54 protein-coding genes, 2 pseudogenes and 1 riboswitch (2 of these 57 cut by a window edge) are annotated in these 57,015 nt (G+C 63.9%); of the genes and pseudogenes, 32 read left to right on the forward strand and 24 right to left on the reverse strand.

All coding sequences use genetic code 11. The features are described from left to right. Window positions 1-244 carry the 3' portion of an MFS transporter gene (locus B0G83_RS19675; RefSeq protein ID WP_219849033.1) on the forward strand. The gene continues 1,244 nt to the left of window position 1, outside the view, so 244 of the gene's 1,488 nt are visible here — the last part of the coding sequence; its start codon lies off the left edge, out of view; the stop codon is at window positions 242-244. Window positions 245-311: 67 nt separating this feature from the next. Next, window positions 312-1,403 (forward strand): phosphate ABC transporter substrate-binding protein PstS, encoded by a 1,092-nt coding sequence (pstS, locus tag B0G83_RS19680; RefSeq protein ID WP_105509069.1) that lies wholly within the window; start codon window positions 312-314, stop codon window positions 1,401-1,403. Window positions 1,404-1,478: 75 nt separating this feature from the next. Here pstS and B0G83_RS19685 read toward each other — a convergent pair. The 6 genes and pseudogenes from B0G83_RS19685 to praA form a co-directional block, all read right to left on the reverse strand. Further along, a pseudogene (locus tag B0G83_RS19685) lies at window positions 1,479-2,178 on the reverse strand (AIM24 family protein). A 10-nt stretch (window positions 2,179-2,188) separates the two neighbouring features. After that, entirely contained in the window at window positions 2,189-2,422 is a 234-nt protein-coding gene (locus B0G83_RS19690; protein ID WP_105509070.1) for a DUF2964 family protein, read from the reverse strand. 64 nt (window positions 2,423-2,486) lie between these two features. Continuing rightward, window positions 2,487-3,887 (reverse strand): efflux transporter outer membrane subunit, encoded by a 1,401-nt coding sequence (locus tag B0G83_RS19695; protein WP_105509071.1) that lies wholly within the window; start codon window positions 3,885-3,887, stop codon window positions 2,487-2,489. 2 nt (window positions 3,888-3,889) lie between these two features. Beyond that, entirely contained in the window at window positions 3,890-7,051 is a 3,162-nt protein-coding gene (locus B0G83_RS19700) for an efflux RND transporter permease subunit (RefSeq protein ID WP_105509072.1), read from the reverse strand. 3 nt (window positions 7,052-7,054) lie between these two features. Beyond that, window positions 7,055-8,659 (reverse strand): efflux RND transporter periplasmic adaptor subunit, encoded by a 1,605-nt coding sequence (locus tag B0G83_RS39460; protein WP_105509249.1) that lies wholly within the window; start codon window positions 8,657-8,659, stop codon window positions 7,055-7,057. A gap of 680 nt (window positions 8,660-9,339) precedes the next feature. After that, entirely contained in the window at window positions 9,340-9,822 is a 483-nt protein-coding gene (praA, locus tag B0G83_RS39465; RefSeq protein ID WP_105509073.1) for an alkane oxidation protein activator PraA, read from the reverse strand. An 893-nt stretch (window positions 9,823-10,715) separates the two neighbouring features. On the opposite strand from praA, the gene B0G83_RS19715 reads away from it, so the two are divergent. Beyond that, window positions 10,716-11,591, forward strand: a complete 876-nt coding sequence (locus B0G83_RS19715; protein ID WP_146120263.1) for a hypothetical protein — start codon at window positions 10,716-10,718, stop codon at window positions 11,589-11,591. An 83-nt stretch (window positions 11,592-11,674) separates the two neighbouring features. Here B0G83_RS19715 and B0G83_RS19720 read toward each other — a convergent pair whose 3' ends face one another. After that, the gene (locus B0G83_RS19720; RefSeq protein WP_105509075.1) at window positions 11,675-12,220 is read right to left on the reverse strand and encodes a glutathione peroxidase; all 546 of its coding nucleotides are present in this window, start codon (window positions 12,218-12,220) and stop codon (window positions 11,675-11,677) included. 193 nt (window positions 12,221-12,413) lie between these two features. Here B0G83_RS19720 and B0G83_RS19725 point away from each other — a divergent pair, with 193 nt between their 5' ends. After that, window positions 12,414-13,364, forward strand: a complete 951-nt coding sequence (locus tag B0G83_RS19725; protein ID WP_105509076.1) for an ABC transporter substrate-binding protein — start codon at window positions 12,414-12,416, stop codon at window positions 13,362-13,364. Here B0G83_RS19725 and B0G83_RS19730 read toward each other — a convergent pair. The 7 genes from B0G83_RS19730 to B0G83_RS19760 all read right to left on the reverse strand — a co-directional run bounded on the left by B0G83_RS19730 (window position 13,361) and on the right by B0G83_RS19760 (window position 19,067). After that, the gene (locus tag B0G83_RS19730; RefSeq protein WP_105509077.1) at window positions 13,361-14,386 is read right to left on the reverse strand and encodes a DMT family transporter; all 1,026 of its coding nucleotides are present in this window, start codon (window positions 14,384-14,386) and stop codon (window positions 13,361-13,363) included. The genes B0G83_RS19725 and B0G83_RS19730 overlap by 4 nt on opposite strands. Before the next feature lie 30 nt (window positions 14,387-14,416). Next, window positions 14,417-15,046, reverse strand: coding sequence for a TetR/AcrR family transcriptional regulator (locus tag B0G83_RS19735; RefSeq protein ID WP_105509078.1), 630 nt, complete (start codon window positions 15,044-15,046; stop codon window positions 14,417-14,419). A gap of 230 nt (window positions 15,047-15,276) precedes the next feature. Beyond that, on the reverse strand, window positions 15,277-15,591 hold the full coding sequence (locus B0G83_RS19740) for a hypothetical protein (protein ID WP_105509079.1): 315 nt from the start codon (window positions 15,589-15,591) through the stop codon (window positions 15,277-15,279). 193 nt (window positions 15,592-15,784) lie between these two features. Next, window positions 15,785-16,114 carry a chaperone modulator CbpM gene (locus tag B0G83_RS19745; protein ID WP_105509080.1) on the reverse strand — a complete coding sequence of 110 codons (330 nt, stop codon included), beginning with the start codon at window positions 16,112-16,114 and terminating at the stop codon, window positions 15,785-15,787. Further along, window positions 16,102-17,094: a DnaJ C-terminal domain-containing protein gene (locus B0G83_RS19750; RefSeq protein ID WP_105509081.1), complete on the reverse strand. Its 993-nt coding sequence runs from the start codon at window positions 17,092-17,094 to the stop codon at window positions 16,102-16,104. Before B0G83_RS19750 ends, B0G83_RS19745 begins: the two co-directional genes overlap by 13 nt. 142 nt (window positions 17,095-17,236) lie before the next feature. Next, window positions 17,237-17,926, reverse strand: coding sequence for a CBS domain-containing protein (locus tag B0G83_RS19755; RefSeq protein WP_105509082.1), 690 nt, complete (start codon window positions 17,924-17,926; stop codon window positions 17,237-17,239). 91 nt (window positions 17,927-18,017) lie between these two features. Beyond that, the gene (locus B0G83_RS19760; protein ID WP_105509083.1) at window positions 18,018-19,067 is read right to left on the reverse strand and encodes a zinc-dependent alcohol dehydrogenase family protein; all 1,050 of its coding nucleotides are present in this window, start codon (window positions 19,065-19,067) and stop codon (window positions 18,018-18,020) included. A 312-nt stretch (window positions 19,068-19,379) separates the two neighbouring features. Here B0G83_RS19760 and B0G83_RS19770 point away from each other — a divergent pair, with 312 nt between their 5' ends. The 6 genes from B0G83_RS19770 to fnr all read left to right on the forward strand — a co-directional run bounded on the left by B0G83_RS19770 (window position 19,380) and on the right by fnr (window position 25,642). Continuing rightward, window positions 19,380-21,032 (forward strand): oleate hydratase, encoded by a 1,653-nt coding sequence (locus tag B0G83_RS19770; RefSeq protein ID WP_374954928.1) that lies wholly within the window; start codon window positions 19,380-19,382, stop codon window positions 21,030-21,032. Window positions 21,033-21,124: 92 nt separating this feature from the next. Continuing rightward, complete coding sequence (locus tag B0G83_RS19775; protein WP_105509085.1) at window positions 21,125-21,961, forward strand: universal stress protein; 837 nt, start codon at window positions 21,125-21,127, stop codon at window positions 21,959-21,961. Window positions 21,962-22,315: 354 nt separating this feature from the next. Beyond that, window positions 22,316-23,590, forward strand: coding sequence for a PAS domain-containing sensor histidine kinase (locus B0G83_RS19780; protein WP_258167992.1), 1,275 nt, complete (start codon window positions 22,316-22,318; stop codon window positions 23,588-23,590). Next, a complete protein-coding gene (locus tag B0G83_RS19785) occupies window positions 23,587-24,234 on the forward strand; it encodes a response regulator transcription factor (RefSeq protein WP_105509087.1) in 648 nt (215 codons plus the stop codon). The genes B0G83_RS19780 and B0G83_RS19785 overlap by 4 nt, the downstream gene beginning before the upstream one ends. 153 nt (window positions 24,235-24,387) lie before the next feature. Then, a complete protein-coding gene (locus B0G83_RS19790; protein ID WP_105509088.1) occupies window positions 24,388-24,819 on the forward strand; it encodes a response regulator in 432 nt (143 codons plus the stop codon). After that, complete coding sequence (gene fnr / locus B0G83_RS19795) at window positions 24,812-25,642, forward strand: fumarate/nitrate reduction transcriptional regulator Fnr (RefSeq protein ID WP_105509089.1); 831 nt, start codon at window positions 24,812-24,814, stop codon at window positions 25,640-25,642. The genes B0G83_RS19790 and fnr overlap by 8 nt, the downstream gene beginning before the upstream one ends. 34 nt (window positions 25,643-25,676) lie before the next feature. Here fnr and B0G83_RS19800 read toward each other — a convergent pair whose 3' ends face one another. Continuing rightward, the gene (locus tag B0G83_RS19800) at window positions 25,677-25,868 is read right to left on the reverse strand and encodes a DUF2964 family protein (protein WP_105509090.1); all 192 of its coding nucleotides are present in this window, start codon (window positions 25,866-25,868) and stop codon (window positions 25,677-25,679) included. A gap of 255 nt (window positions 25,869-26,123) precedes the next feature. Between B0G83_RS19800 and B0G83_RS19805 the strand changes: the two genes are divergently transcribed. From B0G83_RS19805 to B0G83_RS19820, 4 genes are all read left to right on the forward strand, one after another. Then, a complete protein-coding gene (locus tag B0G83_RS19805; RefSeq protein WP_105509091.1) occupies window positions 26,124-26,636 on the forward strand; it encodes a sigma-70 family RNA polymerase sigma factor in 513 nt (170 codons plus the stop codon). A gap of 12 nt (window positions 26,637-26,648) precedes the next feature. Then, complete coding sequence (locus B0G83_RS19810; protein WP_105509251.1) at window positions 26,649-27,644, forward strand: FecR family protein; 996 nt, start codon at window positions 26,649-26,651, stop codon at window positions 27,642-27,644. 76 nt (window positions 27,645-27,720) lie between these two features. Further along, a complete protein-coding gene (locus B0G83_RS19815) occupies window positions 27,721-30,255 on the forward strand; it encodes a TonB-dependent siderophore receptor (RefSeq protein ID WP_374954929.1) in 2,535 nt (844 codons plus the stop codon). Between the two features lie 24 nt (window positions 30,256-30,279). After that, window positions 30,280-31,041, forward strand: coding sequence for a hypothetical protein (locus B0G83_RS19820; RefSeq protein WP_105509093.1), 762 nt, complete (start codon window positions 30,280-30,282; stop codon window positions 31,039-31,041). A gap of 121 nt (window positions 31,042-31,162) precedes the next feature. Here the strand turns inward: B0G83_RS19820 and B0G83_RS19825 are convergent, their stop codons facing one another. After that, entirely contained in the window at window positions 31,163-32,395 is a 1,233-nt protein-coding gene (locus B0G83_RS19825) for a GNAT family N-acetyltransferase (protein ID WP_258167993.1), read from the reverse strand. An 83-nt stretch (window positions 32,396-32,478) separates the two neighbouring features. On the opposite strand from B0G83_RS19825, the gene B0G83_RS19830 reads away from it, so the two are divergent. From B0G83_RS19830 to B0G83_RS19870, 9 genes are all read left to right on the forward strand, one after another. Continuing rightward, window positions 32,479-33,045 carry a hypothetical protein gene (locus B0G83_RS19830; protein ID WP_146120264.1) on the forward strand — a complete coding sequence of 189 codons (567 nt, stop codon included), beginning with the start codon at window positions 32,479-32,481 and terminating at the stop codon, window positions 33,043-33,045. A gap of 120 nt (window positions 33,046-33,165) precedes the next feature. Further along, on the forward strand, window positions 33,166-34,209 hold the full coding sequence (locus B0G83_RS19835) for a rod shape-determining protein (RefSeq protein WP_105509095.1): 1,044 nt from the start codon (window positions 33,166-33,168) through the stop codon (window positions 34,207-34,209). Window positions 34,210-34,899: 690 nt separating this feature from the next. Beyond that, on the forward strand, window positions 34,900-36,546 hold the full coding sequence (locus tag B0G83_RS19840) for a reprolysin-like metallopeptidase (RefSeq protein ID WP_181156969.1): 1,647 nt from the start codon (window positions 34,900-34,902) through the stop codon (window positions 36,544-36,546). A gap of 146 nt (window positions 36,547-36,692) precedes the next feature. Beyond that, window positions 36,693-37,124, forward strand: a complete 432-nt coding sequence (locus tag B0G83_RS19845) for a DUF1801 domain-containing protein (RefSeq protein WP_105509097.1) — start codon at window positions 36,693-36,695, stop codon at window positions 37,122-37,124. A gap of 204 nt (window positions 37,125-37,328) precedes the next feature. Further along, window positions 37,329-38,624 (forward strand): acyl-CoA dehydrogenase family protein, encoded by a 1,296-nt coding sequence (locus B0G83_RS19850; protein ID WP_105509098.1) that lies wholly within the window; start codon window positions 37,329-37,331, stop codon window positions 38,622-38,624. Between the two features lie 99 nt (window positions 38,625-38,723). Next, the gene (locus B0G83_RS19855; RefSeq protein WP_105509099.1) at window positions 38,724-39,242 is read left to right on the forward strand and encodes an SLATT domain-containing protein; all 519 of its coding nucleotides are present in this window, start codon (window positions 38,724-38,726) and stop codon (window positions 39,240-39,242) included. A gap of 309 nt (window positions 39,243-39,551) precedes the next feature. Further along, entirely contained in the window at window positions 39,552-40,322 is a 771-nt protein-coding gene (locus B0G83_RS19860) for a DUF4118 domain-containing protein (RefSeq protein WP_105509100.1), read from the forward strand. A 3-nt stretch (window positions 40,323-40,325) separates the two neighbouring features. Next, window positions 40,326-41,219 carry a carboxylesterase gene (locus tag B0G83_RS19865; RefSeq protein WP_105509101.1) on the forward strand — a complete coding sequence of 298 codons (894 nt, stop codon included), beginning with the start codon at window positions 40,326-40,328 and terminating at the stop codon, window positions 41,217-41,219. Beyond that, window positions 41,216-42,109, forward strand: a complete 894-nt coding sequence (locus B0G83_RS19870) for a MipA/OmpV family protein (RefSeq protein ID WP_105509102.1) — start codon at window positions 41,216-41,218, stop codon at window positions 42,107-42,109. The genes B0G83_RS19865 and B0G83_RS19870 overlap by 4 nt, the downstream gene beginning before the upstream one ends. 78 nt (window positions 42,110-42,187) lie before the next feature. Here B0G83_RS19870 and B0G83_RS19875 read toward each other — a convergent pair whose 3' ends face one another. Further along, a complete protein-coding gene (locus tag B0G83_RS19875) occupies window positions 42,188-42,892 on the reverse strand; it encodes a YceH family protein (RefSeq protein WP_105509103.1) in 705 nt (234 codons plus the stop codon). 232 nt (window positions 42,893-43,124) lie between these two features. Between B0G83_RS19875 and B0G83_RS19880 the strand changes: the two genes are divergently transcribed. Both B0G83_RS19880 and B0G83_RS19885 read left to right on the forward strand, forming a co-directional pair. Continuing rightward, entirely contained in the window at window positions 43,125-43,697 is a 573-nt protein-coding gene (locus tag B0G83_RS19880) for a helix-turn-helix domain-containing protein (protein ID WP_105509104.1), read from the forward strand. A gap of 6 nt (window positions 43,698-43,703) precedes the next feature. Then, window positions 43,704-44,258, forward strand: coding sequence for a GNAT family N-acetyltransferase (locus B0G83_RS19885; protein ID WP_105509105.1), 555 nt, complete (start codon window positions 43,704-43,706; stop codon window positions 44,256-44,258). 99 nt (window positions 44,259-44,357) lie between these two features. Here B0G83_RS19885 and B0G83_RS19890 read toward each other — a convergent pair whose 3' ends face one another. Further along, window positions 44,358-44,990, reverse strand: coding sequence for a LysE family translocator (locus B0G83_RS19890; protein ID WP_105509253.1), 633 nt, complete (start codon window positions 44,988-44,990; stop codon window positions 44,358-44,360). Between the two features lie 176 nt (window positions 44,991-45,166). After that, window positions 45,167-45,261: riboswitch (glycine riboswitch) on the forward strand. A gap of 181 nt (window positions 45,262-45,442) precedes the next feature. Here B0G83_RS19890 and B0G83_RS19895 point away from each other — a divergent pair. Both B0G83_RS19895 and B0G83_RS19900 read left to right on the forward strand, forming a co-directional pair. Next, window positions 45,443-46,654, forward strand: a complete 1,212-nt coding sequence (locus B0G83_RS19895) for a D-amino acid dehydrogenase (protein WP_105509106.1) — start codon at window positions 45,443-45,445, stop codon at window positions 46,652-46,654. A gap of 148 nt (window positions 46,655-46,802) precedes the next feature. Continuing rightward, the gene (locus B0G83_RS19900; RefSeq protein WP_105509107.1) at window positions 46,803-47,063 is read left to right on the forward strand and encodes a BON domain-containing protein; all 261 of its coding nucleotides are present in this window, start codon (window positions 46,803-46,805) and stop codon (window positions 47,061-47,063) included. Between the two features lie 14 nt (window positions 47,064-47,077). On the opposite strand, the gene B0G83_RS19905 is transcribed toward B0G83_RS19900, so the two are convergent. Both B0G83_RS19905 and B0G83_RS19910 read right to left on the reverse strand, forming a co-directional pair. After that, a complete protein-coding gene (locus B0G83_RS19905) occupies window positions 47,078-48,235 on the reverse strand; it encodes an acetate/propionate family kinase (RefSeq protein ID WP_105509108.1) in 1,158 nt (385 codons plus the stop codon). A gap of 12 nt (window positions 48,236-48,247) precedes the next feature. Further along, window positions 48,248-50,641, reverse strand: coding sequence for a phosphoketolase (locus tag B0G83_RS19910; protein ID WP_105509109.1), 2,394 nt, complete (start codon window positions 50,639-50,641; stop codon window positions 48,248-48,250). A gap of 432 nt (window positions 50,642-51,073) precedes the next feature. Here B0G83_RS19910 and B0G83_RS39205 point away from each other — a divergent pair, with 432 nt between their 5' ends. Then, entirely contained in the window at window positions 51,074-51,199 is a 126-nt protein-coding gene (locus B0G83_RS39205; RefSeq protein WP_258167994.1) for a hypothetical protein, read from the forward strand. A 96-nt stretch (window positions 51,200-51,295) separates the two neighbouring features. Continuing rightward, the gene (locus B0G83_RS19915; RefSeq protein WP_105509110.1) at window positions 51,296-51,835 is read left to right on the forward strand and encodes an ankyrin repeat domain-containing protein; all 540 of its coding nucleotides are present in this window, start codon (window positions 51,296-51,298) and stop codon (window positions 51,833-51,835) included. Window positions 51,836-51,838: 3 nt separating this feature from the next. Here B0G83_RS19915 and B0G83_RS19920 read toward each other — a convergent pair whose 3' ends face one another. The 4 genes from B0G83_RS19920 to B0G83_RS19935 all read right to left on the reverse strand — a co-directional run bounded on the left by B0G83_RS19920 (window position 51,839) and on the right by B0G83_RS19935 (window position 55,593). Next, complete coding sequence (locus tag B0G83_RS19920; RefSeq protein WP_105509111.1) at window positions 51,839-52,531, reverse strand: HAD family hydrolase; 693 nt, start codon at window positions 52,529-52,531, stop codon at window positions 51,839-51,841. Between the two features lie 16 nt (window positions 52,532-52,547). After that, window positions 52,548-53,585: a phosphogluconate dehydrogenase (NAD(+)-dependent, decarboxylating) gene (gene gnd / locus B0G83_RS19925; protein ID WP_105509112.1), complete on the reverse strand. Its 1,038-nt coding sequence runs from the start codon at window positions 53,583-53,585 to the stop codon at window positions 52,548-52,550. Window positions 53,586-53,803: 218 nt separating this feature from the next. Continuing rightward, on the reverse strand, window positions 53,804-55,144 hold the full coding sequence (locus B0G83_RS19930) for a sugar efflux transporter (protein WP_105509113.1): 1,341 nt from the start codon (window positions 55,142-55,144) through the stop codon (window positions 53,804-53,806). Window positions 55,145-55,296: 152 nt separating this feature from the next. Beyond that, complete coding sequence (locus B0G83_RS19935) at window positions 55,297-55,593, reverse strand: DUF2628 domain-containing protein (RefSeq protein ID WP_105509114.1); 297 nt, start codon at window positions 55,591-55,593, stop codon at window positions 55,297-55,299. A 240-nt stretch (window positions 55,594-55,833) separates the two neighbouring features. Here B0G83_RS19935 and B0G83_RS19940 point away from each other — a divergent pair, with 240 nt between their 5' ends. The 3 genes and pseudogenes from B0G83_RS19940 to B0G83_RS19950 form a co-directional block, all read left to right on the forward strand. Next, window positions 55,834-56,154: a thioredoxin family protein gene (locus tag B0G83_RS19940; RefSeq protein WP_105509115.1), complete on the forward strand. Its 321-nt coding sequence runs from the start codon at window positions 55,834-55,836 to the stop codon at window positions 56,152-56,154. Window positions 56,155-56,160: 6 nt separating this feature from the next. After that, window positions 56,161-56,322, forward strand: a pseudogene (locus B0G83_RS19945) (YjbQ family protein); the annotation flags it as partial. A gap of 77 nt (window positions 56,323-56,399) precedes the next feature. Next, window positions 56,400-57,015, forward strand: the 5' portion of a protein-coding gene (locus tag B0G83_RS19950; protein WP_105509116.1) for a class I fructose-bisphosphate aldolase. It continues 404 nt past the right edge of the window; the window shows 616 of its 1,020 coding nt (coding positions 1-616); it begins with the start codon at window positions 56,400-56,402; its stop codon lies beyond the right edge, outside the window.

Raw genomic sequence — 57,015 nt, forward strand, 5'->3', positions numbered from 1 at the left:
GACCTATCTGCTCGCAGGCGAAGTCTTCCCCACCGCGATTCGCGGAACGGGCGCGGGTTTCGCGGCGGCGGTCGGCAAGATCGGCGCGGTTGCCACGGCCTTTCTGTTCCCGATTCTGCTCAACAGCATCGGCACCGGTCCGCTTCTTTACATCCTGGTCGGCACGTCGCTGCTGGGTGCCGTGGTCACGTGGGTGTTCCGCATCGAAACCAATGGCGTGAACCTCGACCAGATCGGCCGCTAATCGTACGCGGCCGTCTACCGGCACGCGATTGACGCAATGCTTTCGAAACAAGGCGACGGAGATTCGCATGGCTTACCCGCGTAAAAAGCAGGGATTCTGGCTACAGTGCCGCACCTTCGCAAGACGGACGCTCGGTGCGGCGACGCTCGCCGTGCTGACCAGTGCTCCCGTTCTGGCTCAACAGGTCACGCTCAACGAAACAGGCTCGACGTTGCTGTATCCGCTTCTCACCATCTGGGTCGCGCAGTACACCAGGTCGCATCCGGGTGTTCAAGTCAACGTCGGCGCGACGGGTTCCGAGGCGGGTGTCCAGCAAGTGATCGCGGGCAAGGTGAATATCGGCGCCTCGGACGCCTACATGTCGGACGCGGAGATCAGGCAAAATCCGCGCATCATCAATGTGCCGCTAGCGATCGCTGCCCAGTCGATCAACTACAACGTGCCGGGGCTCAACGCGAGTCATCTGAGGCTGGACGGCCCGACGCTTGCCGGGATTTATTCCGGCTCGGTGCGTTCGTGGGACGCGCCGCAAATCGCGGCGCTCAACCCAGGCGTCTCGCTGCCTCATCACGCGATCGTGCCGATCCGTCGCGCGGAAGGTTCGGGCGATACCTTCGTGTTCACGCAATTCCTGACGTTCTCGACGCCTTCGTGGGAGAGCGATCACGGCTACGGCACGACGATCTCGTGGCCGAGCGTGCCGGCCGCCATAACGGCCACCGGCAATGCGGGCATGGTGAAGTCGATCCAGTCGACCGATTTTTCGATTGGCTATGTCGGCGTGAGCTATAGCGACAGCATCGCCCAGGCAAAAATCGGCACGGCGGCGCTGAAGAATGGCGCCGGCGAATTCGTCTTGCCCACCCGGGACACGATCATGGCCGGCGCGGCATCGCTCGGTGCTCGTACGCCGCCCGACGAGCGTCTGACGCTGGTGTTCGCGCCCGCCAGCGGCGCCTATCCGCTCGTGAACTATGAGTACGCTGTGGTCTCCACGCAGCAATCGAACCCGGCAACCGCGGCCGCGATCCGTCGTTTTCTGCTGTGGACCATCGTGCCGTCGGAAGACAACGAGGCGTGGCTGACCGGCGCGCACTTCATTCCGTTGCCGCCGCACACGTGGGAATTGAGTCAGGCGCAGATCCAGTCGATCAAGTGAAAAAAGCCCTGCGCCGGCAACGATTCGACCCATCGAATCGTTGCCGGCGCGAGCCGACGTGCTACTTCGCGTCGTCTAGCGATCCGACGTCGAGTTGTTGAGATACATGGATTGAATCCCCACGCGCCCCGGACCCGTGAACCGGTTCACGATGAAATTGACGCCTGCGCCGAACAGACCGCTGGTCAATCGGTCGACCACCGTATCCATCTTGACTTGCGGATCCTTGTAAAGCCATCCGCCGGGTTCGATGTCGATGGTCTCGCCCGCCGCCAGCACTTTCTCGAACACATTGCCGTAGCCATGGAGCCACAGCACCCCTTCGCCGCCGTGTCCGTGGAACTTGTCGATAAAGGCCGGTTTGCCCGAACAGCATGTTGGTGATACCGCGAATCCGTTCGAACGTGTATTCCACGTTGCCGGTCGCGGCCAGAAACTGATGCTCGCGCACATGCAATTCCTCACCCGCGCGAAGGTGGATCGGCACGATATGCCCGGCGCCGTCGCGGCTGAACGCAATGATGCCGTCACCGCTCGCCTCCGTAATGAACACCTGCATGCCGGCGAGCATGCGTTTCACCGCGCCTTTGACGGGCCGGATGCCAATCCTGACGTTCGAGTTCTTCCACAGCAAAATGTGATGCTCGAAGTAGACAGGCTGCCGGGATACGTCGACCGACAACACCGGCACCAGTTCGCCGCCAATGTGATAGGTGACGCCGCCGAAGGTTTCGTCCGCCGCCGCTGTCGGCAAGAGCCGAGGGAGTTGATTCATGAAGTTCCTTTCATTCGTTCGCCGACACGAATAGCATCGAAATATAAAGAATCGTCGACACCACGATAATCGCCACGCCGACCAGTACTTTCACACGGTTGAATTCCAGCCCGCCGTTGATTGCAACGGCAATCCCCACCACCGCCGACAACGTCCCGATGGCCGCGAGCAGGACATGGACCTTGCTGCGAATAAGTTTTCTGCGTTCGGGCGGAAAGCGGTCTTTCAAAGAGTGATGTTCCATTCAAAGCTCCTTCGTGCGGAATAGTGCGGGACCGTGCGTGATCGCGTCGGAGGCTCACCGCACACTACTGCGTGGTGTTCACCGTCCAGCCGTACCCCAGCGCCTTGTACAACGCGACAATCTGCGCCAGCTGCTGATCCTGCAACTGCGACTGCTGCAATTGCGCCGCGAAAAGATTGCGTTCGGCGTCGAGTACTTCCAGATAGCTGGTGTAGCCGCCCTCGTAAAGATCATGGGCGAGCGACGTGTATTGAACCAGTGCCTCGACCTGCTGATTGGTCGCCTTCAACTGATCGCGCGTACTCGTCACGCCGACGAGCGCGTTCTCCACATCCGCGAACGCCGACTGGATGGTCTGCTGATAGCTGAACAGCGCTTCCTGCTGCTGCGCCTCGGCCGTGCGAACCGAGCCGGCAATCGCACCGCCGGTGAAAATCGGCTGCGAAATCGCGCCCGCGAACGACCAGATACGCGCCGGGCCGGTCCACAGTCCGGACAGTGCGGTGCTCGCCGCGCCGAACAGTCCCGTCAGCGATATCTCCGGAAAGTACTGCGCGCGCGCCGCGCCGATCGACGCGTTGGCGGACACCAATGCCTGTTCGGCCTGCAGCACATCCGGCCGCCGCTCGAGTAACGACGACGGCAAGCCTGCCGGAATCGCCGGCGCGGTCAATTGCGTGAGCGGCTTGCCGCGTGGAATCGGCCCGGGGTTATCGCCGAGTAGCAACGACAACGCGTTTTCCTGCTGCGCGATCTGTTGCTCGAACGCATACACCGAGGTCTGCGCCGATTGAAACTCGGACTTCGCCTGACTCACCTGCAACTGCGAAACAACGCCACCGCCGAAGCGCTCCTGAAACAGCGCGAGCGCGTCCGAGCGGCTCGCCAGCGTCGATTTCGCAATCTCCAGCCGTTGATCGAGATCGCGTAACTGCAGATAGGCGGTCGCCACGCTCGCGATCAGCGCGATACGTGTGGCCTGCTGCGCGGCCTGGGTGCCGAGATAGTCGGCGCGCGCGGCCTCGGTCATGCGCCGCACCCGGCCGAACAGATCGATTTCCCACGACGCCATCACGTCGAGCTGCACCTGATTGCCGACAGCCGGCGGGTAACCCGGCGCGGGTACGCCGCGGCTGCGGCCGCCGGCCAGGTTCGCACCGACTTGCGGGAACAGCCCGGCGCGCGTCGTCATCAGGCGGCCGTAAAACTCATCGACACGCGCGGCCGCAATGGAGAGATCCTTGTTCCGCGCCAGCGCCTGCTCGATTAGCGAATCGAGCACGGGATCGTTGAACTGGCTCCACCATTGCAATGCGGACGGGGCGACCACGTCGGCATCCGGCGCCGCATAACGGAACGACGCCGGCGTGTCCACTTCCGGCCGATGATAGTTCGGCCCAACCGTGCAGCCGGCCAGCCACAACGCGCAGACCACCGGGGCGAGACGATGCAGCGAGGGTTTCATGCTCAACCCTCCTTCGGCCCGGCCGCAACGGGCGGCTCGGCAGCCGGCTCAGATTTGCCCTTGCGTCGCGACGACAGCGTTTCGAAGCCCCAGAAGAACATCGGAATAAAGAACAGGGCGATCACCGTCGCGCCGAGCATGCCGAAGATCACGCCGGTGCCGAGCGACCGGCGGCTCGCCGCCGACGCGCCGCTTGCGATCGCCAGCGGCACGCAGCCGAGAATGAACGCGAGCGACGTCATGATGATGGGCCGCAGACGCAGCTTGGCGGCTTTCAGCGCGGCATCGTAAGGCGACAGGTTTTCTTTCTCGCGCATTTCGACGGCGAACTCGAAGATCAGAATCGCGTTCTTCGCCGCGAGCGCGATCAGCACGGTCAGGCCGATCTGGAAGTACACGTCGTCTTCCATGCCGCGCAGCAAGATGCCGATCAGCGCGCCGAACAGCGCGAACGGCACCGCGAGCAGCACGCCGATGGGCAGCGACCACTTTTCGTATTGCGCGGCGAGAATCAGGAACACCATCAGCAACGCAAACGCGAACACCGCGGCGGCGGTCGAGCCGGCCTGTTTCTCCTCGTAGGCCTGGCCGCTCCACGCATAGCTGTAGCCCTCGCCCAGCACTTCCCGCGCGGTCTGCTCCATCGCGGCGAGCGCGTCGCCCGAACTGTGCCCGGCCGCGGCGTCGCCGGTGATCTTGGCAGCCGGGAAATTGTTGAAGCGCGTCACGATATCCGCGCCCGGCACGAAGCGGAACGTGGTGACGGCCTTGATCGGCACCATGTCGCCGCTGCGGTTGCGCACATAAAGCTGCTGGATGTCGTCGGGCTGCGTGCGGTATTGCGGTTCGGCCTGCACGATCACCTGGAAGAGCCGGCTGCTCTTCGGAAACTGGCTCACGTACGACGAACCGAACATGGTTTGCAACGCCGAGTAAATGTCCTGCACCGGCACGCCGAGCGATTCCGCCCGCTCGCGGTCCACCTCGACCAGCAGTTGCCGCGAGTGGGTATTAATGGTCGAGTTCACGCCGCGTAGCGCCGGGTTCTGGCGCGCCTTCGCAATGAAGGCGCGGACGCGTTCCTCTAGATCCTGGTAACTACCGTCGCCAGTGCTTTGCAACCAGAATTCGAAGCCGCCGGTCGTGCCGAGCCCCGGAATGGAGGGCGGATTCAACGGCACCACCACGCCGTCCGTATAACCGGAGAAAGCTTTGTTCGCGTCGCGGATCAGGTCTTCCGCGGTGCCGTTCTTGCCGCGCTCGCCGAAACCCTTCAGCGTGATGAACAAGGTGCCCGCGTTCGACTTGTACTGCGAGTCCACGAGGCTGTAGCCGATTGGTGCGGCGACCGATTTGACCGCAGGCTGCTTCGCGAACCATTGCTCGGCGCGCTGCGACAGATCGCCGGTGCGGTCGAGGCTGGCGGCGTCGGGCAACACGACCGCGCCGAGCAGATAACCCTGATCTTCAGTCGGCACGAACGACGACGGAATGTGTTTGAAGAGTCCGCCGGTCGCGATAAGCATCACGACGATCAACAGGATCGAGATCACGACGCGGCGGATCGCGAGTTGCACGGCGCGGCCGTAGCCTTCTGTCATGCTCTCGAAACGCTCGTTGAACCAAAGGAAAAATCGGTTCTTCTTTTTCGTTTCGGGTTTGAGCAGGATCGCCGCGAGCGCCGGCGACAAAGTCAACGCCACCACGCCCGACAGCACGACCGACACCGCGATCGTCACCGCGAACTGCTTGTACAACTGCCCGGTAATACCGGATAGAAACGCCACCGGAATAAACACCGCGAGCAGTACCAGCACGATCGCGATCACCGGGCCGGTGACTTCGTCCATGGCGTGTTTGGCGGCTTCTTTCGGCGGTAGACCGAACTCGGTCATATTGCGCTCGACGTTTTCGATCACGACGATTGCATCGTCCACCACGATGCCGATCGCGAGCACCATGCCGAACAAGGTCAGCATGTTGATCGAAAAGCCGAACGCCATCATGCCGATGAACGCACCCAGAATCGACACCGGCACCGCAAGAATCGGCACCAGCGTCGCGCGAAAGCTTTGCAGGAAGATGAACACCACCAGAATCACGAGGATCACCGCGTCGCGCAACGTATGCACGACCTCGCCGATCGACTCCTGCACGAACTCGGTCGTATCCAGCGCGACTTCGTATTTGAGGCCGGGCGGAAAGCCCTTCTGCATCCGTTCGAGGGTCTGTCGCACTTCTTTTGCAACCTGTAGCGCGTTGGCGCCCGGCTGCTGGTAGACGGCGATCAGCGTGGCGGTTTTGCCGTTATAGCGGCCACGCAGCGAATAATCCTTCGCGCCGAGTTCCGCGTGACCGATGTCCTTGATGCGCACCGTCGACGCGTCGCCCGAACCGGCGCGCAGAATGATGTTGTCGAAGTCGGCGGGCTCTGTCATGCGGCCTTTGGTGGCGACCGGAAACGTCTGCTGCACCGGTCCGTTGGTCGGCGACTGGCCGAGACGGCCGGCGGAAAATTGCTGGTTCTGGTTGCTGACGGCCTGCTGCACGTCGGCGACGGTGATGCCGAGCTTCGCCATCCGGTCAGGCTTGATCCAGATCCGCATGGCGTAGTCGGCCGAGCCGAAAATCGAGGCCTGATTCGCGCCTGGAATCCGCTTCAACGCGTCGAGCACGTAGACGTTCGCGTAGTTCGCCACGTACGACTGGTCGTACGAGTTCTCCGGCGAATAGATCGCGATCACCATCATGAACGCAGACGAGCGCTTCTGCACCGAGACCCCTTGCGCGGTCACCGAATCGGGCAGCGTCGGTAGCGCGAGGTTCACGCGGTTCTGCACGTCGACCTGCGCGAGCGACGGGTCCGTGCCGGTCTTGAAGTACGCCGTGAGGGTCATGTTGCCGGTCGATGAACTGGACGAGTTCATGTACATCATGTTGTCCGCGCCGTTGACCTGCTGCTCCAGCGGTGCCGCCACGTTCTGCGCGACGACTTCGGCGCTCGCACCCGGATAGGTCGCGCTGACGGTGATGGTCGGCGGCGCGATGTCGGGAAACTGCGCGATCGGCAGATTGAACATCGCGACCGTGCCGGCCACCACGAGGATGATCGACACCACCGACGCGAAAATCGGCCGGTCAATGAAGAAGTGGGCGAACTTCATCGCTCAGCCTCCGGTCGTGGGGCTGAGGGTGACATCGACGCGGCGCGATTTGCCGGGCGCGTCGGTGGCGACAATGCGTGCGGGGCGCTGCATGTCGATCCGCGCAACGTCCACGCCCGCGACGATCAGCGCGGAGCGCACCGTCGTGGCGCGCGCGGCGGCCAGTTTGACGTTGTCGGCGTAGGACCCGGTGGCGTCGGTGTAGCCGGAAATCGCCACGCGCGTACCGGGCGATGAGGCCAGTTGGCGGGCCACGGCGGCTAACGCGTCGGCGGATTCACGGTCGAGGCTCGCGCTGCCGACGGCGAAGAAGAGTTCGGTGTGGGCGGGTTGGGTGGCGCCATCCGGCGCCCCTGCCCCAGCACCGTTTTGACCTGCAGCGCCGGTCGTTGCGCCCGCACCCGATTGACCAGCGGGCTTGCCGCCGCCCCCGGCCGCCCCACCCGCGATCGCCGCAATATTCACACTCGCCGCCGGCAACGGCACTACCCGCGCATTCACCGCCGCACCCGGCATCAATCGCATCGCGTTATTGATCACCACCCGATCGCCCACCTGCAGGCCGGAATTGACGACCCAGTCGTTGCCGTTCCATTCCCCTGCTTCGATCGCGCGCTGTTGGGCCTTGCCGTCTTTGTCGACGGTCCACACGTATTCGCCGCGCGAGCCCTGCATGACCGCGCCCTGCGGCACGGCGATCGCCGCGCTGCGCTGCGCGCCAAGCAGTTTGATTCGCACGAACTGGCCGGGCCGCAATGAACCGGTCGGGTTCGGCACGGCGGCGCGAATCAGATAGGTGCCGGTTTCCGAACTCAACGCCGCGTCCTGAAACGCGATATGGCCGCGCTGCGGATAGACGCTGCCGTCCGCCAGCACGATCAACGCTTCGAGACCGCCGAGCGGCGGCAGCTTCAGCGTGCCGTTGGCGGTCTGCGCCCGCAATTGCAGCATCTCGTTCTCGGACAGCGAAAAATTGATCCACATCGGATCGAGCTTGGCGACGTAAGTCAGCAGACTGTTGGACGAGTCGATATACGAGCCGTCCTGCTTCTTCGCGAAGCTCGACAAGCCGGTGACCGGCGCGGTGATGGTCGTATAGCCGAGATTCAGGTTCGCACTGGTGACGTTGGCGCGTGCCTGTTCGAGCGCGGCGGCGGCGGCCTGCTGCTGGCCGATCGAATCGTCGAGGTCTTTCTGGCTCAGCGCATTCTTCGCGACGAGCGGCCGCACGCGATTCAGGTTCGCCTGCGCCGTATCGAGCCGTGCTTTCTGCTGCGCCATTTCGGCGCGCGCGGCGTCGAGCGCCGCTTCGAAGGGCTTGCGGTCCATCACGAACATCACATCGCCCTGATGAACCATCGCGCCTTCCTGGTAGACGCGCTTCTCCAGAAAGCCGTTCACGCGCGCGCGGATCTCGACCTGTTGCGAACTCTCCGTCTGGCCGACGTAGTCGAACGGCACCGGCACATCGCGCAGCGCGACGTCGACCACGTCGACGTTGACCGGCGCACGTGCGGCTTCAGGCGCCTGTTTGTCATGACAGCCACCCAGCGTCGCCAGCACCGTCACGGCGAGGCCAGTGGTAAAGACGTGCAACGCTCGCATCATCGTGATCTCCGTCGGCAAAGCGGCCGGACCGTATGGAGGCCCGGACGCAATCGCGCTACGCCGCGGCGGGTAGTCCGTGCGTGCGCGTGGAACGATCTTGATACTGCGCTGCAGCGTCAGGCATTCCGCACGAAGGTGCGCGTTCTCGACGTGAAATCCGTGTGCGGACCCGTTCACTTCCGCTCGTTAAAAACGGACAAACGTGGAGCGTCCTGTCGTTCAGCGACGACTCACGGCCTATGACAAAGCCGTTAAAGCGACCGCAATAAACGGGTAAACCGCATTGAAATGAAGGGAGGCGAGCCGCACGGATGAGTGCGGCGCCAGCAAGCGTGTTCCGGGTGACTCGTCAACTGATGCATACGTGCTCCTTATTTTTCTAGCAGTATGTCAATCCGATATCCAGTACCGCTGCACTGAGTTGAGAAGGCAATGGCCATTTGCCCGGGAATATATCGTGCGTTTTCCCACCTGTGCGCGCAGGCAGTGTAGCACCGCTAATCGAAAAACAACATGTGAGGATGGGAGTCGGACCACGTGAATAAGCGGTCTGTTTTGTCGGCTTTTCAGCACGCGCAACATAACGGGTTGGGCAATCGACCAGACTGCCGGGCGAGTTGACGGACCGCCAACCGTTACGCGAGCTTCGCCGTTTTTTGCGGCGAAGCTCGACACCTCGATTACGGCGAGACCGTGAAGGCCGGATTCGGACTGACCGACAGGCTATTCACCTTGCAGTTGCCGGACAGCGGCTGATTGCTCGCGCTGAGCGTATTGGTGCCGTTGCTCCACGCGCCATTGATCGTGGAAGGACCGCAGTTCGCGCCGAGCACGCTGAAGCCGACGTTCGCCACATTGCCGGTCGTCGTGCTGGTGGCCACGAGCTTCCACGGCAGCCCGATAATCTGCGGCACGCCGCACAGGCCGCCGCCCGTGATCGCGACCGAGTTAATCTGCGCGTAAGTGCCGTCGGTGCTCACCACGCCGCTGAGCGTGATGCCGCAGCTGACATTCGGCGCGATCGGTGTGCTGACGTTGATCGTGCCCGGTGCGCTGAAGGATGCACCTGCCGGTCCGATCGTCGCCGCGGCGGCGATCGGAGCGACGGCGGCGAATGCGATAGCGATGGCGCTGCTGCATGCAAAAGTTTTGATCAGCTTCATGATTGACCTTCCCAGAAAAAAGACTAAAGAAATGGCTGGAGTTGGGCAGCCGGCGGCGCTGTGCGTGGACCTCGCCGCCTGGCCGTTTGAAGCGCCTGACTACTGCTATCCGCTCGGTCGGCGGGCATCGTCATGCCTGCCGCCGTCGGCGTCGTTCGTCATCCTGATCGCCTTGGTGTGGTGTGTTCAGGGAAGCCGAACCTCATGCGATTTCTGTTGCGACTGCTGTTGCTGTTGCGATTTCTGCTAATGCACGCCGCGAGCAATAACTTGCACGCAATCAGAAGAACGACGGCCGACAAGGCGCCACGAACAGGTGTCCAAAATCCCATTGCTTTGTCTCCGTCAGGTTTTTATATTCACCGCGTACGATAATCGCCAGGCATACCCATCCCGGTTTTATACGGACATAACAGATCAAGGTATTAAAATGACTGGCATAGCACTGCCCGACCCAATGGATCGGCAATATATTCAGTCGGAAAATGCGCGTTGCATTTAAAAACGGGCTGAGTCCCGCAACAGGCGTGATGTCTCGCGAGATGACCGTGCCATCGCACTCCTCGTTCGGTTGGGATGCTGCAGTGCACCGCAGTCATTGGCCAGATATTTCAAATAATTATGTGGGCAAACAGTAGTCTGGACGGAGCGGCGTGTATATAGAATTTTTGATCCAAACCGCAGATTTCGGCCGGGCCTTGTATTGCCGTCGCTTCGCGGATGTTTTTAAACGGCCGAATGAATCCGCTGTAGGGGTGCGCCGGCGTTTAACGGTTTCAACCCGATGCAATTAGCGTATTCTCACTGCCAGGCCAACTGATTTAGAAAGCGCCGTGATCCGATTCAAACCGTCGGCAATCGGGTGTTAATGGGGAAACGAGGGGGCGCGCACCATGTCATTCCAGAACGCGAGAAAACCCGCCGCAATGCGGTGGTGGCTTTTCGCCGGCTGCGGGGTATTGGGCCTCGGCACGATTGCGTTGACTGCTGTCTTGATGGGCCAGTGGCCGACGCGCGCGGATCCCGCCACACAGATTGCAGCGCAATCCGACGTCGAGCCGAGGATTTCCAGACCCGTCACGAATCGCCACGGTCTGACGGCGGCGTCTTCCACAGCATCCGCTTCCTCCGCCCACGTCGGGATCGACGTGCTATCGCGCCTCGAAACGGCGGGACGCGATGCAACCCTGATCCGACCGGAAAGCAACCTCAGCAATACGCTCGACGAAGCTCTGCAACGCGCGCTGTCGTTTCCCGATTTCGGCGCGCTCGCGGGACGCACCGATCCGGAGGGCCTCTTCGAAGCCGCGGCCTGGGTCGATGCGTGCGAGCGTGGCGCCTTCGCCGCTCAAGACCTCTCGTTGCGATGCCGGGAGCCGGGTCGGCACGGCGCGCAGTATACGGACGACCTGTTGAAGCAGGCCGCCGATGCGGGCCAACCCGGCGCCGTGCTGACCTTGGCGGCACGACACCCGGAACAATGGGTGGAGATTCCGTTGAACGGCGGCGGCATGCTCGGCGACCGCGTGTTCGCACTCGCCGCGCTAGGACGATCCGCCGCGTTGGTGCTGCTCAGTCAACTGTGTGCGGTGCCCGATGTCTGCGTCGACGAGCAATTGACGCGCAACGTGCTGGCACTGCTGCAATTGAGCATCTACAAGACGGGAACCTCGGAGGCGGGTGACTATCTGACGGGCTCCGAGAATAACCGCCGCGAAGCGGTCGAGCGCGCCGCCCGGCTTCGCACGGCACTGCAATGGCCGCCTTGAGCGATCGCCGGGCGCGGCGGTCAGGGCGACGCGATAGCATCGCCCACGTTCACGCCCGCGCTACCAAAGCGGATTGAACGGTTTCAACGAGCCAGTTCGGCTTCGATCGCCGCGACGAGGCGCGGGTCGTCGGCGGTGACATCGGGAGAGAAACGCCCCACTACGCGGCCGTCGCGACTGACCAGGAATTTTTCGAAGTTCCACAGTACGTCCGGCGCCGCGTTGGGTTCGATGCCATAGCCCTTGAGCCGTTCGCGGAACGGACCCTCGCCGGTGGCGTCGGGCTGCGTGGCGGTCAGCGTCTGATACAGCGGATGCTGATCGGTGCCGACCACCGAGATCTTCGAGAACAGCGGGAATTTCACGTCATAGGTGCTGGTGCAGAAGTTCTGAATTTCCTCGTCGCTCCCCGGCTCCTGGCCTTTGAAGTTGTTCGCCGGAAAACCCAGTACCTTGAGACCGTCGCCGCGCCTGTCTTCGTAGAGTTTTTCCAGCGCTTCGTATTGCGGCGTCAGCCCGCATTTCGAGGCCACGTTCACGACCAGCAGCACCTTGCCTTGAAACTGCTTCAGTGTTTGCGGCGTACCGTCAATCGACGTGACAGGTACATCGTATAAGGCTTGCGTCATGGATCACCTTCGGTTGGTTGAGGGATGGCACACGATACGCCGCTTTTCGAATGTCGGCAGAACACGGCCGCGTGATCGTCACGCTCCAATAACCTTATTCCTATTGATTGGTTCGCCCGGTTGCGGCGAGACGCTATTGTCGGGCGTTCGAACGGTCTCGCCCACTCCACCTGAACACAATGAGAGTTCAATCATGAAACCGCCACGTTCGCACCGCTTCACCGGCCAGATTCTGCTCAGCGCAATCGCGGCGATTGCCATGAGTTACAGCACGCTCGCGTTGCCCGGCGTCGCGCTGGATCTGAGTCCGCAGCAGCCGGACCGGATCCGCGTGCAGCCGGATCCGGCCGCCGTGAAAGCCGTGTCCACGCAGTTTCGTTTCGTAAAAGACGACACGCTGACAATCGGCATTCATCCGACCATCCCGCCGATCAGCACCTATGCGACCGACGCCAAAACCGTGGTCGGTTTCGATGCCGACCTCGCGCAAGCGGTCGCGGATAGCCTGGGTAGAAAACTGGAACTGGTGCCGGTGGCGTGGGCCGACTGGCCGCTCGCGCTGGAGTCCGGCAAGGTCGACGCGGTGTTATCGAACGTCACCGTGACCGAGGAGCGCAAGCTCAAATTCGACTTTTCCAGCTACCGTCAGGATCAGGTTGGCTTCTATGTGAAGTCCGACAGCAGAATCACGTCGCTGAAGGAACCGAAGGACGTGGCCGGCCTGCGCATCATCACGGACTCCGGCACCAACCAGGAAAAGATCCTGCTGGCGTGGGACAAGGACAATGTTGCGCACGGTCTGAAGCCGGTCGCTGTCCAGTACTACGACGACGTGGCCGTGAGGAATCTCGCGCTGCAATCCGGCCGCGCCGACGCCGTGTTCACCGTCAACGCGACCCAGGCGTATCAGGCCGCGCAGCAAGGCAAGACGAAACTGGTCGGCACGGTCAATGGCGGCTGGCCACGCACGGCAGAACTCGCTATCGCAACGCGCAAAGGCAGCGGCCTCGCCGATGCGCTCACCACCTCGTTGAACGACCTGATCGCGTCGGGTACTTACAAGCGTGTGCTGGACCGATGGAACCTCGGCTCCGAGGCGATCGCGAGATCGGCGACCAATCCGCCGGGCTTGCCTAAACTCTAGGCGGTTTCGCCGCGCGCGGCGCCGAGTCTTCGGGCTCGACGCCGCAGGTAAAGATTGTTGAAAATCAGCGCGAGTCCCGTCGTACACGCTCCGGCAATTTGCGCGCGCGCCGGCACGACGCCGGTCAGCGACGACAGCACGAAGGTGGTGACCGGCAGGACGTCCATGAAGAGCACGCCGTTGAGCGGCGTCAGAATCCGGTTGCCCATATTCCAGAACAGAATCGCGACGAAGCCTGCAATCGGCCCCATGTACAGCAGGTGCGGCGCAATGGCCCACAGTTGGCCACCCGACGGCACGGGCACGACACGCAAGGCGAACAGCAAAGCGTTGAGCCCGAGGATCGTCGTCAAACCGAGCCATAAGGTTACGGTGGTGTACTTGAGTGCCGACCAGCTTTTGAAGTGCGACGCGCTGAACGTGTAGACGACCCAGCAGAGCGCGCCGACCAGAATCAGGCCATTCGCTGAATAGTGCTGCGGTTCGTGCAGCGCCGACACGATATTGCCCTTCGTGACCACCAGCGAGACGCCGGCGAACGACATCAGAATGAACAGCAGCGTCACCACCGGCGGCATGCTTTTGCGGACCAGCGAGTTCAGCAGCAGGCCCATCATAGGCTGGGTCGCCATCATGATCGATGCGGTCAGCGCGCCTTGCGGGCCGGCGAGTTGCTGACCGAGAAACACAAACGAGCCGAAGCCGCAAAATCCGACCGAGCCGAGCAGCCACGCCAATGCCAGCGACTCGCCGTTCGGTCGCCACGCGCCCTTGCCTTCCTTCACGACCAGTAGCACGAGAAAGGCCACGCCCGCGATCAGATACCGCAGCGACGTGAAGGTAAATGGATCGACATGCGTCAGCGCATCCGTCATGACGGGGAACATGATGCCCATCAATACCGTCGCCGCGACGCAGAACAGCACGCCTTTGCCATACGCGCCCTGAACTGGAGGATGGGCGGCGCCTGTTGCGCCAGCACGACCGGCGGTGACTGTCGATAATCCAGTCGTCTCATTCATGAATGATCGTTCCAGAAATGGGAAAAAATTTTAGAGCAGCGCGCGCATCGTCATTTCAACGACCGGCACGAGATCTTTCTCGTGAAAGTTCGCTTTACCCAGCACGCGAAAGCCTTGAATCACGCACAACAGGAAGGTGCTGACGGCCTGTTCGTCGAGCGTGGAACTGAATTCTCCGGCTCGCTGACCTCGCACCACGGCAGCAGCAAGGTGCGCGGCGATACGGCGCAAGGTGGATTCGATATGCGGACGTAACGCTTCATCCGCCGGTAGCAGTTCGATGACGGCGTTCGTGATGAAACAGCCATGCCGTTGCGACAGTTTCGCGGACACCTTGGTGTAATGCAGTAATGCCTGGCGCAACGCCTGTTGCGGTGACTTCGCCGCTTCGAGCCGCTCTTTCACGCGGGCCACCGCCCCGTCCGCATATTGACCGAACGCGGCGACGAGCAGACCGTGTTTGTCACCGAACGCGCTGTAAAGACTGGCGCGGAATAGACCCGTGGATTTGCACAGCGTTTCGATCGACGTAGCGTGATAGCCCTGCTGCCAGAAGACCCGGCCAGCCGCTCGCGTGACTTCGTCGATATCGAATTCGCGCGGGCGTCCACGCTCGGCGGAAACGGACGATGAAGATATGGGCGGGCTGTGTCGTGGCATGGTGTTCGGATATTAAGACTGATCGTTCCATAAAGCAAGCGGAGTTGAAAACTGCGGCCATCAGACTCGCGGGCGCAGGGATCGCCGTTTTTTCTAGTTCCACCCTTAACGTAAATACGAAACCTAAGTCCCATGCAGGACCGTCTGATCGTCATCGAGGCGCGCGTGAAACAGGTTCGCACGCAGATCGACGAGATCGGGACGCGGGCATCCAGATCGTGCGGCGCGCGCTAGAAGAACCGCTGCGTTAGTTGGCGACGAATGCGGGCGAAGAAGCCAGCGTCGTGGTCGCGCAGGTTATCGTCATGAATCGCATAGCGTCGCGCCACGGCCGAGCGGAACGCCATCGGCGAGATGGTCGCAACGCCGAACACCATCGCGCAGATCGCCCCCGCCGCAACAAGCCGGAAGGTAGGCGTCTGAAAATACGCCTCTGGCACGCCGAACGCACAGATCGACACCAACGCGCCCACCTGAATGACAACCGCGGACATCGACGCGGTCACCAGATAAGCGCGCAACCTGACGGTAGTGGAAAGCTTCATGTATTGCTGCCCGATAAGCAAAACGCGACGAGCGTTGCGCGCGCAACCAACCGTCCCGAACGACGGAACTGTCCAGGCCAGCGCAGTACGCACATCAACCGACGTTGCAGCCTATCAAGCGAACCTTAATGGAACCTGATGCGGCATAAATCCTCGCCGCATGAATACCCCAATCATTAACCGAACAGGACGTCTAAGGCGCACGCGGCCGTTTCGCGCGCGCACGCAGCGCCTCGATTTCATCGAGCAGATCCAGCGCAAGCGCCACGCCGGGCGCATTGATCTCAAGATCGTGAGCGAGGCGTTGCGCGGTCCGCACGCGCCGTAGCGCGACGCCGCTGAAGCGCCATTCCTCGGGCCGTTCGCCGGCCGGTTCGAACACGCCTTCGGAGACCCACAGCGTCATCTCTTCCACCGACGCCCCGCTCACCCGGCACAATTCGACCAGCGTGAATTCGACGTTTTCATCGACGATCTGGCCTTCCATGTAAGTCGTCACAATGGTCTCCTTCACGATGATGATCCATGAAAGTGCGCGCGCGGATCGAAACCGGAGGCCCGACGCAGGGTGTCGTAAGCGGCCTTGACGGCGTCGCCGTCCGCCGGCGGCAGCACGAGATTCAGAATCACGTACAGATCGCCCGGCGGGCTGGCGGGAATACCCTTACCTCGCAGCCTGAGGCGCCGTCCGCCTGCGGAACCGGCCGGCACCGTCATCTCGACCGAGCCGTCGACGATCGGCACCGTGACTTGCGCGCCGAGCGCCGCTTCCCACGGCGCGACCGGCAACTCGATCGACACGTCGCGCCCATCCACGCGAAAACGCGGATGCTCGCGAAAGCCGACTTCGAGGTAGAGATCGCCCGCGTTGTCGGGCGTCGAACCGGGACCGCCCTGACCCGCCAGCCGCAGGTGCTGCCCCGCGCGAATGCCTTTCGGAATGGCGACATCGAGCGTGCGCGTTTCCAGCGTGACATGGCCTTGTGCGTCGACCACCGGCATCTGCAGGGAAAGGGAGCGCTGCGCGCCCCGATAGGCGTCTTCTAGATCGATCAGCACCTTCGCGTGATGATCTTCGCCGCGCAGGTCGAATGCGCGATGCTGCGCCTGCGCGCCGTGTCGGCCCTGCGGGTCGCGCGCGCCGCCACCGCCGAACATTTGCTCGAAGAACGAATGGAAATCGGCCTGCGCGCCGGCCTCGTCGCTCGCGCCGCTGCCGCCGCCGCTGCCACGAAATTCGAAGCCCTCGTCCCAGTTCGGCGGCGGCTGAAACTCCTGACCGTTGCGCCATTCGCTGCCCATGCGATCGTAGGCCGCGCGTTTTTCCGGATCCTTGAGCACTTCGTAGGCCTCGCCCAGTTCCTTGAAGCGCTCTTCGGCGTTGGCCTCCTTGCTGACGTCCGGGTGATACTTGCGCGCGAGCTTGCGATACGAGCGTTTGATATCGTCCTGAGACGCACCGCGCTCGAGAGCAAGCACCTCGTAATAGTCCTTGTATTTCATCCTGGCGGCAGCTCCTTGAGGTCAGGAAGCAGCGGCGCGGTGCCCGCGCGCCGCACGGCAGTCACCGTTTTACTTTATACCAATCTGGGCGCCCCGCCAGTGGCGCAGCCCATATCGAAATCCGCCACGCGGGGGCATGTCGTCAGATGCCGGGCAGCACGGGGTAAGGCTCCGTGTGGTCCTCCACCCGCTTCACACCCGGAATCCCTTCAGCCGCCACCCGCACCGCCTCGACGGCTTCCATCGAATGGAAAACGCCCCACAGGTGGATCACGCCGTCCGTCACCACGACGTTGCGCCCCGCGAACGCCCACGTATGACCGGCCAGTTCGCCCAACAGCATCGCGCGGATCTCGCGGTCGGAGAAGGCGGTGTCGGGGATGGATTCCTCGGGCAGGCTCGCCAGCGCCTGAACCAGGTTGGCGCGGCTGACAATGCCCGTCAGTTGGCCGCCTTTCGTCACCGGCACGCGTTTGATGCGCCGCGTTTCGAGCAGGTTGGCGATCTCGCCGAGCGGCGTGTTTTCGTCGACCGAGACCACGGGCGTCGACATGATGTCCCGCACGTGCAAGGCGTGCGATTTGACGTAGCCGCGAGCGTCGTCGTTCGCGGAAAACAGGTCGAGCCATGACGACCGGCGACGCTGTTCGGTGCCGAGCTCCACGCGGTGCAGCAGATCGCCTTCGCTAATCATGCCGACCAACTGGCCGGCTGCATCGACCACGGGCGCGCCGCTGATCCTGCGCTCCACGAAAATGCGCGCGACTTCGCGCACGGTCATGTCGGGTTTGACGGCAATGACGTTACCCGTCATCACATCGGCTGCACGCATGATGAATCTCCCAGACTGTTGCGTTGAATGTGTTGCCGCACGCACACGACGCGCGGCGCGTTGCTTGAGCACGACCGTGAGGCTGGACGACTCACGGCAGTGACGACACTTCGATAATCACTTTCAGCGCATGCGTTTCGGCCGCGCGGCTGAAGGTGTCGTACGCGCCGATCATGTCCTCGAGCTGGAAGCGATGCGTGATGAGCCGCGTGGGATCGATGCGGCCCGCACGCACGGTCTTCATCAGCATCGGCGTGCTGACCGTGTCGACCAGGCGTGTGGTGATCGAGATGTTGCGGTCCCACAGCCTGTCGAGATGCAGATCGGCCTTGACGCCGTGTACGCCGACGTTGGCGATCACGCCGCCCGGCGCGACCAGCGCTTCACACAGCTCGAAGGTTGCGGGCACACCGACCGCTTCGATCGCGCAGTCGACGCCGATCTGCCCGGTTAGCGCCAGCACCGCGTCGATCGGATCGACCCGGCCGCTGTCGATGCATGCCGTGGCGCCGAAGCGGCTCGCCACCTCCAGCCGGTTCGGGTCGATATCTATCATGACGATCTGGGCCGGCGAATAGAGTTGCGCGGTCAGCAGCGCGGCAAGGCCGATCGGCCCCGCACCGACGATCGCCACGGTGCTGCCGGGCTGGACCTTGCCGTTCAGCACGCCGCACTCGAAGCCGGTCGGCAGAATGTCCGACAGCATCACCAGCGCTTCCTCGTCGGCGCCGGTGGGAATCGGGTACAGACTCGTTTCGGCGTGCGGGATACGCACGTATTCGGCCTGGGTACCGTCGATCCGGTTGCCGAGAATCCAGCCGCCGGTGGTGCAATGCGAGTACATCGCGCGGCGGCAATAGTCGCAGCGTCCGCACGACGAGATACACGAAATCAGCACACGGTCGCCAGCCTTCAGCGTCGACACCGCCGCGCCGACCTCCTCGATCACGCCGACGCCTTCATGGCCGAGCACGCGTCCCGGTTCGCAGCTCGGCACGTCGCCCTTGAGGATGTGCAGATCGGTGCCGCAAATCGTGGTGCGCGTCATGCGCACGATCGCATCCGTGGGTGCGAGCAGTGTGGGCAGCGGCCGTTCGTCGAGCGACTTCTTGCCGGGACCGTGATACACGAGTGCTTTCATGTGCTGCCTCCGTGGTATGCAATGAGCAATGAGCTTGCAGGACTCGCCTGCAAAACAAGCCTTAAAAACGAGCCTCAAAACGAATTTGCGCTCCAGCACTGCAAACCGGGCCCGCGACACATCCGACTTTAAGCTCGCCCACGCCCGACCCATTGACGTGCATCAAGCGATCCCCTGGCCCGCACGCGCCTTGATCGCCGCGACCGTTGCTTGATCCAACGCAAGCGCCTCGATGCGGGCCGCGCGTATGTTGAGCTGACGTCCGCTGTCCGCATTGGGGACATGGCGGCGCTTATTACAAGGACCTCCCTCGTGCAAAAAACCGATCCGCTTCACGCTGCACCCCGCCACGCCGACCCCACTATCGCCCGACTCGACCCACCCACCGACGCGGCGGACGGCCAGTTCTATCTGGTCGGCGGCGGCATCGCCGCGATGGCGGCCGCGGCCTTCCTGATTCGCGACGGACGCGTGCGCGGCCGCGACATCACGATTCTGGAAGCGCTCGACAAACCCGGCGGCAGCCTCGACGGCGCGGGCACGGCGCAAAGCGGTTACGTGGTGCGCGGCGGGCGCATGCTCGAAAGCAAGTATCTGTGCACCTACGACCTGTTCTCGTCGATCCCCACGCTCGACGACAGCAAGAGCGTCACCCAGGAAATCTTCGACTGGAACGAGACGATCCGCACCTCGTCGACATCGCGGTTCATCAGGAACGGTCGGCGCGAAGCCGCACCCGCGTACGGGCTCGACGAGAAACATCTGCTCGCGCTGGGCCGCCTGTCGATCGAACCGGAAAAGATGCTCGCCGACAGCCGGATTGCCGACCACTTCGACGCGTCGTTCTTCGAGACCAATTTCTGGCTGATGTGGTGTACGACTTTCGCGTTTCAGCCGTGGCATGGGGCGGTCGAATTCCGCCGCTATCTGCTGCGTTTCGCGCATATGTCGGCGGGCTTCAACCAGTTGCACGGCATCATGCGCACGGTCTACAACCAGTACGAGTCGATGGTGCTGCCGCTGCGCCGCTGGCTCGACGGTCACGGCGTGGTTTTCGAAGCGGACACCTGCGTGACCGATCTGCTGATCGACGAAACGGGCACGCTCAATCGCGTGCGCGGGCTCGTCTGCGACACCTCGCAGCGGCGTGTCGAGTTGCCGGTCGGCCCCGCCGACAAGGTGATCGTCACGCTCGGCTCGATGACGGCCGCGTCGAGTCTTGGCGGCATGGATCGCGCCGCACCGTTGAACACGGTCGACAGCACAGGCGCCTGGCATTTGTGGAAACAAATCGCCGCCGGCCGGCCCGAGTTCGGCCATCCCAGCGTGTTCGCCGATCACACGGATGCGTCGAAATGGCTTTCCTTCACCGTGACGCTGCGCGACCCGACGCTGTTCCGGCTGATCCGCGATCTGACCGGCAACGTGCCGGGCGAAGGCGGCCTGATCACGTTTGCGGAATCGAGCTGGCTGGCGTCGATCGTGTTGCCGCACCAACCGCATTTCATCGGCCAGCCGGACGACGTGCAGGTGTTGTGGGGCTATGGCCTACGCGTCGGCGAGCCGGGCGATTTCGTCGGAAAGCCGATGCAGGATTGCACCGGTCGAGAAATCCTGACGGAGATGCTCGGGCATCTGCGGATCGACGCCGAGGCCACGCGGATTCTCGATCACGCCAACTGCATTCCGTGCATGATGCCGTTCATCACGAGTCAGTTCCTGCCGCGCAAACGTGGCGACCGGCCGGCGGTGACGCCGGAAGGCTGGCGCAACCTCGCCTTCATCGGGCAATTCTGCGAGTTGCCCGATGACGTGGTGTTCACCGTCGAGTATTCGGTACGCTCGGCGCAGAACGCCGCTTATGCATTGCTCGATCTCGATCGGGCAGCGCCGGCCGTCTACAAGGGGCAGCACGATCCGCGCGTCGTGCATCGGGCGTTCTCGGCGCTGCGGGACCGGACGTAAAGAGCGTGATCTGGATCAACGCCGCGCGGCCTCGCGCTCATAGACTCAGGGCACACGTTCGTGCGTCGTACGTTCACTTTCGGAGCCTTGACATGAGCTACAGGACCCTCGTCGTTCATCTGGATACGAGTCTGCGCGCGCATCCGCGTCTCGAACTCGCGATCACCCTCGCCAGACAGTTCGGCGCGCATCTGACCGGCGTGTTTGCGCTGTACACGCCGAATCCGCGTTCGCTCGACGTGATGTCCGGCGCGTCCGGCTATTTCGAGGCGCATCAACAGTTGCGTGCCGAGCGGCGCGGCGCGCTCGAACGGCTCTTTCACGCCGAATTGAAGCGTGCCCAGGTGCCGGGCGAATGGCTCGCCACCGATCAGTCGGCCGCGCTCGCCATGCCGCAACTGGCCCGTTGCGCGGACCTGATCATTGCCGGTCAGGACGATCCGCAAGATCCTGAGGCATACGTCGGCGACAATTTCACGGCTAACCTCGTGCTGTCCGCCGGCCGGCCGGTGCTGCTCGTGCCGTACGCGGGCAGCGTCGCGGCGACCGGAACACACGTCATGGTCGGCTGGGACGGCAGCCGCGAAGCCGCCCGCGCGGTCCACGACGCGCTGCCGTTCATGCGTTCGGCCACGCGTGTCACGGTCGTGACGGTGCACGGCGCACATCGCGATGCGGCTGCGCGGATTCCGGCAGCCGACATGGCCATGGCGATCGCGCGGCATGGCGTTCATGTCGAGACCCGCGACGTCACGGTCGATTCGGAGGCGTCGATCGGCGATACGCTGCTGTCGGAAGCGGCCGGACTCGGCGCGGATCTGCTGGTGATGGGCGGTTATGGCCGAACGCGCTGGCAGGAACTGGTGCTGGGCGGCGCGACCCGTACCGTGATGCAGTCGATGACCTTGCCGGTGCTGCTGTCGCATTGACCCGGCGAGCCGGGTCGGCATGCCGGGCGCACTGGTACGAATCGCGCAAATCGCGGAAAATGCGCGGAGCGGGTACGGGCCGCGTATTCCATGAAGATGCACCGCGTGGCCATCGCTGATCTAGCGGCTAACTGTTATTGATCGCTGGCCGCGTTCTTCTGTCGCGAACCCGCGCCGTTTCTGATCCGCCTCGCGCTGCTATTGGCGCGACTCGCGAATCGCTCTTTACTCCAGGAGGCGTCCATGCCCTGTCGCGGTAAAACGCCCCTTGAGGCGGCATCGCTATCGTCTGCGGCTGCTCGCGCACCCAACGCACAGCGCTTGCGTCGCCCCGCCTTGATCGCGGCGACGACCTTGGCCGTCGCACTCGCCATTGCGTTTACCGCGTGGCAGTGGGCCGTTTCCAGTTTCGCCGGCGACACGCCCACGGCCGCTCACACCCTGCTGGCCGCCTACGTGATCGCGGCCTGCCTGCTCTGCGCGCTCGCGTTCGTGCTCGCCCTGCAACACGGCGGCTCCAGTGCAAGGAACGAGGCGCTCGACCAGTCGAGCCTGAACGAAGCACGCATGATGGGCATCATCCGTTCGTCGATGGAAGCCATCATCACCGTCGACGAGCGGCAGAACATCGTCATCTTCAATCCCATGGCCGAACATGTTTTCGGTTGCAGCGCGCACGAGGCGATCGGCGCGTCGCTGGCGCGCTTCATCCCCGAGCGGTTTCGGGCGGGCCATGACCGGCATGTTGCGCAATTCGGCGTCACCGGCGTCTCCGAGCGGCAAATGGGCAAGCAGCAGCGCGTGCTGTTCGGCCTGAGAAGCAACGGCGAGGAGTTTCCGATCGAGGCGTCGATCTCGCAGGTGCGCGACGGCGACAGCAAGCTCTACACGGTGGTGCTGCGCGACATCACCGAGCGCTTTCAGGCGGAAAGCGCGCAACGCAAATCGCGCGAGGAACTGCGCGAACTGTCGGCCAATCTGCAAAAGGTGCGTGAGGAAGAGAAGACCCGCATTGCCCGTGAATTGCACGACGACCTCGGCCAGCAATTGACCGCGCTGAAAATGGACCTCTCGTCGGTCGAGCAGGCACTTGAAACCCGCGCCGACCCCGAGGTGTTGCAACAGCTCGGCGGCATGCGTCGGCTGATCGACGCCACGGTCGCCTCGGTGCGGCGTATCGCCGCCGACCTGCGGCCGGTCATGCTCGACGATCTAGGCCTGATTCCCGCGATCGAATGGCTTGCCAACGACTTCACGAACCGCTACGGCATCGACGTGGATCGCGACGTCGAGGTCGGCGAAGCGAATTTCACACCGGCCGGCGCAACCACGTTGTTCCGTATCGTGCAGGAAGCGCTGACCAACGTCGCGCGTCACGCGGAGGCCACGCTCGTCACGCTCACCGTGCGGCTGGACACGGACACCTGCATCGTGCGGATCGCGGACAATGGTCACGGCGCGAGCCGCGCCACCGCGCCCGCCGAAAAATCATTCGGCCTGCTCGGCATACGCGAACGCGCGCACATGCTGGGCGGCACCGTCGACATTCACACCGCTAACGGCCAGGGTTTCGCGCTGACGGTGCGCTTCCCGGCCTCGGCCGTGCAACAGCAGGAGATGCAAACATGATTCGAGTGCTGATAGCCGACGACCACGCGCTGGTGCGCGACGGTCTGCGGCATATCCTGCGCAACGCCAACGGCTTCGAAGTCGTCGGCGAGGCCAACGACGGCGCGAGCGCGATCGCGCTGGTTCGCGCGCAAGCCGCCGAGGTGCTCGTACTCGATCTGTCGATGCCAGGGCGCAACGGCGTCGAGCTGATCAAACAGATCAAGGAGGAAATGCCGGCGTTGCGGATTCTCGTGCTGACCATGCACGCCGAACAGCAATACGCGGTGCGCGCATTCAAGGCGGGCGCGTCGGGTTATCTGACCAAGGAGAGCGCCAGTGCGGAGCTGGTCGCGGCGGTGTCGAAGGTGGCGTCCGGCGGTGTCTACGTGAGCCTTGCCATGGCCGAGCGTTTCGCGCAGAGCCTGAACGAGCCGGCCGACACGTTGCCGCATCAGCGGCTGTCGGATCGTGAATTCGATGTGTTCCGCCGCATCGCCGCCGGCCAGACGCTCACCGAGATTGCCGGCGACCTGTGCGTCAGCAGCAAGACGGTCAGCACGTACAAGACACGCATCTTCGAAAAAATGCAGATGCCGCACGAAGCCGCGCTGGTGCGCTACGCGCTGCGCCACAAACTGCTCGGCGACGACGACGAAATCTGATTCGCCGCTCTTGCGCAACACTCCCGCTGTTCTGCTGCATTCAACTTTCAAGCTGCTCGTGTAGGAAATCCCCTACACGACTTCCCTCTCGCCTACCTGAAGTTCGTTCAGCGCCGATTTATTTTTGAGATAGCGCGCCCGATACTTCCAGCCATGAACTCAAGCCCGTCACAGTATGCGTTGCGCGTGTTCCTCGTCGAGGATGCGCTGGCCATTCGGGCGCGCATGGCGGCCCGTCTCGGCGCGATCGAGGGGGTCGAAATCGTCGGCGAAGCCGAGGAGCCGGAAGCCGCCTTCGCGGCGATCGGCGCGAGTGCCGCCGACGTCGTGGTGCTCGATCTGCGCCTGGCTGGCGGCACCGGCCTGGAGTTGCTGCAGCGCCTGACGCAGCGCAACTCGCCGGTCGTCACGATGGTGTTGACGAACCATTCCGGCGCCTGGTTCCGGCAAGCCTGCCTGACGAACGGCGCGCGCTACTTTTTCGACAAGACGAGCGAATTCGAGCTTGCCTGCCACGCGATCAAACGACTTGCCCACGCGCATTCCGCACGGGATCTCTATCACCTGGGAGCACACCATGTCTGATGTTGCCGACTACCTTGAAACCCGGCCGCCGACGCCGAGCGCGGCTGTCGTGCCGATCGTGCCGATTGCGGCTTTAACGGGCACCGCCTCGTCGCCGCAAGCGAAACGGGCCGACCTCGCCGCCCCGGACGCGAAGCGCGCCGGCGTGCCCTGCTCGAGTTGCGCGATGCATTCCTTCTGCATGCCCGAAGGGTTGACGAGCGCCGAGGCGGAGCGCATCGAAGCGTTGATCTGCCCGTCGCGCACCATCAGGAACGGCGAGACGTTGTTCCGCACCGGCGACCCGTTCCAGAGCCTCTATGCGGTGCGCGCGGGCTCGTTCAAGACCGTCGTGATGCATCGCGACGGCCGCGAGCAGGTGACGGGCTTTCATCAGGCGGGCGACATGCTCGGCCTCGACGGCGTGTGCTCAGGCCATCATAGTTGCGACGCGGTGGCGATCGAGGACAGTCAGGTCTGCATCATCCCGTTCCATCTGCTAGAAGCCATGTGCCGCGACGTCAAGGTCGTGCAACAGCACGTGCACCGCATGATGGGCGGCGAGATCGTGCGGGAAGCCACGCTGATGATGCTGCTCGGCACGATGTCCGCCGAACAGCGCGTCGCGACCTTCCTGCTGAACCTGTCGGGCAAGCTGCAGAAACGCGGCTACTCGCCCGCCGAATTCCATCTGCGCATGACGCGCGAGGAGATCGGCAGCTATCTCGGCATGAAGCTCGAAACCGTCAGCCGGATGTTGTCGAAATTCCAGAAAGACGGTCTGGTCGACACGCACGGCAAACAGATCCGGATTCTCGACATGGACGGTTTGCGCCGCGTCTAGCCGCGAAGGGGCAACAGGACGGCAATGCGGAGATTCAAGCGCTGTCGTGGGGCGTCGGAATCAGCAGCGCGACGAAACCGATCGCGCCGATCACCAGCGCCGCCGCGCCGAAGTGAATGAAGCTGGGGCTGTCGTCCAGCAGGCCGCGGATCGCCGCGCCGATCCCCGCTAAAGCCGTGAACACCGCCACCACCGCGCAAACGATTCTGGGTTCGCCACTGACCATGATGTCCTCCTGACCCGAGGCACGCGAGGCCCGGCGCGGATGGCGTCCGCGAGCCGGCGAGTCGACGTCGAGAGATCATCATCGGCCTGTTGACGGCCGAACGGTTGATTTGCGGCAAAGAAATTTGGGCGGCCCGGCCGATCGATTCACCGTCCGGACCACGAGCATCACGCCGGACAATTTGAGATGATATGATGCGAATCATTCTCATTTACAGAGGCGCCGCATCGCTCGATCTGGCGTACACGGCACGCCATGGCGGCAAACAATTCGACCTTGCATCACGAGATGCAGGCGCTCTACACCGATCACCACGGCTGGCTCCATGCGTGGCTGCGCCGGAAGCTCGGTTGCGCGCACCGCGCGGCCGATCTCGCGCACGACACCTTCGTGCGTCTGCTCGCCCGTGACGAGCCTCTGTGTCTCGAGGAACCGCGCGCGTTTCTGACCACGGTCGCGCAACGCGTCATGGCCAATTACTGGCGTCGCGAGCAGATCGAGCGGGCTTATCTGGAGGCGCTGGCGTGTGTGCCCGAAAGCGTCGCACCGTCGCCGGAAGAACGTGCGCTGCTGCTCGAAGCACTGTGCGAGATCGACAGTTTGCTGGAGAGTCTGCCGGTTGCCGTCAAGCGGGCTTTCCTGCTGGCGCAACTCGACGGCCTGAGCCACGCCGAGATCGCCGCCCAGCTAAAAATCTCCGTTTCCACCGTGAAACGCCATCTGGTGCGCGCCGGCGCGCAGTGTTTCTTCGCGCTGAGCGCCGCGTAGCCGATGGCCGGCATGAACGCCAGCGCGCGTCCCGACATTCCGCGGCACGTGGCGCTACGCGCCGTCGAGTGGTGGATGGAACTGCAATCCGGCGAGGACACCCGTTCGCGCCAACTGGAGCTTGCGCGTTGGCGTGCCGAGCATCCCGACCATGAACGTGCGTGGCAGCATCTGAGCGACGTCAGCGGCCGTTTCCGCAGCCTCGCCGACGCGACCGACGACGCCCACGGCGCAGCCGCCGCGCGCGCCGCGTTGACGCGGGCCGGTTCATCGCGACGCCGCGCGGGCGCCAAGGCGCTGGCGATTCTGCTATTCACCGGCAGCGCGAGCTGGCTGGCCGGCGAACAACTGCCATGGCGGGCGTGGAACGCCGACGCGCGCACCGCGTCCGGTGAGCGTCGCACGCTGACGCTCACCGACGGCACGCGCGTGACCCTGAACACCGACAGCGCGATCGACATCCGCTTCACCAGCGCCGAGCGGCGCGTGCGGCTGGTGCAAGGCGAAATCATGGTCGCGACCGGTCATCCGAACGGTGAAAACCGCCCGTTTACGGTCGAAACCGCTCAAGGCACCTTGCAGCCGCTCGGCACGCGCTTCGCGGTGCGGCAACTCGGCGCGACCAGTCGCCTCGACGTCTTCGAAGGCGCCGTGCGGATCGCGCCGTTCGACGCCCAAGCCCTCGCGCCGGTTCTACGCGCTGGCCAACGCGCGCGTTTCACCTGCACCGACGTCAGCGCGCCGGAGCCGCTCGACGACAACGCCGCGGCGTGGACCGAAGGTCTGCTCGTCGCGAGCGGCATGCGGCTCGACGACTTCGTTGGCGAGCTCGCGCGCTATCGCAGCGGGCATCTGGGTTGCGATCCCGACGTGGCCGGTCTGCGGCTGTCGGGCACCTTCCCGCTGGCCGACACCGAGCGCGTGCTCGATACGGTGGCGCGCACCTTGCCGGTCGAGGTCGTGTTCATCACGCGTTATTGGGCAACGGTGCGCGCGTCGCGCGGCTGAGACCTCGCTAGCGCTACCGCCACCGCGCACAAAAAAATCTTCACCGGTTGTGAGCTGTTTTCGAATCTCGCGGGACATGGGAGATGAGAGCAACACATCGTCTATCTTCCAGCGAGCTTTGAACATGGGACAGTATCGAAAGGCCGGCCGCGACCCGCGCGGCAGCCACGGGTCGGCACACGCGAGGCGGCCGGCACGCCTTGCGCGGCATCTGGCCACCGCCGCGCTGATCTCGGCGGGGCTGCCGCTCAACGTGGCACTTGCCGCCGACGGTTCGGCCGGCGCCCTTACCGAAGCGCCAGCGCGCAAAACCTACGACATTCCGGCCGGGCCGCTCGAAGCCACACTGAACCGCTTCGGCCGCGAGACCGGGTTGCTGCTGTCGTTCCCGGCCGCGTTGACAGCCGGCCGCACGAGCGAAGGTCTGCGCGGCGACTACGAAGTGCCGCAAGCGCTGGAGCGCATTCTGCGCGGCACCGGCCTCGGCGCGGTGCAGCAGCCGAACGGCGGCTACACGCTGGTCGAACACGTCAAGGCCACCGCTGACGGCACCACCCTGCCGACGGTCTCCGTCAATTCGCAGGCAGTGAAAGCCGGCAGCTACCGGCCGCCCGCCGAAGCCAACATCACGCGTTCCGATACGCCGCTGCTCGACACCGCGCAAGCCGTCAACGTAGTGCCCGCCCAGGTGTTGCGCGACCAGCGGCCGCGTAATCTGGACGACGCGCTGGCGAACGTGAGCGGCATCGTGCAGGGCAACACGCTCGCGGGCACGCAGGACACCTTGCTCAAGCGCGGCTTCGGCGGCAATCGCGACGGCTCGGTCATGCACAACGGCATGCCGCTCGTGCAAGGGCGCGGCCTGAACGCCGCCGCCGACAGCGTCGAAGTGCTCAAGGGGCCAACCTCGCTGCTGTACGGCATCATGGACCCGGGCGGCGTCATCAACGTGGTGAGCAAACAGCCGCTGCTGACGCCGTATCACGCGATCTCGCTGGGCGCGTCGACCTACGGCCACGGCCGCAACGGCGCGGACGCGACGCTCGACACCACCGGGCCGATCGGCGATTCGCGCCTCGCCTACCGATTGGTGCTGGATCGTACCGACGAGCAGTACTGGCGCAACTTCGGCGAGCATCGCGAGACGCTGGCGGCGCCATCGCTCGCGTGGTACGGACGCGATACCCAGGTGGTGGTGTCGTACGAATACCGCCAGTTTCTTTACCCGTTCGACCGCGGTACGGCGCTCGATCCGAAGACCAACCAGCCGTTGACGATTTCGAGCCGCGAGCGTCTCGACCAGCCGTTCAACGAGATGACCGGCGAATCGCATCTCGCGCAGCTTGGCGTCGATCATCAGATCAACGCCGACTGGAAAGCGCACTTCGGCTACAGCTACAACCGCGAGACGTACGACGCCAACCAGTTGCGCGTGCAAGGCATCAACAGCACGACAGGCGCGGTGTCGCGCAGCAACGACGCGACCCATGGCGCGCTCAGCACGGACAGCTACGCGATCGCCTATGTCGACGGCCATTTCAACTTGGCGGGTCTGCGCAACGACCTGCAGATCGGTGTCGACGACGAATACCGGCGCATCTATAGGCGCGATCTGCTGCGCCAGGCCACCCGTTATCCGTTCAACTATTTCAGTCCGGTGTACGGTCTGGAAAGTCCGTCGAGCACGGTGTCGGCGAGCGACAGCGATCAGACCGACACGCTGCACGATCGCTCGCTGTTCATGCAGGACAGTCTGCATCTGAGCGACAAGTGGATCCTGATCGGCGGTGTGCGTTTTCTGGACTACAACCAGATCGCGGGCAAGGGGCGGCCGTTCGTCACCAACACCGATATCAACGGCAACAAGTGGCTGCCGCGCGCGGGCCTCGTCTACAAATGGACCGACACGGTGTCGCTTTACGGCAGCTATTCGCAATCGCTCAAGCCGAACTCGACGATCGCGCCGCTGTCTTCCGGCGTGGTGATCGACTCGTCGGTGCAGCCCGAGCAGGCCACTTCGTGGGAACTCGGCGCGAAAGTGGCGATGCCGGCCGGCCTGACCGGCACGCTTGCGCTCTTCAATATCGACAAGAAGAACGTGCTGGTGCAGCAGTACAACGACACCACCAAACAGACCGACTGGCGCACCGCCGGCAAGGCCCGTTCGCGCGGCGTGGAACTCGACGTGGCCGGTCAGATCGGGCCGCGCTGGAGCGTGATCGCCAGCTACGCCTATATCGACGCGAAGACCACCGAAGACCCGCTGTACGCCGGCAACCGGTTATGGAATGCGCCGCGGAATACGGCGTCGTTTGCAGCGGTCTACGACTTCGGCACGATCTTCGGCGGCGATCAGTTGCGCGTGGGCGGCGACGCGCATTACGTGGGTGCGCGTCCGGGCGATTCGGCGAACAGCTTCACGCTGCCGTCGTACACCGTGGCGGATCTGTTCGCGACCTACGAGACGAAACTCGGCAATCGCCATCTGACGTTCCAGCTTAATGTGAAGAACCTGTTCAACAAGACGTACTACCCGTCGAGCGTAAACAAGTACTTCGTCTCGGTCGGCGACGCACGGCAAGTGTCGTTGCTGTCCACGCTCGAGTTTTGATGAACCGCCAACTACGGATCTCTCATGAAGCTTTGGACTCGTCGCACGAATCAATCCCTCGCGTCCGTGCGCAAGCGCCGCACCCTGTTCGCCGCGGCAAGCGTCGGTGTTGGCGCGCTGCTGAGCGCGGCGACGCCGCATGCGCGAGCCGCGTCGAATGCCAGCGTGAGCGGCAAGAAAGTCGTGATGGTCGTGCAACTGAACGGCCCGAATCTGACCGTCGATCAGAAGATCGCGGCGCATCTCGGCGCGCGCGGTTACAGCGTGCGAATGCTGGATGAGGCGCAACCGCCCGAGGCGGCGGGCGACGCCGATCTGGTGCTGATCTCGTCGACGGTGTCGTCGAAGCAGGTGGCGAGCGGCTGGCGCAGTTTGCCCAGGCCGCTATTGACGTGGGAAAACGACCTGCTCGACGACTTTGCGATGACAGGCAAACGTCATGACGTCGATTTCGGCGAAGCGGATAAGGAGCGCTATCTGTGGCTCGTCAATGCGCCGCATCCCATGGCGGCCGGCTTGCCGGCGGGCGTGACGAACGTCTACGGCAAACAGGCGGCGATGAGCTGGGGCAAGCCGGGGCTCGGCGCGGCAATCATCGCGACGCTCTACGGCCAACCCGAGAAAGCGGCGATTTTCGCGTATGAAAAAGGCGCGACGATGGACTACGAATCGCTCGCGCCGGCCCGGCGCGTGATGTTCTTTCTGAACAACGACACGTTCGGCAATCTGTCGCCGGCGGGCGGCAGTCTGTTCGATGCCGCGGTCGACTGGGCCGCCGCGTCCTGAGCGACCTGATCTCGTTGCCACCGCTTCACGCGGTGGCGGTTCGGGTCTGTTTTCAAATCGCCCGCTTCAACCCGTTCGTTTGCGTGCAGCGGCAGCCGCGCTCCTGCCCGCTCCCGGCGAATCACTCCGGCTGCGGCCGCGCGCGCGTGGCAGGCTGCCGCGCGGGGTCCCGCACCTCGGCGGCTTTGCCTGCCTCGGGTGCATCAGGCGCGTCGGGATGCACGAGGCGCTTTGCCCGCTCGGCCACCTGCCTCGCACCGCGCCGGGCCCGCATCGCCAGAAGTCCCCAGGTCGAATTGACGATCTGCACGGTCCACGCGGTGCTCGCCTCGTCGCGCGACCAGTACGATTTGAAACGCTCGACACCGACGCCGAAGTCGAGGTCGTAGTCGTTATCAAAGGCCCATTTGACGCATTGCTCAACCGCGATCAGGCCGGGACAGCATTTGCCGAAGTACGGGTCGTAGCCCGCGAAAATCGCGCTCGCCCACGGATTACCCAGACTGACGATAATTCCGGCCACCGGCGCTTCGTCCAGCGTGACCACGATCAGACGCGCCATCGAAGGCACGTCGGCCGAATAGATCAGCTTGCCGAGAAAGCGTTCGAACTCCGGCGAGTCGAGCCACACGCTGCGTTTGCCGACCCGATCGCTCCAGCTGCGCTTGCAGTTGAACATCCACTCGATAATCGCGGCGGTCTCGCTTTCTTCCGCCGGATCCATGACGCGCACGGCCACCTGGCCTTCTTTCGACAACCGGTTCGCGAAGGTGCCGGGCCGTTTGCCGAACAGCGTGCCGAGCGTGCGGCAATAGTCGTCCCAAGTGCCCTGCCCGCGCAGTTTCGCGGCCGACGCGTTGTGCGGTTCGGCAAACAGCACATGACGCTCGCGTGTCACCAGCCGGTGCAGATCGAGCGTGTTGCGCACATACGGCAGGTGAATGAAATCGGCGCCGCAGCGCCGCCGGGCCGTGTTCCACGCGCCCTCCACGCGGGCTGTGGTCGCCGCGTCGTTCTCGACGAGGACGCTGGTGTAGTCGCCGCCTTCGGGGCCGAGCGGCACCAGATAGGTCCACAGCACGCGCTTCACCGTTTCGAGCGGCCAGATCATGACCAGTTGCCCTGCTTCGCGACACACAATGCACTTAAGCCCGCGGCCATGCGGCTTCGTCACATGTTTCCAGGCGAGCCAGCAAAAGCTGAACGACTGATAGTAATAACCGTGTGCCCTTAACCAGAGCGCATCCCATTCCGGCTGCAATGCGCGAAAATCGGCTTCGTCGCTGATGATGTCGTAACGCCGTGTGCTTTGCGTACTGTGCGTGCTCGGCTCGGTCTGCGTTGTCGCGTCCACATTGGCTCCCGGAAAGCCGGACGCAGTGGCACGCGCGCGCAAACGTCGCGGACACGAATCATCGCCGGCATGGGTGAAAACGGATGCGCAAAGCATGCGCCGGGGCGCTATTCGCGTGTGTGCGGTGCCGAACATTACAGTACGGCAACGCGACATTTCAAAAGCTTGCAGCGACGCCGAACCAGCGCCGCGTACGCACCTCGGTTGCGCTATTCTTTGCGCCGAAGGCTCGCCACGAGGAGGCAACCATGAATAAAAGGTGTTTGGACTATCGGTTGCTGGGCGCGGCGGCCACCTCGCTGCTCGTGCCGCTCCTCCTGCTGAGTCCACCGCCCGCGCTGGCGAGCGAAGAAGGCGCCAATGCCAGCAGCGAAGCCGCCGGCCAGCGCGCACGATTTCTCCAGGATTTCTGCGGCGCCTCGCCGGAAGACATCGCGCAATACAAGGAGAAGCTCGGCAAGATCCTCACCGAAGCGAGCGACTTCGAGGCCCGCTGGCAAAACGGCTGGCGGCTCGGCGAGCGCGACGCGCTGCGGTTGCGCGCGTTGCAACTGAACTCCCCGGCCGAATTCGCCACGCGCGTCAAAAGCAATTGCGAGCGCGTCCGGTGGCAGGCCAAGAACTCGCTGCGGCCACGCGTGCCGAAGTAGTCCGCGCCGCGAAACTGTTATTCTTCACGCTCTTTCGACCCTCATCTGGTCGCCTGCCGCCTTCGGGCGGCATCCCCAGGCGGCGCGCATGCGCCCGGCACCCAAGAGACAGGTATCTGCATGTTCGGTTTTCTGCGCGGCTATTTTTCCAATGACCTGGCTATCGACCTCGGCACGTCGAACACCCTGATTTATATGCGCGGCAAGGGCATCGTGCTGGACGAACCCTCAGTGGTGTCGATTCGCCAGGAAGGCGGTCCGAACGGCAAGAAGATCATTCTGGCCGTCGGCAAGGAAGCAAAACAGATGCTCGGCAAAGTGCCGGGCAATATCGAGGCGATCCGCCCGATGAAAGACGGCGTGATCGCCGACTTCAACATCACGCAGCAGATGATCAAGCGCTTCATCCAGATGGCGCACGAGACGCGTATGTTCGCGCCGTCGCCGCGCATCATCATCTGTGTGCCGTGCGGCTCGACCCAGGTGGAGCGGCGCGCGATCAAGGAGGCCGCGCACAGCGCGGGCGCCTCGCAGGTTTATCTGATCGAGGAGCCGATGGCCGCGGCCACCGGCGCGGGGCTGCCGGTGTCGGAGGCGACCGGGTCGATGGTGGTCGACATCGGCGGCGGCACCACCGAAGTGGGCGTGATCTCGCTCGGCGGCATCGTCTACAAAGGCTCGGTGCGAGTGGGCGGCGACAAGTTCGACGACGCGATCGTCAATTACATTCGCCGCAATTACGGCATGCTGATCGGCGAGCAAACCGCCGAAGCGATCAAGAAGGAAATCGGCTCCGCGTTTCCGGGCTCCGAAGTCAAGGAGATGGAGGTCAAGGGCCGCAATATGTCGGAAGGCATTCCGCGCAGTTTCACGGTGTCGAGCAACGAAATTCTCGAAGCGCTCACCGACCCGCTCAACCAGATCGTCTCCGCCGTGAAGATCGCGCTGGAACAGACGCCGCCGGAACTGGGTGCGGACATCGCCGAACGGGGCATCACGCTGGCGGGCGGCGGAGCGTTGCTACGCGACCTCGACCGGCTGCTGGCCGAGGAAACCGGGCTACCCGCGTTCGTCGCCGAAGCGCCGCTCACCTGCGTGGTGCGTGGGTCGGGCATGGCGCTGGAGCGGATCGAGAAGTTTGGCGGGGCGTTTTCGTACGAGTGACACGGCGGGCGCGGCGCGGCTTTCTAAAACCCGGCTTCAGGCCGGAGCAGGCCGCGCCCGCGTGTGCATGGGCATCTAATGGCGGGGCATGGGCGAACGCCGCCCGCACCCGCGCCGCGATTTTCTGAATCACTTCCCCTCGCTTCCCCCCCCGTGTGCCGCTGCGACGCATAGGCTGCCCATGGAGCCGACGTTATATTTCGCCCGGTAGCCGCCGCATTATCTTATTCACTATCCCGATCGAATGCGCTTCTTTCTGGATCGGAATATCGCGAGGGAAATTCCATGTCACGAGCGTTAGAACGCATTTGCATTTATTGCGCCCTGCTTTTTAGCGGCGCCTTTATCCTGTCCGCCGCCGACGCAACCGAGTCACGCGTATTTTGGCAAGATTCAGACAACACGCTAAACCACACACGTAAATCAAGCCTTGAAGCCGGATCTCCCGTACAAGGGCGAATTCTCACCTTGGATTTTACCCGCTTAAAATCGGAAATAGCAGCCATTCCGATCAATTCCGAGGCAATAACGTCGCGATATAAATATCCGGATGTCCGGCTATCTTTACCTTTACCTGAAGGGGATTTTTCCGAATTTGTCCTGTCCGATTCCGGAACCCTGCCGCCGGCGCTGGCGCAACGCTATCCGGAAATCCGCAGCCTGAAGGGTCACGACAGCGCGGGACGCACCGTGCGTCTGGATATGTCGCCGCAAGGCATGAAAGCCATGGTGTACGACAAAGACGGCGCCTGGCTGGTGCAGCCCGCCGAAACGCTGAGCGGCAAGGTGCAAAACGCCCAGGCGCGCGGCGGACAATACTGGAGCTTCCGCCGTCATTCGCTGCCGGCTTCGGATCAGCCATTTTACGAGCGGGTCATCGATTCCGCTTCCATTTCCGCCGATCAACCATTAATCCCGCAACGCGACGCATTTCAGTCGCGCACCGCGACCGGCAATATTCGCCGCGATTATCGGATTGCCATTGCCGCGACCAGTGCCTATACCGCCAAATTCGGCGGCACGGTGAGCGGCGGATTGGCGGCCGTCAGCCTGATCGTCAACCGCGTCAATGAAATATTCGAGCAGGATTTAGGCGTGCATCTGACCTTGATTCCGAATAACGACAAGCTTATTTATACGAACCCCGCCACCGACCCATACCGGAGAACCGGCGACATGTTGCTGGCCAACGTCGCGAACCTGGACCGCGTGATCGGCGCTTCCGGTTTCGATCTCGGACACGTCGTCACCACCGCTAGCGGCGGTATTGTCGGTCGGATCGGCAATACCTGCCGCAACGAGGCGGGTCGAGACAACAAGGCGGCCGGCACCACGGGGCGAACCAATCCCGTGGGGGATGCGTTCTACGTCGATTTTGTCGCGCATGAACTGGGGCATCAGTTCGGCGCGTGGCACACCTTCAACCGTTGCGGCGGCGGACGAGCGACGTTGGCGGACTCGGCGCTCGAACCCGGCAGCGGCTCGACGATCATGGGCTACGCGGGCATGTGTTTGCCTTCGGAGAACCTGCAAAACCATACGGATCCCTACTTCCATGCCGTCAGTCAGGCTCAGGCGAATGCCTGGATTTCGTCGAGAGGGGGCGACTGCGCGGTCAAAACGGTCAATCGGGGCAGCGCGCCGGACATCGACCCGTTCAATCTGTCGGGTGGCGGGCTCGACTCGCTCACGATTCCTTCGGGCACGCCATTCGTCCTGAGGGGACACGCAAGCGGCAGCACCGGCGCAACGACGACTTATGGCTGGGAACAGTTCGATGCGGGCCCGCTGCAAGGCCCCGTGCTCAAGGACGACGGCGTCGGTCCGCTGTTCCGCTCCTACCTTCCCAATACCAGCGGCGAGCGCGTGTTTCCGCGTCTCGCCGCCGTTCTGGGTGACGAGCCGTTGGGCAACGGCGAGGCCTACCCTGCCACGAACCGCAGAATGACATTTCGCTTGACGGCGCGCGATCGCGTCCACGACACCACCGCCAGTTCCGACGTCACGCTCACCGTGCTGAAAACCGCGCGGCCTTTTGCCGTGAAACTGCCAGACGGCTCCGCGGCGTTATCCGGCGGCGCCATCCAGACGATCGGCTGGGACGTCGCGAACACCGACAAGGCGCCGATCTCCTGTGCCGAGGTGCGTATCGATCTGTCGGTGGATGGCGGCTACACCTATCTGCCGCGAGCGCTGGCCGCCGCAGTGCCGAACACCGGTAGCGCGTCCGTCATGCTGCCGCGCATGGGCGAGCCAACCTCGAAAGCGCGCCTCAGGGTCAGTTGCATCGGCAACGTTTTCTTCGCGGTTTCACGGTCGAACTTCACGATCCAGTAAAGACACGAGACGCCACACGCCGCAACGCGCCGTGCCGATAATTTTCCGCACGGTGCGCCTGATAAGCTACGCGAACGCCGTCGAGTGCTGGACGCGTTTGCGCTACTTGCGCGTCCTGTTCCAACACCGAAAAAATCGGAGACAACATGAAGGCAACCGTTCATCCGGATAACGACACCGCATCAGCGAACATCACCAAACGGATCGAAGAGCTGGCGGACTGGCGTGGCGAAACGCTCGCTCGCATCCGCGAACTGATTCACGCGGCCGACGCCGACATCCAGGAAGAGTGGAAATGGATGGGCACGCCCGTGTGGTCGCACGACGGCATTGTCTGCACCGGCGAATCGTACAAGCAGGCCGTCAAGCTCACGTTCGCGCGCGGCGCCGCGCTCAAGGATCCGAAGAAGCTTTTCAATGCCAGCCTCGACGGCAATACGCGGCGCGCGATCGACATTCACGAAGGCGAGAAGCTCAACGAGACCGCCTTCAGGCAACTGATTCAGGCCGCCGTGAAAGCCAATAGCGAAGCGCTCGCCGAACGTGCGGCGAAGAAGAAAAGCAAGCCGCGCGCGTAAATCATTTCGCTGAACCGCGCCCGTGGTCCTGCGTGAAGCGATCCCGCGCGGCCGCATGATCACTGGCGATCGATGCAATCGCTCAACCCAGCGGGCATTTCACGCCTCGTTCTAAGAATCGGCCAAATACTTCGTTGCTAGCGGCCGCCCTGCTCCCGTACCGTTCTCCGATTGCGCACCAAGCGCACCCGTTTTGGAGAACTCATGGCAGCAAACGAATCACAAGCAACCCCGACCCATTCCATCGCCGACGCCGCACGACTATTCGGTGAAGACGATCTGACGCGTCGCTTTGCACCGGTTTTCGCGCGCATTGCCGAAGGCGCGGTGCAGCGCGAACAGCAGCGCGAGCTCGCCTACGCGCCGGTCGACTGGTTGCGCGAAGCGGGTTACACCAGACTGCGCGTACCGAAAGCGTACGGCGGCGACGGCGTGTCGTTCACGGAGTTTCTGGCGTTGGTCACACGGCTCGGCGAAGCCGATTCGAACCTGCCGCAAATCCTGCGCGTACACGGCGGCTTTATCGAGTCGCTGCTGGAAAGCGACGACGAACCGTTGCGCGACCGCTGGTTCACCCGCATCGCGCAAGGCCAGATTATCGGCGGCGCGACCTCCGAGCGCGGCGCGGCGACCGACAACAGCGTGCGGCTCACGCAGACTGACGGCGCCTGGCATCTCGACGGCGAAAAGTACTACACCACCGGCACGCTCTACGCGGACTGGGTCGACGTCACCGCGCACGACGGCGAGAGCCACGTGCGCGTCATCGTCAAGGCCGATGCGCCGGGGCTCGATCGGATCGACGACTGGGACGGCTTCGGCCAGCGCCTCACCGGCAGCGGCACCGCGCGCTTCAACCATGTGCCGGTCGCGATCGACAATCTGTACCGCCGCTATCGCGCGTCGGAGCCGCGCCGCAACAGCCTGCTCACCACGTACTATCAGGCGTTGCACATCGCGAATCTGGCGGGCATCAGCCGCGCCGCGCTGCGCGACGCGGTGGCCTTTACGCGGGCCAAAACGCGCACCTTCGGCATTCCCGGCGAATCGAGCCCACGCGACAACCCGCTGGTGCAGCGCGTGATCGGACGGCTCGCGAGCCTCGCGTATTCGACGCAGAGCCTCAGCACGTCGCTGGCGCGTGCGATCGACGACGTCTCGTCGGCCCGCGCGCAAGGCCGCACCGATGAACAGGCCTACGTCCACCTCGACATTCAAACGTTTCAGGCGCAGCAGATCGTGATCGAACAGACGCTGCAAGCGGCGACACTGTTGTTTGAAGTGGGCGGCGCCTCGGCGACCAGCGAGTCGCGCCGCTTCGACCGCTACTGGCGCAATGCGCGCGTGCTCGCTTCGCATAATCCCGCGATCGTCCGCGAGGCCGCGATCGGCGACTTCTATCTGAACGGTAACGCGCATAACGAGCGCTTCGGGCTGGAGCAGCCGAGTGCTCCGGCGGCGGTCGCGACTTCAGCCGCTGTTTCTGCCGCCGCGTATTAGCCTGGGTCTCGAAGGGGATCCAACCTACGCCGTCATAGGGCACACAGCCGGCACACGCATGCGCTAAGCTTGCGCAACCGAACCGCCCCGCCGAGCGTCATGAAGAACCTGCCCGCCTACGAGCCACCCGTCGACGAAGCCGAACTGCTGCTGAAGTGGATCCGCCGCGCGCGCGAATCGCAGATGAGCCATTACGACATGGCCGACCTGCTGGCCGCACGCGACCGCCAGCTCGGCTGGCTGGTCACCGCCTTGACCGCGTTCGTCGGCACCGCCGTGTTCGCGTCGCTGACCGCGGCGGCGGTCTCGCCGGCGTTGCGGATCTTCGTAGGCCTGGTGAGCGTCGCGGCGGCGGTGTCGTCGGCGTTGCAAGTCTTTCTGCGCTATGCGGAGCGCGCGGAAAAGCACCGCGCCGCCGGCGCGCGTTATGGCGCGGTGCGCCGCCGCCTCGAAGCGATTTTCGTGGGCGACGCCGACGCGCGCGACGGCCACTACCTCGCCGCCACACGCGAAGAACTCGACCGGCTCGCCGAAGATTCGCCCAATGTGCCGCCCCGCGTGTTTTACCGCACGCAGCGCAAGCTCTCCACCGACCCGCTGCGCAGCCGCGACGCCTGATCCGCGCGACGCCATCAGGCGTCAGCGCACAGCGGCGGCGCGTCGATCCCACCATCGTGCTTCGGCCACCGGGGCCACGGCTTAAGCCTCACTTAAGCCAGCGCTCGCCATAATCCGTGACGCTCGGAATGCCTCGCTTCATCCCCGCGTCATTCCTCCCGGATTCGCCGCGCCGCCTTACTGTCCGATGCCAGAAGCCTTACGTTTTGGCGGCCTTTAAGGCGGCCTGATTATGGTATCGTCCGGCCTGCGCTTTGAATGCGCAGGCCACACTCAATCGGGCGCGAAATCGCTCCCTAAAAAAATATCATGCATGTCCAAAACGCCCGCCGCTGGGCACCACGGGGTACACGCGCCTGGCTAGTCGCGGCCGCTGCATTGGCGGTTGCCTGCGACGTGCGCATGTTGCTTCACCCATTAATCGGCCCGTTCCTGCCGGGCACCGCGTTCTGCATCGCGGCGTCGCTGGTCGAGTATTTTTTCGGTTTGGCGCCCGCGCTGACCGTGATGCTGCTCGGCCTCGGCATCGCCGACTATCTGTTCGTGCCGCCCTACGCGGCCATCACCACGTTCAACCACGCAGACGTGGTGCTGCTGATTTCCTATCCGCTCGTCACGCTGCTCGTCATTATTCTGATCGAACGCTTGCGGCGCTCGCAGTTCCGCGCGGAGTTGATCGCGTCGGTCGCGCAGTCGCGCTATGAAATGCTGCTGCGTCACGACAACGAACGGATGCTGGCGCGCCGCGCCGTCGACGAAACGCACCGCTTGTTGCGCCATCTGTCGCATCACCACCGCACCTTCATTTTTATTCAGGCGCTCGAACGCGACGCGCTGCAACCGGCCGACGATCTGAAACAGCACAGCGTGCTGCCGCGCCTGCCCAATGAAATCGCGCCGGGCCCGCGCTTTGCCGACGTCGATCCCGACGACATTCAGCGTCTGGGCAAAGCGTTGCGCCCAGGCACGCACCGTGTGCGCCTGAAAACCGGCGACGGCGCGGCGAAGCTCACCGAATGCGTGTGCGAACGCTTCACCACGCACGCGGGTGACTTCCTCGTCTTGCGGATCGGAGTCTGAGCGATGAATCAACCGACCCAGCCGACCCGCCTGTTCTTTCCCGGCGACGACCACGCGGTGCTGATGCTGCACGGTCTATCGAGTTCGCCGCTCGAATTGCGTTTTCTCGCGCGCTATCTGAATGCGGAAGGTTTTACCGCTTGCGCACCGCTCCTGCCAGGCTATAGCGCCGGTTCCAAAGAAGCCGCAATGGAAACGTGGATCGACGCAGCCGTGCGCGAATACGACGCGCTCGCCGAGCGCTATACGCATGTATCGATCTGCGGGCTGTCGATCGGCTCGGCGCTGGCCCTCGCGCTTGCGCATCGGCGGCCGCAGGCGCAAGCGCTGGTGCTGCTGTCCTTGACCCTCTCTTACGACGGCTGGGCGATTCCCTGGTATCGCTTCCTGCTCAATTGGGCGTACTACACGCCGATGCGCAGGCGCTGGCGCTATCGCGAAGCCGAGCCGTTCGGCCTGCGCAACGAAGCGCTGCGCGCGAAGATCGCGCGCGCCATGCAGCGCAGCGACTTCAGCGAAGTCGGGCCGTCCACGATCTCGCTGCCGGCCTTGCACGAGGCGAGCCGTCTGGCGTCGGAAGTGCGCACGCTGGTGCGCGACATCAAGACGGATTGCCTGATCGTGCATGCGATCGACGACGAGACATCGAGCCCACGCAACGCCCAATTCGTGGCCAGCCATATCGGCGCGGCCTTCTTACGGACAATCTGGCTGGACGATTCGTATCACATGATTACGTCGGACAACGAGCGCGAGATCGTCGCGCGTGAAACCGCGCTGTTTCTGCGCGAAAGCGAAGCCGTTCGGAGCGGCGACGACGGTCGCCAGCCGGTCGTCTCGAAGGCGCTCGCGCGGCGCCTGCGGCAACTGGCGGCACTCGGCAAGGAGCGCGCATGAGCGCGCGCGTGAAGCTTGCTGGGCACGGCCTCGTCGTTCAAGGCCGGCCGGCGCGTGCGTCGCTGGTGCGGACATTGGCGCTGAGCGGCGCGGTGCTGGCCTTGGCGGCAGCACAGGCCGCTCATGCGGACGACACGACGCCCGCGACATCCGCAGCGAGCGCAGACCCCGGCACCGCTACCGCCACGTCTTCCGACAGCAAATGGAAGATCGGCGTCGGCCCGGGTCTCGTGGTCACGCCTAAGTATCCCGGCTCGCGGCAACTGAGCTACATCCCGTTTCCGGCGCTGGATATTTCCTACGACGACCGCTTCTTCTCGCAAGGCCCGGACGTGCTCGGCGTGAATGTGTTGCGCGGACCAGCCTCGGCCTATCACCTGGGCGCGGCGCTGAGTTTCGATTTCCAGTCGCGCAAGGAGTCGGACGATCCGCACCTGCACGGTCTCGGCGACGTGGATGGCGGCCCCAAGCTGAAGCTGTTCGCCGACTATACGTGGTGGGCGTTCACCGGATCGGTGGCGTTGTATCAGGACATCGCCGGGCATCATCAAGGCACGACGATCAGCACCGATCTGGTGGCGTCCGCGCCGGTGGGCGGCTGGCTGTTCTCGGTCGGACCGGGCTTCACGTGGGCCAACGGCACGTACACGCGGACCTTTTTCGGCGTCTCGCAGCAGCAGAGCGCAGCGTCGGGTCTGCCCACTTACGACACCAGCGCCGGCATACGCGACATCCATATGAACGCGATGGTGACCTACGACTTTTCGCGGCATTGGAACGGCTCGATTGCCGCGACCTTCGGGCGCCTCGAACACAATGCGGCGAATAGCCCGATTACCGAAAAGCGCTTCGAGTTAAATACGCTTGCGTCGGTGAACTATAAGTTCTAGTTGTCGTTGATTGCGCGCGGAGCGGGCCGACCGGCGTCGGCCTGTGTCGATTCAAGCGCGCAATCGGTACGACGTCGCTCAGGCGTCGTCGCCCAGATCGTCGATCGCGATCCCCAACTCCCCAGCCATGCGCCGCACGACCGCCCGCAGTCGGTTCACCTCTTCCGCGAGCCGCTTCTGTTCGGCCTTCACCGCCTCGAACGCGGACAACGGCACGGATTCGTCGTCATCGCCCGGTTGAGCCAGATCGCTCGCGCTGACTTCACCGCACAGCAGATGCATCCAGCGGTTCTCGCGTTCGCCGGGCGTGCGCGCCAGTTTGACGACGCGCGGCGGGTCGTTGGTTGCAAGTTCATCGAGAAACGCCTCGACCGACGAGATGTCCGCGAAACCATGCAGACGCGCGCTGTTCAGCCGCAATTCGGCCGCGGTCTGCGGGCCGCGCAACAGCAAGGTGGTTAGCAACGCGCCCGACTGGCTCGGCAAGCCCAGCACCCGGTTCATGTTCTGCTCGAAACGCGGCACGCGGCTGCTGCTGCCTTCCATGACGAGGCTCAGCCGCTTCAGACCGTCGACGGCGGTCAACACTTCGGCTTCGCTGGCATTCATCACCGGCGCGCGGCCGGTTTTCTGATTGCAGCCCAAAGTCAGCGCGTTCAACGACAGCGGATAACTATCCGGCACGGTGTGCTGCTTTTCGACGAGCACGCTGAGCACGCGCCCTTCGAGCAAGGTCAGCGCGCGGATGGGGGGGCGGGAAACAGCGTCGGGAGTGGTATTCATGGATCTTGTTGCGGCGGGAGTCGCCGGGTCTCGTAGATGGGAGGCGTTGCCTTGCACAGCCTGGCGGCGCGTTCTGGATGGCGGCCCCTATGATAAACGGGCCAGACGGTGCGCGGTGCATCAAACCCGGTCGCGGCCGGTCCGCGCGCACGCGGCGAGCGCCGGATCGCATTTCAAGCCCCCTTTTTTGGTTTGATTGACGAATTTCCATATTCGAGATAATTTCCCGAATATGGAAAACACCCTCCCCGACGACAACGCCATCGACCGTCGCATCGCGCAGCGACTGCGCGCGCTACGCGCCGAACGCAACTGGTCGCTCGACGATCTCGCGCGGCTCAGCGGCGTTAGCCGTGCCACGCTGTCGCGCCTCGAAAACGCCGCCGTGAGCCCGACCGCGAGCGTGCTCGGCAAGCTGTGCGTGGCCTACGGCCTGCCGATGTCGCGTCTCATGCAGATGGTCGAGGAAGACTTCGCGCCGCTCGTGCCGCGCGCTGCGCAGCCCTTGTGGACCGACGCCGCGGCCGGCTTCCGGCGCCGCTCCGTGTCGCCGCCCGCGCAGGCGTTGGCCGGCGAAGCGCTGGAGTGCGAACTCGATCCCGGCGCTCACATTACCTACGACGCGTCGCCGCGACCCGGCCTCGAACATCATCTGATTCTGCTGGCAGGCCAACTGCGGATCACCGTCGACGGTCAGAGCCACGACCTGCAGCCGGGCGACTGCCTGCGCTACCGCCTGTTCGGTCCGAGCGCTTTCGTGACGCCCGCGCGGAGCGGCGCCCATTACTTTCTTTTCATCGTGTGAGCCGCTATGAATGCCATCACCATCACCGCCTTTTCGGCCGACGATCTCGAACGCCATCTGCCGGAGCTCGGCGCGCTGCTGCATGCGTGTGTGCATGACGGCGCGAGCGTCGGTTTCGTGCTGCCGTACGGCGTCGACGAGAGCGAAGCGTTCTGGCGCGGCAAGGTGTTGCCGACGCTGCGTAGCGGCAGGTTGGTTCTGCTCGTTGCGCGTGAGAACGACGCGATTGCCGGCACCGTGCAACTGGATTACGACACGATGCCGAACCAGCGGCATCGCGCCGATGTGCGCAAGCTGCTGATTCATCCGGCGTGGCGCCGCCGGGGCATTGCGCGTGCGTTGATGACGGAGTTGGAGCGGCACGCGCGGCGTTTGCAGCGCAGCCTGCTCACGCTCGACACGCGCACCGGCGATCACGCCGAGCCGCTTTATACCGCGTTGGGCTATCGGGCTGTCGGCGTGATCCCGGGCTACGCGCAGTGTCCCGATGGCGCCTGTCTGGAAGGGGCCACGTTCATGTACAAGTCGCTCGAAGCGGCGGACGCGCAAGTGGCGGCGTGATCCGCGCGGCGGACGCTCGGTGTTTGTCGTGCGGCTTTCAATGTGCTCTGCGTTCAAGGCGACCAGCGCAAAGCTTTCCGCTCACGGGGTAGCCGCGCTTTACCGACGCGAATCGAGCGCGATACGCACCGCGAGGCCGGCGAGCACCGTGCCCATCAGCCAGCGCTGCAGCATCAGCCACGCAGGGCGCCCCGCGAGAAACCCGGCGATCGAACCCGCCATGCACGCGATAATCGCATTCACCGTCACGCTGATGACGATCTGCACGCAGCCCAGGGCCAGCGACTGCAACAGCACGCTGCCATGTCCCGGCGAAATGAATTGCGGCAGCAGCGACAGATACATCACCGCGATCTTCGGGTTCGCGAGGTTGGTGACGAGACCCATGGAGAACAGCTTGCGGCGGCTGTCGTGCGGCAGATCGCGCACCTGGAACGGCGAACGGCCGCCGGGTTTGACCGCCTGCCACGCGAGATACAGCAGATACAGCGCGCCACCGAAGCGCAATGCGTCGTACGCGAAGGGCACCGTGAGCAATAGCGCGGTAATGCCGAACGCCGCGCAGAACATATAGAACACGAAACCGAGCGCCACGCCGCCGAGCGACACGAGGCCGGCGCGCTTGCCCTGACAGAGCGATCGCGAGATCAGATAGATCATGTTCGGTCCCGGCGTGAGCACCATGCCGAGTGAAACCAGAGCGAAGGCAAGCAGCGTTGTGAAGGCGGGCACGGCGTTCTCCTCTGCGACGAATGGGGGAATGTGCCGCCGACTATAGCCGATCGCCGCGCCGCCGACCCGATACACAATCGCGGCCCATGTACAGGACAGCACGGCACGTGCGCTGCAGCGCAACGTACGAAACACTTGCGGCGATTATTTTTGCCCGGTATCGTCGTGCCGTTCTGCAATGCAGCGCGGGAGAGATTGTCATGCGGTCAATGACGACGCCGACGGAGCAACCGCCCCGGAAACTCTCAGGCAAAAGGACCGCGCAGCGGGAACATCTGGAGAGCGACGCCGCTCACACTCGCGCGCGTCCACCGAAGGGGATTCCCCACGCCGGCTCGCATTGGGCCGGATGGCGCGGGAAGAAACTCTCAGGTACAGGGACAGATGGGGCATCGACGCCGGTTTCGACACGAAATCGACACCGGTGATGCTCAACTTATCTGGACTTTGTCATGTCACGAATCGCCATTATCGGCGCCGGCATTACCGGCGTCACGACGGCTCACGCCCTCGCGCAACGCGGCCACCACGTCACGGTTTTCGAGCGTCATCGCTATGCGGCGATGGAGACCTCGTTCGCCAACGGCGGCCAGTTATCGGCCAGCAACGCCGAAGTCTGGAACAGCACGGCCACCGTGCTGAAGGGGCTACGCTGGATGCTCACGCGCGACGCCCCGCTGCTGCTCAATCCCCTGCCCACGTGGCACAAATACTCGTGGATGGGCGAGTTCCTGCGGCAGATCCCGTACTATCGGAGTAACACGATCGAGACCGTGCGGCTCGCGATTGCCGCGCGCGAACATCTGTTTTCCACGGCGCGTAGCGAAGGTATCGAGTTCGATCTCGAACGGCGCGGCATTCTGCATATCTACAAGACGCAAAAGGAATTCGCCGCGGCGGACAAGGTGAATGCGTTGCTACGCGAAGGCGGTCTCGACCGCAATCCGGTGTCGGCAAGCGAGCTGCGGCGGATCGAGCCCACGCTGCAAGGCGATTTCTTCGGCGGGTTTTTCACGCCGTCCGATTCGACTGGCGACATCCACAAGTTCACGCGCGGTCTCGCGGATGCCTGCGTGCGGCATGGCGTCGAGTTTCACTACGATGCCGGGATCACGGCGATCGAGCAGCCGGCGGACTCGAAGTTTTCGCTGACGGTCAATCTGGAAGGCGAGTCGCAACGCTTTGCGTTCGAGCGGATCGTCGTCTGCGCCGGCGTGAAGAGTCGCGATTTCGCGGCGATGCTTGGGGATCACGTCAACATCTATCCCGTGAAAGGTTATTCGATCACCGTCTGTCTCGACGACGAGATCAGTCAGCAGCGCGCGCCGTGGGTGAGCCTGCTCGACGACAGCGCGAAGATCGTCACGAGCCGGCTCGGCGCGGATCGATTCCGCGTGGCGGGCACGGCGGAGATCAACGGTTTCAACCGCGATATCCGCTCGGACCGGATTGCGCCGCTGGTGGACTGGACACGGCGTTACTTTCCTGAAGTGTCGACGTCGCGCGTGATTCCGTGGGCGGGCTTGCGGCCGATGTTGCCGAGCATGCTGCCCAAGGTCGGACGCGGCAAGCGGCAAGGCGTGTTCTACAACACGGGGCACGGGCATCTGGGGTGGACGTTGTCGGCGGCGACGGCGCAGGCGGTGGCGGGGGCGATCCAGTAGCCTCGGGTGGTCGCGCGCGCCTGCTGCTGAAGGGTTCGATACGGCAGGCGCGAACGCTGGGAACGGAGATCACGGCAGCCGTGGCCGAATGCAAAATCCGTCACATCTGCTAGTGTTCTCTCATCCCAGCTCATTCCGTGGAGAACTCATGCCGCACAGCCGGTCCACGAAACACGGCGGCACTGCCGCGCGCCTCACCGACGCCCAGATCGCCGCCGAAGCCACCCGCCGTCTCGCCTGGGACACCGCCGTTCCCGAGCACGCCGTCAAGGTCAACGTCGCCGCTGGCCGCATCACGCTGCATGGCGAACTGCAACGCGATCAGCAACGCACCGCCGCGCTCGAAGACGTCACGCGCCTGTTCGGCGTCACCGGCGTATTGGATCGCACGACCATCAAGGCTAAATAAAAAGCCTAAAGGTCTCAGTTCATGTCGGCGCTCAATAGCGTCCGACAATGCCGCGCGATCTGCTTCTCTTCCTCGGTATGAATCGCCCGCACCTTGCCCGCCGGATCGCCTTCCACCAGTCCCATGAACGCGAGGCCGTCGCACACGCGCTTGCGAATCCCCGCGCTGTGTTCGCCGATCCCTCCGGTGAACACCAGCAGATCGATCCCGCCCAGCAACGCCGCATACGCGCCGATGGTCTTGCGTACCGCCGTGGCGAACGCATCGAGCGCCAACGCCGCATTCGCATCGCCCGATGCGGCCAGTTTTTCCAGCGCCTGCATGTCGCTTTCGCCGTCCGTATAACCGGCGAGGCCGCTGTGCCGATTCAGGAGCGTCTCCAACGCGGCGGCGTCGAGCTTCTCGACCCGCATCAGATACAGGAGCACACCGGGATCGAGATCGCCGCTGCGCGTGCCCATCGGCACACCACCGGTGGGCGTCAATCCCATCGACGTATCGACCGATTGGCCGTCGCGCAACGCGCACAGGCTCGAACCATTGCCGAGGTGCGCGAACACCGCGCGCGACGGCAGCGCCGCACCGAGCTGAGTTACCAGCGACTCATAAGACAGCCCATGAAAGCCGTAGCGGATCACCCCCGCTTTCAGATACCGCCGCGGCAGCGCGAGTTGCGCCGCGCGCGGCGGCAGCGTGGCATGAAACGCGGTATCGAAGCAGGCGAAATGCGGCGCGTCGCCGAAAATCCGCGCGGCCTCGTCGATCAACGCGAGCGCGGGCGGAATATGCAGCGGCGCGAAATGCACGGCGTCCTGCAGACGTTGACGCACTTCGGGCGTGAGCCGCTGATGCCTGCGCAAATGCGGCCCGCCATGCACCACCCGATGCCCGACCGCCGCAGGCCGCCCGTAACCCTGCTGCGCAAGCACTTCGGCGAGCTTGCGCAACGCGTCGGTCTGCGACTCGAGCACGCGCTCCTGTTGCACCAGCACGCCGCCGTCGGGCGTGTTGATCCGCAGGCTGCCGTCGCTGCGCCCGATGCCTTCCGCGCTGCCGGCGAGCAACAACGCTTCGTCGCCGCCCGCGTACGTGAACAGCCCGAACTTCAGGGACGACGAGCCGCTGTTCAGCACCAGAATCGCCGGCGCCGGGGCGCGCTTTTGTGTTTCCATAGCCTGCCTCGCCTAGCCTTTCCACGTCCAGTTGCGGATCTCTTCCTTGTCGATGCCTTCGGCATGCGCATAAGCAAGATGCTCGATGATCTGCCCGCGCAGCCATTCCTTCGCATGATCGCCGACGCCGCGTAGCGACGGCACGCGATCGATCACGTCGATGGCCAGCGAAAAACGGTCCACCTGGTTGATGATCGCCAGTTCGAGCGGCGTGTTGATGTTGCCCTTCTCGTGATAGCCGTGCACGTGCAGATTGTCGTGATTGGTGCGGTTATACGTCAGCTTGTGCACCAGCGACGCGTACGAATGGAAATTGAAAATCACCGGCTTGCTGGTGGTGAACAGCGAATCGAAATCGCGGCTCGACAACCCGTGCGGATGCGCGTGCTCGGGCATCAGACGGAACAGATCGACCACGTTGACGAAGCGGATCTTCAGATCGGCGAAACGCGCCTTCAGAATCTCCACCGCGGCGAGCGCCTCCATGGTCGCGATGTCGCCCGCGCAGGCGATCACCACGTCGGGCTCGACGCCCTGATCGGTCGACGCCCAGTCCCAGATGCCGATGCCCTTGGTGCAATGCGTGACGGCGGCGTCCATGTCGAGGTACTGCAGATGCGGCTGCTTGTCGGCGACGATCACGTTGACGTAATCGCGCGAACGCAGGCAGTGATCGGCGACGCTCAGTAGGCAGTTTGCGTCGGGCGGCAGATAAATACGCACCACATCCGGGCTTTTATTCGTGACGACGTCGAGAAAACCCGGGTCCTGATGCGTGAAGCCGTTGTGATCCTGACGCCAGACCAGCGACGTGATCAGCAGATTGATCGACGGCACCGGCTGCCGCCAGCCGAGATCGCGCTTGGCTTTTTCCAGCCACTTGGCGTGCTGGTTGAACATCGAATCGATCACGTGGACGAACGCTTCGTAGGTCGCGAACAGGCCGTGACGGCCGGTCAGCACGTAACCTTCGAACCAGCCTTCGAGCGTGTGCTCGCTCAGCATTTCCATCACGCGGCCGTCGGGGGCGAGTTCGCCGCCGTCGGCATCGCTCGCTTCGGTCTGCGCGAGCCAAGTCTTTTCGGACGCCTCGTAGATCGCCGTCAGCTTGTTGCTGGCGGTCTCGTCGGGACCGAACACGCGGAAGTTCGTCATGTTGTTGCGCATCACGTCGCGCAGGAACGTGCCGAGCACTTCGGTGGGCGACGTGTACGAGCCGGCCGGTTTCTTGACCGTAACCGCGTAGTCGCGAAACGGCGGCAGGTCGAGTGTCTTGCACAGCAACCCGCCGTTCGCGTGCGGATTGGCGCTGATGCGGCGCGCGCCTTCGGGTGCGAGTTCGCGCAGTTCTTCGACGAGACGCCCTGCTTCGTCGAACAGCGACTCGGGTTCGTAGCTGCGCAACCAGTGTTCGACCAGCTTCAGGCTCTTGCCATTCGTGACGGGATCAAGCACCGGTACCTGGTGCGCGCGCCACGAGCCTTCCACTTTGTGGCCGCCCACTTCTTTGGGGCCGGTCCAGCCCTTCGGCGAACGCAGCACGATCATCGGCCAGCGCGGTCGCGTGGCGTCGTTGCGTTCGCGCGCATGCTGCTGGATCGCGCGGATTTCACCGATGCATTGTTCGAGCGTGGCGGCCATCTGCTGATGCATCGTGTCGGGGTCGTCGCCTTCGACGAAATACGGCTTGTGGCCATAGCCGGTCAGCAGCGCCTCGAGTTCTTCACGCGGAATCCGCGCGAGGATGGTCGGGTTGGCGATCTTGTAGCCGTTCAGATGCAACACCGGCAGCACCGCGCCGTCGCGGATCGGGTTGAGGAATTTGTTCGAATGCCACGAGGTGGCGAGCGGGCCGGTCTCCGCTTCGCCGTCGCCGACCATCACGGCGACGATCAGTTCGGGATTGTCGAACGCCGCGCCGTAGCCATGCGACAGGCTATAGCCGAGTTCGCCGCCTTCGTGAATCGAGCCCGGCGTTTCGGGCGTGCAGTGCGAACCGATGCCGCCGGGAAACGAGAACTGCCTAAAAAAACGCCGCATGCCGGCTTCGTCCTCGCTGCGGTCCGGATAGATTTCCGAGTAGTGACCTTCGAGGTAGCAATGGGCGAGCGTGGCCGGCGCGCCGTGACCTGGGCCCGCAATGTAGATCAGATTCAGATCGAGCTTGCGGATCAGACGGTTCAGATGCACCAGCAGGAAGCTTTGCCCCGGATCGGAGCCCCAATGGCCGAGCAGGCGGTTCTTGATGTGCTCGGGTTTGAGCGGCTCGCGCAACAGCGGGTTGTCGCGCAGGTAGATCATGCCGGCCGACAGGTAATTGCAGGCTCGCCAGTAGCGGTCCATTCTGCGCAGCGTGTCGGGGTCCAGAATAGTCGGCGGGGTTGCACGTGAGGTTGCTTCGGCCATGGCGTCACTCCTCGAAAAGGACTGTCAGGCAGGTTAGCGGGTGCTGCGGTGTGGGTTCGACGGTGCCGCGCGATGCGGAAAAACAGCAGCGGCCGACCAGCCTTGTCATGCGGGTGACACACCGCAAGCGTAAAAGCGCGGCCGCGTACATCCAGGCTGAGTGAAAGCTTCGTCGATGATAGTAAGGGGTTGTGACAGGCCATGCGTGGCATGGTTCGACGCAAATCCTGAAAGCGTTTGATCTGGATCGGGTTTGGTGCTGTGTGCCGCAGCAGACCGCGCGGCTGCGCTAGACTTCAGACGCGCGTCGAGCGGAGATTAAGCCCAACTTAAGTGAACCCGTTTACGCTCGATGCGGATCGGCGCGGCTCATCCGTCTTTCTGAATCAGCCGGCACGCCGGCCCTCTCATCCCTCATTCTCAACGGCCATCATGTCGACACCCAGCCGCTTCAAGGCGCCTCTGATTCTCGTTCTTTCGATCGTGCTGCTGTTCGCGGGCGTCGCTGTATTGATCGGCGTGTTCGGGTTGCTGGTCAAGCTGTTTGGCGTGACCTGACGCGCTACCGCGGGCACGGAATCCGCGCGGACTGTGTATGCTGGGCGTTCGCGCGGCGCCACCACGGCGCCCAAGGCTCATTGCAAGGAGATTCCATTGACCGATCACACTGAACCCTCCCCGGCCGACCCGTCGAAGATCGATCCTGAGTTGGTCGAACTCGCGCAGCAGGTTTTCGATCTCGCACGGCGTGGCGACGCCACGATGCTGGCTGCTGTTATCGAAAAAGGCGTGCCGCCGAATCTGCGCAACGACAAGGGCGACAGTCTCGTGATGCTGGCGAGCTACCACGGTCACGCGGATGCAGTACGCACGCTGCTCGAGCGCGGCGCCGATCCGAACCTGCGCAACGACAACGGCCAGACGCCGATCGCGGGCGCGGCGTTCAAGGGTTTCGACGCAGTGATCGAGACGCTGCTCGCGCATGGTGCGGACGTGGAAGGCGCGTCACCCGACGGCCGCACGGCGCTGATGGTGGCCGCGATGTTCAACCGCACGGCGATCATGGAACTGCTGATTGCGCACGGCGCCAACCCCAGCGCGCGCGACGCGAACGGCGTGAGCGCAATGGATGCGGCGGGCCGCATGGGCGCCGGCGACGCGCAGGCCCGCCTGAAAGAACTCGGCGGCGCCTGAGTCTCAGCTTTTCCCGCCCACCAGCGTATCCAGATCGATCTCCGCCAGCTCGCCGATGCGCTCGACGCTCACGTCCGCCGGCGGATTGCTGGAGATTTCCTTCGGATCGAACGCGTAGTGGCCCTGGCGCGGAAACACCGTGGTCAACCTGTCGCCCCACGCCTTCTTCATGGCGGTCAGAATGCGCAGCTTGTCGTCGACCATCACATAGTGACGCGCCGGGTAGCACTCCATCACCTGGTCGAGCATCTGCTCCTTGTGAATGTAGATCAGCACGCGCCCTTCCACCTCGTCCCATAGACCCGAACGGGCAATCTTGCGCGGCTGGAACACCACGTCGCCATCCGAGAGAATCACCGTCGGCCCGCGTTGCGCGACATGCCGCAGCGCATCCAGCGCGCCGGGATAGAGCCGGTTCGCGAACGGATACTCGATCAGGAACGACGCCATCAGCAGCAGGCGCGTGTCGCGCGGATGTTCCAGCCGGTAGCGCTGCAACGCGCCAAGGTAGTCGGCGTAGCCCAGTTCCGAGCGCAGCTGTTCGAAAATCTCCCAATAGCGTGCGCTGTTTTCCGCACCGAACGACTTGATCATGTGCGCGCGCAAATCGGCCAGCACGTGATCGTTGTCCAGCAAGGTATTGTCGCAGTCGAACAGAAACACGACCTCGTGCGGCGTGGCGGGGGTGGCTGACATGGCGGCTCCGTTTTGATTAACTCTTCTGCCCGTCGGGCGGCGTGGCGGCTTTCTCCACATGGCCGCCGAAGTCGTTGCGCATGGCAGACAACACCCGGTTCGAGAAGTCCGCCTCGCCACGCGAACTGAAGCGCGCGAACAGCGCCGCGCTCAGCACCGGCGTGGGCACGCCTTCGTCGATGGCGGCCGCGACCGTCCAGCGCCCTTCGCCCGAATCCGATACGCGGCCCGCGTAGTGTTTCAATTCGGCGTCGCTGACCAGCGAGCCCGCGATCAGGTCGAGCAGCCACGAGCCGATCACGCTGCCGCGACGCCAGACCTCGGTGACCTCGGCCAGATTCAGATCGTATTGATACAACTCGGGACGGCGCAGCGGCGTGGTTTCCGCGTCGACCTCACGCGCGTGTTTGCCGGCGTCGGCATGATGCAGGATATTCAGCCCCTCGGCGTACGCGGCCATGATCCCGTACTCGATGCCGTTGTGAACCATCTTGACGAAATGCCCCGCACCCTGCGGCCCGCAATGCAGGAAGCCCTGGTCCGCGGTGCTGGCGCTCGCCGTGCGGCCCGGCGTGGGGGTGGCCGCGCCCGCGCCGGGCGCGAGCGCGGCGAAAATCGGTTCGAGGTGTTTCACCACCTCCGGCTCGCCGCCTATCATCAGACAGTAGCCGCGTTCGCGGCCCGCCACGCCGCCGCTCGTGCCGACGTCCACGTAATGCAGCTTGCGCGCGCCCAGTTCGTTGCCGCGACGAATGTCGTCGTGGTAATACGAGTTGCCGCCGTCGATCACGATGTCGCCCGGCTCCAGCAGCGGCACGAGTTTGTCGAGCGTGGCGTCGACCACGGCGGCCGGCACCATCAGCCAGACGGCGCGCGGTTTATCCAGTTGCGCGACGAGATCCTCGAGCGAACTCGCCCCCGCCACGCCGTCCTGTTTGAGTTTATCGACCGCCGCCGCCTGCACGTCGTAGGCAATGCAGTGCTGACCGCCTTTAGTGAGGCGTCGCACCATGTCGGCGCCCATGCGTCCCAATCCAATCATGCCTAGCTGCATATCTCGCTCCGGAAAGTGCGTCGTTGCGTTGCTCGACCTGGCTCGTTTTGCTGTGCATCACCGCGCGCGTCAAAAGACGATACGCCTCTTTGCAGAGGTTTTGCACGGCGTAAAGTTCCGCGTGAATGGAATTGGCTCGCGTACGGGCCACGTGGGTTTCGATTCGGCTGACGGTCGTCTTACAAGCGGCTCCCGAGCGTGGCTGTAGAACGTTGCGCTCACACTTTGTCACGCCGTTGGGCGCCGCGTGCCTGCAACTTCACGTATTGCGCACGCGTGAAGCGCTTCACGGCGCGCCACATGAGCGGATAGCGATCGCCCGGCACGGCGAACAGCACCAGCGCGCACAACGCCAGCAAGCCGCAAAACAGGAACGTGCCGCGATAGCTGAACGCCTGCACCAGCAAGCCCGACAACACGCCCGATAGAATCGACCCGACCCGCGCCGCGTTGAAAAATAAGGCGGTGGCGCGGCCCGGTGCGTGCGGCATCAGATCCTGCACATAGGTCATGCCGAGGCACGAGGTCACGGCGACCACGAACGCGTTGAGGATCTGCATGGGGATCAGCATATGCACGGTGCCGGCCATCGACATGGCGACGAAGTACACCGCGTGCACCGCCGCGCACGCCGCCAGCCAGTTCGGCTTGTGCAACGAGGAAGACTTCGCGCCGAGCGCGAGCATCATCGGAATTTCGGTCAACGCGCCGAGGCCGAGCATCACGGACACGTCCAGATGCGTGCCGTTCAGACCATGCACGATGTACAGCGGCAGCACGATCATCGTCGCGTTCGCGGCGAGCCCCAGCAGCGTCAGCGCCGCCACCGCGCGGCCGATGTCGTTCGCCGATGCCACGCCGGGCAAGTCCTCGTGCGCATCTTCGCCCGGCGCGGTGAGCGGCGGCACGGTGATCGACGCCGAGGGTTCCGACGCGGTGTCTTCCACCGTGTGATCGCCCAGATGGCCTTGCGGCTCGCGCATGCGCCAGACGATCGCCGCGCAGGTCGCGAAACTGGCGGCGGCGAACAGGAACAGGCCGTAGAAACTGCTGGCGGCAAGCACCAGCGCGCCCACCGACGGCCCGAACACCCACGCCGCCGACAGAATGGTCCGCAACGTCGCGCTGGCGAACACGCGCTCGGCCGGGTCGTCGACCGGCAACGCCGCGCGGCTGAACGAGAAGACCATGGAAATCGCCGAGCCGCCCGCACCGATAAAGACGATGCCGACCACCAGCAGCAAGCGGTAATCGCGCACCACGCATAAGCACAGAAAGCCGAGCGCGGCCGCGATTAGCGCCGCGAGCAGCAAGGGTCGATGCCGTCCGCTCGCATCGCTCCAACGGCCCGCGAGGGTGCTGGCGAGCACACCGCTGGCGGCGATCAGCGTCATGAAGACGCCGAGCCGGAACGGCGTCATGCCGGCGCGTTCGACGCCGAACAAGGACAGGTAAGGAGCGGTGAACGACATCGCGACGCCGAGCATGAGGGTCGCGGCGGCGAGCGGCTTGAAGCCGGGAATGCGCAGCAGGTCGAAAAAACGTGAGGTTTTCAACACGGGTGGCGGTGGGTCAGGAGGAGGAGCCCGCGAAACGCAACGCGCGCCGAGGACTGCCAGGCCGGGACAACCGGGGCATTATCAACCTGGCTTGCGGGCGCGTAAACCCGCGCCGGTCGCATCCCAAATCCGCTTACGGCAATCTTTGCCTCTCACAGCACGACATACCCGCGCTTTTCCAGCGTCCAGCGATGCCACTGATTGCCATACACCCCGCAACCGATGCTGAACACCACCCCCAGCACGGTACCGATCCAGTCGGCCGTTTCGCCCCACAGCCCCGAGCAGAACAGAATCACGCTGACCGCCAGCATCACGAACGCGGCAAACCACATCTTCTTCGACAGCGCCCACATGAAACCCAGCAGGCATGCCCCCCAACTGAAACCGGTCGGCACGGCGACGGTCTCCTCGTTGCCGGGATAATGCAGATAGATCCTTGCCCCCATGTTCTTTCCTCGATGCGATACCCCGTCACTCGACGGCGGGTGACGATGTTTAACACGCCACGCCGACAGGCGGATGAAAATGCGCGCGCACGGATCGGCCGCCCGCACCGTGTGGCGCTTCGTCGAGGCGTGGCTCACTGACGATTGGAAGCATAGCTGCTACTCTTACCGAATTCACGCGCAGGCTCGCGCACTCCGCGAAAGGCCTGCCGGCACAGATCGAACCGCACCGGAGCATGCATGGCCACCCCGACCGCCTACTCAACCCACGCCCCTTCGCGCACCGAACTCGACGCCCTGCCCGGCGCCACCGTCGTCGAATTCGGCACCGACTGGTGCGGCTATTGCCAGGGCGCGCAGGCGTCGATCGCGAAGGCGTTCGAACCGCATGCGGACATCCGCCACCTGAAAATCGAAGACGGTCCCGGCCGGCTGCTCGGCCGCTCGTTCAAGGTCAAGCTCTGGCCCACGCTGATTTTTCTGCGCGACGGCATTGAGGTCGCGCGCGTGGTCCGGCCCACCGGCGCGGCGGATCTCGCGCCCGCCTTCACGTCGCTTTGAGCCGCCGACATGCGGGCGCATCTGCGCACGGCGCTCACACACGTGCAGTTGTCCGTGCCGGTCGCACATGGGCAGAGGGTGCTCGGCACGTGGCAAGGTTTGTATCTGTTCGAGCATCGCCACCACGCGCCGCTTCGTGACGTCGTGTTGCATCTGATCGGTGAATGAGCAGGTGAATCACCGGAGTCATCGCAGGTTTTTTGCAGAATTCCACCCGCAACCCGGATCAAAAGGGAGCACACCTCATGGACACCCGTAGCGAGCTGCAAGCCACCGTCAACGCCATGGTTCAACCCGGCAAAGGCCTTCTCGCCGCCGACGAAAGCGGCCCGACCATCGCCAAACGCTTCAAGACGATCGGCCTCGAATCGAGCGAGGAAAACCGCCGCGCATACCGCAACCTGCTACTCACCACGCCGGGGCTCGGCGAGTTCGTGAGCGGCGTGATCCTCTATGAAGAGACGCTCGGCCAGAAAGCCGACGACGGCACGCCGTTCCCGCAACTGTCGGCGAAGCACGGCATCGTGCCCGGCATCAAGGTCGACCTCGGCAAGATCCCGCTGGCGCTCGCGCCGGGCGACGAAATCACCGAAGGTCTGGACGGCCTCGCCAAACGCTTCGTCGATTACAAACGGCAAGGCGCGCGCTTCGCCAAATGGCGCGCGGTCTACAACATCACCGCGAGCTTGCCGAGCCGTCTCGCGATCGAGGCAAACGCCGATTCGCTGGCGCGCTACGCGGCGATTTCGCAGGAAGCGGGCATCGTGCCGATCGTCGAGCCGGAAGTGCTGATGGACGGCGATCACACCATTCACCGCAGCGCGGACGTCACCGAAGCGGTGTTGCACGAGGTCTTCAATG

This window comes from Paraburkholderia sp. BL21I4N1 (assembly GCF_002973525.1).
Classification (GTDB): Bacteria; Pseudomonadota; Gammaproteobacteria; order Burkholderiales; family Burkholderiaceae; genus Paraburkholderia.

Bases quoted from the DNA above. Each gene is read 5' to 3' on its own strand.
- B0G83_RS19875 (WP_105509103.1), bottom strand. From the start codon at position 42,892: ATGAATACCACTCCCGACGCTGTTTCCCGCCCCCCCATCCGCGCGCTG.
- B0G83_RS19895 (WP_105509106.1), top strand. From the start codon at position 45,443: ATGTCACGAATCGCCATTATCGGCGCCGGCATTACCGGCGTCACGACG.
- B0G83_RS19800 (WP_105509090.1), bottom strand. From the start codon at position 25,868: ATGGTCAGTGGCGAACCCAGAATCGTTTGCGCGGTGGTGGCGGTGTTC.
- B0G83_RS19695 (WP_105509071.1), bottom strand. From the start codon at position 3,887: ATGAAACCCTCGCTGCATCGTCTCGCCCCGGTGGTCTGCGCGTTGTGG.
- B0G83_RS19905 (WP_105509108.1), bottom strand. From the start codon at position 48,235: ATGGAAACACAAAAGCGCGCCCCGGCGCCGGCGATTCTGGTGCTGAAC.
- B0G83_RS19935 (WP_105509114.1), bottom strand. From the start codon at position 55,593: ATGGGGGCAAGGATCTATCTGCATTATCCCGGCAACGAGGAGACCGTC.
- B0G83_RS19755 (WP_105509082.1), bottom strand. From the start codon at position 17,926: ATGCGTGCAGCCGATGTGATGACGGGTAACGTCATTGCCGTCAAACCC.
- fnr (WP_105509089.1), top strand. From the start codon at position 24,812: ATGTCTGATGTTGCCGACTACCTTGAAACCCGGCCGCCGACGCCGAGC.
- B0G83_RS19880 (WP_105509104.1), top strand. From the start codon at position 43,125: ATGGAAAACACCCTCCCCGACGACAACGCCATCGACCGTCGCATCGCG.
- B0G83_RS19870 (WP_105509102.1), top strand. From the start codon at position 41,216: ATGAGCGCGCGCGTGAAGCTTGCTGGGCACGGCCTCGTCGTTCAAGGC.
- B0G83_RS19810 (WP_105509251.1), top strand. From the start codon at position 26,649: ATGAACGCCAGCGCGCGTCCCGACATTCCGCGGCACGTGGCGCTACGC.
- B0G83_RS19740 (WP_105509079.1), bottom strand. From the start codon at position 15,591: ATGAAGCTTTCCACTACCGTCAGGTTGCGCGCTTATCTGGTGACCGCG.
- B0G83_RS19760 (WP_105509083.1), bottom strand. From the start codon at position 19,067: ATGAAAGCACTCGTGTATCACGGTCCCGGCAAGAAGTCGCTCGACGAA.
- B0G83_RS19845 (WP_105509097.1), top strand. From the start codon at position 36,693: ATGAAGGCAACCGTTCATCCGGATAACGACACCGCATCAGCGAACATC.
- B0G83_RS19900 (WP_105509107.1), top strand. From the start codon at position 46,803: ATGCCGCACAGCCGGTCCACGAAACACGGCGGCACTGCCGCGCGCCTC.
- B0G83_RS19775 (WP_105509085.1), top strand. From the start codon at position 21,125: ATGAGCTACAGGACCCTCGTCGTTCATCTGGATACGAGTCTGCGCGCG.
- B0G83_RS19820 (WP_105509093.1), top strand. From the start codon at position 30,280: ATGAAGCTTTGGACTCGTCGCACGAATCAATCCCTCGCGTCCGTGCGC.
- B0G83_RS39205 (WP_258167994.1), top strand. From the start codon at position 51,074: ATGTCGACACCCAGCCGCTTCAAGGCGCCTCTGATTCTCGTTCTTTCG.
- B0G83_RS19910 (WP_105509109.1), bottom strand. From the start codon at position 50,641: ATGGCCGAAGCAACCTCACGTGCAACCCCGCCGACTATTCTGGACCCC.
- pstS (WP_105509069.1), top strand. From the start codon at position 312: ATGGCTTACCCGCGTAAAAAGCAGGGATTCTGGCTACAGTGCCGCACC.
- gnd (WP_105509112.1), bottom strand. From the start codon at position 53,585: ATGCAGCTAGGCATGATTGGATTGGGACGCATGGGCGCCGACATGGTG.
- B0G83_RS19805 (WP_105509091.1), top strand. From the start codon at position 26,124: ATGGCGGCAAACAATTCGACCTTGCATCACGAGATGCAGGCGCTCTAC.
- B0G83_RS19835 (WP_105509095.1), top strand. From the start codon at position 33,166: ATGTTCGGTTTTCTGCGCGGCTATTTTTCCAATGACCTGGCTATCGAC.
- B0G83_RS19790 (WP_105509088.1), top strand. From the start codon at position 24,388: ATGAACTCAAGCCCGTCACAGTATGCGTTGCGCGTGTTCCTCGTCGAG.
- B0G83_RS19850 (WP_105509098.1), top strand. From the start codon at position 37,329: ATGGCAGCAAACGAATCACAAGCAACCCCGACCCATTCCATCGCCGAC.
- B0G83_RS19750 (WP_105509081.1), bottom strand. From the start codon at position 17,094: ATGAAATACAAGGACTATTACGAGGTGCTTGCTCTCGAGCGCGGTGCG.
- B0G83_RS19735 (WP_105509078.1), bottom strand. From the start codon at position 15,046: ATGCCACGACACAGCCCGCCCATATCTTCATCGTCCGTTTCCGCCGAG.
- B0G83_RS19725 (WP_105509076.1), top strand. From the start codon at position 12,414: ATGAAACCGCCACGTTCGCACCGCTTCACCGGCCAGATTCTGCTCAGC.
- B0G83_RS19690 (WP_105509070.1), bottom strand. From the start codon at position 2,422: ATGGAACATCACTCTTTGAAAGACCGCTTTCCGCCCGAACGCAGAAAA.
- B0G83_RS19815 (WP_374954929.1), top strand. From the start codon at position 27,721: ATGGGAGATGAGAGCAACACATCGTCTATCTTCCAGCGAGCTTTGAAC.
- B0G83_RS19855 (WP_105509099.1), top strand. From the start codon at position 38,724: ATGAAGAACCTGCCCGCCTACGAGCCACCCGTCGACGAAGCCGAACTG.
- B0G83_RS19715 (WP_146120263.1), top strand. From the start codon at position 10,716: ATGTCATTCCAGAACGCGAGAAAACCCGCCGCAATGCGGTGGTGGCTT.
- praA (WP_105509073.1), bottom strand. From the start codon at position 9,822: ATGAAGCTGATCAAAACTTTTGCATGCAGCAGCGCCATCGCTATCGCA.
- B0G83_RS19785 (WP_105509087.1), top strand. From the start codon at position 23,587: ATGATTCGAGTGCTGATAGCCGACGACCACGCGCTGGTGCGCGACGGT.
- B0G83_RS19700 (WP_105509072.1), bottom strand. From the start codon at position 7,051: ATGAAGTTCGCCCACTTCTTCATTGACCGGCCGATTTTCGCGTCGGTG.
- B0G83_RS39460 (WP_105509249.1), bottom strand. From the start codon at position 8,659: ATGATGCGAGCGTTGCACGTCTTTACCACTGGCCTCGCCGTGACGGTG.
- B0G83_RS19940 (WP_105509115.1), top strand. From the start codon at position 55,834: ATGGCCACCCCGACCGCCTACTCAACCCACGCCCCTTCGCGCACCGAA.
- B0G83_RS19860 (WP_105509100.1), top strand. From the start codon at position 39,552: ATGCATGTCCAAAACGCCCGCCGCTGGGCACCACGGGGTACACGCGCC.
- B0G83_RS19920 (WP_105509111.1), bottom strand. From the start codon at position 52,531: ATGTCAGCCACCCCCGCCACGCCGCACGAGGTCGTGTTTCTGTTCGAC.
- B0G83_RS19720 (WP_105509075.1), bottom strand. From the start codon at position 12,220: ATGACGCAAGCCTTATACGATGTACCTGTCACGTCGATTGACGGTACG.
- B0G83_RS19830 (WP_146120264.1), top strand. From the start codon at position 32,479: ATGCGCAAAGCATGCGCCGGGGCGCTATTCGCGTGTGTGCGGTGCCGA.
- B0G83_RS19730 (WP_105509077.1), bottom strand. From the start codon at position 14,386: ATGAATGAGACGACTGGATTATCGACAGTCACCGCCGGTCGTGCTGGC.
- B0G83_RS19865 (WP_105509101.1), top strand. From the start codon at position 40,326: ATGAATCAACCGACCCAGCCGACCCGCCTGTTCTTTCCCGGCGACGAC.
- B0G83_RS19885 (WP_105509105.1), top strand. From the start codon at position 43,704: ATGAATGCCATCACCATCACCGCCTTTTCGGCCGACGATCTCGAACGC.